Below are 57,671 nucleotides of genomic sequence, written 5' to 3' on the forward strand. Positions count from 1 at the left end.
ATCTGGATTACCGTCACTGTCGCTATCAGTATCGGTAGCATCGTCTGGATCATCAGACAAACTAGTTACCGGATTGTTATTTGGATCTTCGCCAGTTACCGTGGCTCTATTGGTAAAACTTCCTGCATCTATATCTGCTTGCGTAATTGTATAAGTAGCTGTAAAAGCTCCAACATTAGTGGTGCCTGGGGCTAAAATAGCTAATGAACCACTGGTTACTGTTACTAGTGGATCTGTTATTACAATATTGGTCAAAGTTACATTTCCAGAATTTGAAACTCTAAATACATAATTAATGGTATCGCCAACATCTATTCTTCCATCACCTCCATCATTCAAGGTATCTACCTTTGTGATGGTAAGCTCTGGTTGTTGCAGAATAGTTGTTACGGTAGGATCATCTGGATTACCATCACTATCGCTATCAGTATCGGTAGCATCGTCTGGGTCATCAGACAAGCTAGTCAATGGATTACCATTAGGGTCTTCTCCAAATACTGTTGCGCTATTAGTAAAGCTTCCGGCATCAATATCTGCTTGGGTAATGGTGTAAGTAGCTGTGAATGTTGTATTATCACTTGCACCAGCTGCTAAACTTACCAAGGGACCGCCAATTACTGTTACCAAAGGATCTGTTACGGTAATGTTTGTTACTGGCACATTTCCTGTATTAGTTACTGTAAATACATAATTAATGGTATCACCTACATCTACTCTTCCATCACCGCCATCATCAATAGTATCTACCTTTGTAATAACTATATTTGGGCTAATATCTTCTCTCCAGTTTGGTTCTCCGCCAGGAGAATCCGTATCAGGAAATGGATTGCTAGCAGTTTGACCATTATTTGTTGGGTTGGTTACTGCATTAGGCGTTGTATTGTCATAATTATCAAAATTATCATCAAGACCATCTGCATCCGCATCGGTTCCAGCAGGATCTGTATTTGCGGTACCATCATCATCCGTATCATATGCTTCTATGGTATCACTTTCACCATCTCCATCAGAATCGGTATCCAAATAATCTGGTATCGCATCGCTGTTAGCTAATGTTCCATCTGTATTTTCCGGAGTTATTGGATTTGCATCATACGTATCATCTACTCCGTTACCATCAAGATCATCACCAGATGGTGTAAGATAGGCGGCTGTACTTTGTCCTTCAATATTATCTACAATTCCGTCATTATCCGCATCAATATCTAAATAATTAGGATTACTGTCTATATCTGAATTAAGTGGATTAAAACTTACTCCTGCTCCATCAACTCCCCCGTCTTCAGCCGCATCTGGAATTCCGTTTGATCCAACTGCACCATCAACTCTGCCATCATTATCTGCATCGGTAAGACCAGCTCCACTTTCAATAATATCAAGAATACCATCATTATCACTATCAAGATCAAGGTTATTTGCAATACCATCTCCATCTGAATCTATAGATGGACAATCCCAAGTAAAATCCGTAAATAATATAGTTATCTGACTATTATCTGTGTTGAATGTAAGATTGGAATACGTTATTGTTATTGTATCAACTGGATCAAGGAAAGTGAAATTTAAATCCCCGTCATCACTTACAGGTGCTGGTGGATTGGTAGGAATAAAAGATGATCCATCATAAATACCTATACCCGTATTTTGAATAGCTGATCCGTTGTTAAAGTTAAGCGTTACCGGATTTCCATTATTTGTAGCTGTTGCTGTAATTCGTTCTCGATATAATGGATAATCAGCGACATCATCACTTGCATCAATATCAACAATACTAAAATTCAAGTTAGTTACCGGTTGTGAGAATACAAATGTGTATGTTATTTGTTCCCCATTATCCAATTCATTAATTCTACCTATTACCTGTAGACCTGCTTTCCCATTTATGTCTGTAGCATACCTAGAAACAAAATTATTAGTAATTCCAGCTGTAATAGCGCTCGTTGCACTAAAAGTAACTCCGTTAATCGTAGTTGAAGCTGTATTAGGATTGCCAGGCGTTGGGTCTGCTTGAGGATTTCCTGTCCATGTGGCCGTATCCCAATCAAGTATATTTGCTGGAGAACAATTAAGTTCTTGATTATCTGTTATACCATCATTATCATCATCTAAGTCTGCGTTATCTGGCACTCCATCACCATCAGTATCTGGAGCTACTGTAATAAATACGGTAGCAGTTGCACAAACTTGGGGTGCAACAGCCGTATTACATACTTGATAGTTCAATGTAACCGTAGTTCCTTCTTCACCAGCTGCTGGTGTATAGGTAAGCTCGCCTGTAGATGGGTCTAAAATTATAGTACCAGCTGCATTTCCTGTTCCTAAATTCGTTAAGGAAACACTTCCCCCAGGGATAAAATCATCATTAGCTAGAATATTCACCGTTCCTGAAAGACCTATCCCTACCAATAATGCATCATTCTTGGCAGTTGGCGCTAAAGGAAAAGGATCTGTTGCATCTGGGTTTCCATCATTATCATCATCGTCATCACAACTATCTGCATCTCCATCTAAATCAGTATCTGGGTTCACTGTTGTAACATCTGCCGTAGTTCCTGTATATCCATCAGATCCAGAAGTTACTACACCATTATTGTCTACTGCTACGGGAGCACTTCCAAGAAAACCATCATCATCTCCATCTGTAAATCCTGCTTCTACGGTATCAAAACATCCGTCACCATCGGCATCAACTTCAAGAAAGTCTGGAATACCATCTGGGGTATCCTCTGAATCAGCAGTTGTATAGTTTACAATACCACTATTTTCTTGTCCAGCATTCTGCACTGCATCTGGAACACCATCTGTTCCAATAGCACCATCAACTATCCCGTTGGTATGCGCTTGACCATGCCCTGCCTCTACCGCATCATAAATACCATCATTATCACTGTCAAGGTCTAAATGATTAGGGACTCCATCATTATCAGCATCATAAACATCAGGAATACCATCACTATTTGTATCTGTATAATTTGTTGTAGATCCATCGCCTCCGTTTCCATTGTCAACAGAATCTATATAATTAGGCAAACCATCACCATCTTCATCTCCAAAGGGATCATTACCACCAGAAAATTCATCACTATCCAGCACCCCATCATTATCGTCATCAAAATCAACATCGTCTGGCACACCATCTCCATCCGCATCATTAACATCTCTATAGTCCACATCGCCTCCTGCTCCCAGATCACTATCTGTATCTGGTAATGTAGATGGATTAAGACCGTTCTGAGCTGCTCCGGCATCAGTGATTCCATCAGGATTGGTATCAAAAGCATCATCTATACCGTCAAAATCTGTATCCGTATTTGATAATACGGTCCCTCCAAAGGCTTCTTCAATATCCTGAATACCATCATTATCACTATCATTATCTAGATAATCTGGAACTGTATCTGAATTTACAAGTGCTCCATCTGAATTTATTACTTCTGTGTTATCAAAACCATCACCATATGCAGTATCAATACCAGTAGAACCTACTGCACCAGCTCTTGGTATATATCCTGTAGTACTTTGAGCTTCTATGTTATCTGGAATACCATCATTATCTGAATCTAAATCAAATTGATTTGGAATATTGTCACCATCTGTATCAAATTCTGGTTGAACATTACCATCATTGTTTCCGATTCCTGGATCATTATCATTATCATCTAAAATTGCAGGCACCCCATCCCCATCCACATCAGCCTGCGGGTCTAATCCTCCATTTTCAGTAGTATCAAGAATACCATCATTATCATCATCTAAATCTACACTATCCTCTACACCATCTCCATCCCAATCTAATGGATTCGGTTGTATTTCACATCCAAAACCATCATTTTGTCCTGAAGGATCTGCTTCAAAAACTTGGGTGAAGTCAATAGCACCAGATGTGTTTGCTACTGTATTAACAATATCAACTATTCTAAAAATATTACCACTACTGTTACTAAATGCGTAGAAATTCCCATCTCGGTCTTGCCAGGCGGCACCCCAACCACCTCCCGGAGGAGCTGTACTTCCAACAAAGTTTAAATTTCTTGTTTGAGAAGCTCCTGTGTCTGCATTAATAATATAGAGTTGCGAACCGCTAACGCCGTAAATAAAATTACCCACTACTGCATAATCAGCAGGTGACGCCCCAATAGCTGGAACTACATCAATTTCTATAACTGGAAGTGTTGCTGGATAAGAAGCTATTCCCGTCACATCAAATTTCACAATTCTATTATTATTTACAAAACCCACAAATTGCTCTATTGCAAAAGATGTATTATTGAAATTTCTTGTATTACCTGAAAGATTTATTTGTCCGACAAAATTAAAAGAGTTAACAGGGTCATATACTCTAATGGAAGAACCTCCAGTAGAAGAGTACACATAATTAGTTACTGCACTATAGGAAGAATTACTAGCAGAACCATTACTTACACCTTGTAAAGCACCTACCAATATATACTCTGCTATAAAGGGGTTGTATCTAAAAACTTCTGCAAGACCATTGCCTGAATTACCTCTTGTTTGATACAATTGGTTGATAGGACCACATATTAAGCCCGCATTATTAAAATCGTCTCTATAATCAACATCTCCCCCAGAAACCAACACATCTCCATCTAAGTCGGAAAAATTATCTGTCTGGGTATTATCAAAACTACCATTAGGGTCTGAGTAATCATCAGCAGCAGTATCTGTTGCAGCATCAAGACCATTTGCTCCTACATTGCCTGTTAAAACAATACTAGCTTCATCTGTATCTGATGACACATCATTATCACTATTCAAATCCAGAAAATCTGGATTATCAAAACCATCTGTATTAACCGGACTAATACCTTCACCAGCTCCGGGAGCACTTTCATAAGAATCATCCAATCCATTACCATCTCCATCTCCAGAAGGGGCAATATAGCCTGTGGTGGTTTGAGCTTCTATATTATCTGGAATCCCATCATTATCGCTATCCAAGTCTAAATGATTTGGAATACCATCTAAATCTTCATCAAAAGCGTCTGGTACATTGTCACCGTTACTATCTGTATAATTTGTTGAAGAGCCATCACCAGCTCCCCCACCATCTGCAACATCTTCAAAATTGGCTATCCCATCACCATCTTCATCACCAAAAGGATCTAAACCAACATATTCATCGGTATCTAAAATTCCGTCATTATCATCGTCTATATCAGTATCATCTGCAACCGCATCTCCATCTGTATTTGGAATAATTGCTGTAAGCAATCCATCACTAGTAAAAATTGCACCTCCTGGAAGCAAATCAATGCCTCCCGTAGCCGCTGGAGTATTTGTTGGGTTTAATGTGAAATCTGTTGATACCGCATCATCTGGTAAAACAACATATCCATAGAAAGGTTGTCCGGCTGTAATCCCTAAATCTTGAAGAGAAATATAGGTACCTCTAACTTGTTGTGTTCCTCCATTATCTGATGGCCTGAAATTAGCATCCCCATTATCTGGATCTCTTTCAAAAATCACATAATTAACAGGTTTTAAATTCGCTCCAAATTGACTTAAATTTACAGTAACAAGAGAACCAAACGCAGTAGGATTTCCACTTCCATCTATAGCAGTTACTGCAGCTATTTTAAAATTATCGTTACCGTTTCGTTCAAAAACAGCAAACCCCGAATTTGCTGGGTTGGCAGAAGTAAAACCATTGGTGAATATAAAATCTATTCTTTCAATATTACTGTAATGAATGCTTCCAGCATTCGAGTTCACAAAGAATTCATCGGAACCTATATTCAAGGTTAACGAATTAAACGATTGCTCGATACTAGGCAAATATTGTGGTCTAAGCGTCCTATTATTTCCAGCACTGGATTCTAATTCAGCCCAAATTATTTCTTTATCACCTGTCACTAAGGCATTATTAACTCTCCTTACAAAAACCAAATCTGCTTGTGATTCAAAATTAAAAGTTGCCGCGCCTACAGTCATACTGTTTACAGTAGATAAATTATAATCATTATCTGTGGTTGTAGCTGAGGCGAAAAATAAATTAAATGTAGTTCCCGTAGGATAGGTTCCTGTATTACCAGCCCCAGCTATACTGTAATCATTTGAAGCATCGTTGACATCAACATAAGAAGCATTTATAGATGCTACTGGAGTGCCTTGTGAATACATATTTATCCCATAGAAAAACAGGGAAATTGTAAAGAAAACAGCATTAAAATTGCGAAAAGTAGTAATTTTCATAGGCCTGAAGTATTTCTTTTATATACCTTTTACGTAAGATAAATCAGATTAATAATATTGAGGGAATAGAAGAATTTCATTGTGCAAGCATTATTTGCTTCGTCTTAAAAGTCACTAAAATAGTAAGCAAGGTCTCATTATTCAAATGATCTTGTAAACAAAATCTTAATATTTAGACAAAATGAATAAAATCATCGACGAAATACGCTTTACAAGAACGTCTTTAATTAAGAGAAAGATATTAAAGTAAAATAGTATTTTTGCCGCATAATTAGCAAGAATTAATGAGCCTATTAAACGAAATCTCAAAAAGGAGAACATTTGGAATTATATCCCACCCCGATGCTGGTAAAACTACATTAACGGAAAAACTATTATTGTTTGGAGGAGCTATTCAGGAAGCCGGTGCCGTAAAAAGTAATAAAATAAAAAAAGGTGCCACCAGTGATTTCATGGAAATAGAACGTCAAAGAGGAATTTCCGTAGCAACTTCTGTTCTTGCATTTAATTATAGAGAGAAAAAAATAAATATTCTTGACACCCCTGGGCACAAAGACTTTGCAGAAGATACTTTTAGAACACTTACTGCGGTAGATAGCGTGATTGTTGTAATTGATGTTGCCAAAGGTGTTGAAGAACAAACGGAAAAGTTGGTGGAAGTATGTAGGATGCGAAACATCCCAATGATTGTTTTTATCAATAAATTGGATCGTGAAGGAAAAGATGCATTTGATCTCTTAGATGAAGTAGAGAAGAAACTAGGTCTTACCGTGGTTCCCTTAAGCTTCCCCATAGGAATGGGTTATGATTTTAAAGGGATATATAATGTTTGGGAGAAAAATATCAATTTGTTTAGTGGAGATAGTAAAAAGAATATTGAAGAAACCATTGCTTTTGATGATGTAAACGACCCATCACTCAATACTATTATAGGAGAACAACAAGCAGAAAATCTTAGAGAAAATTTAGAATTAGTTTATGAAGTATATCCTTCTTTTGACAGAGATGCATATCTGAATGGAACCCTTCAACCTGTATTTTTTGGTTCTGCACTTAACAACTTTGGGGTACGGGAATTATTGGACTGTTTTGTGGATATTGCTCCCCCGCCCAGACCTAAAATGTCTGAAGAGCGCTTGGTAGAACCCAGTGAAAAAGACTTTAGTGGTTTTGTATTTAAAATCCATGCAAATATGGATCCTAAACATAGAGACCGTCTAGCGTTTATTAAAATAGTATCTGGTACTTTTGAAAGAAACAAACCTTATTTACATGTTCGCAATCAAAAGAAATTAAAATTCTCAAGTCCAAATGCTTTTTTTGCAGAGAAAAAACAAATAGTTGATGTCTCTTATGCTGGTGATATTGTAGGACTTCATGATACTGGTAATTTTAAGATAGGTGACACTTTAACCTCAGGAGAAAATCTAAACTTCAAAGGCGTTCCAAGCTTTTCTCCAGAACACTTTAGATATATCAACAATGCAGACCCTATGAAAGCTAAGCAACTTATGAAGGGTATTGATCAATTAATGGATGAAGGTGTTGCACAACTTTTCACTCTTGATATGAATGGAAGAAAAGTGATAGGCACGGTTGGAGCACTGCAATATGAAGTTATTCAGTATAGACTGGAACATGAATATGGCGCTAAATGCACCTATGAGAATTTCCCTGTTCATAAAGCATGCTGGGTAGACCCGGAAGACCCCAAAAATGAAGAATTCTCTGAATTTAAAAGAGTAAAACAAAAATTTCTAGCCAAAGACAAACAAGAGCAATTAGTTTTTCTGGCCGATTCTCATTTTTCGTTAGAAATGACCAAACAGAAGTATCCTACTATTAAATTCCATTTAACCTCCGAATATAAGTAATGTTATCTTTTATCTTTTGAAGCATCAAAAGTTTTGGTTCCTAATACTATTTCAAAAAAGAGCTTAAAATCAGATAGCAAACTCCACAAAGGATATTTAAAGGTTGCTGGTTTGTTTTTTTCAAAAAAATAATGACCTATCCATGCAAATCCGTAACCAGCTATGGGAACAAGTATCCAAATCCATCCAGCTCCCATAAATATAAAGATAAAAGTAAGGGCAAAAACAAGAAAGGTCCCAATAAAGTGTAGTATACGACTTGTTTTGTTCTTGTGTTCACTTAAATAGAACAAGTAAAATTCATTATAACTTTTTATCCGTTCACCTTTCATAATTTACAATTTATGCTTGGAATACAAAATCTGATTAAAAGATACAAAAAAGCCCGGATGATTTAACATCCGGGCTCTTATTATTAAGCTTCTCCAGTTGGACCAAAATTTAATGGCAACGGAGGCTGTTCATAGTCTTTAATTTCTCCATGAGCGTTTTCAAAGCGTTGTACGTTATCATTTAATGCTTTTAAAAACCTTTTGGCATGTTGAGGAGTTAATATAATTCTACTCTTCACCTTTGCTTTTGGGTTACCAGGCATAACCTTAATAAAGTCTACCACAAATTCTGATACCGAATGGTTGATTATAGCCAGATTAGAATAAATTCCTTCTGCTATTTTCTCATCCAATTCAATATTAATCTGCCCCTCTTGCTTTTCTTGCTCACTCATTATTGATAATTAACTTCTTCCTTGCCAGCCATAATCTCATCATATTCTTCTTTAGAACCTACAATAATATTATCGTATTCTCTCATACCTGTACCAGCAGGGATTTTATGACCCACAATTACATTTTCTTTTAACCCTTCAAGATTATCTACTTTACCACTTACTGCAGCTTCATTAAGCACTTTAGTAGTTTCCTGGAACGAGGCAGCAGAGATAAACGATTTAGTCTGCAACGAAGCTCTTGTAATACCTTGAAGTATTGGGGTTGCTGTGGCAGGAATTGCATCTCTTGAGCTAACAAGATTCTTATCTGCTCTTCTCAAGATAGAATTCTCATCCCGTAACTCTCTTGGCGAAACAATTCTACCAGCCTTAAAGTTCGTAGAATCTCCAGCATCTTCCACTACTTTCATTCCAAAAATCTCATCATTTTCCTGAATAAAGTCGTATTTATGAGCTAATTGTCCTTCAAGGAAGATGGTGTCTCCTGGGTCTTGAATTTGAACCTTACGCATCATTTGTCTAACCACTACCTCAAAGTGTTTATCATTAATTTTCACACCTTGAAGACGATATACTTCTTGAACTTCATTGACCAAATATTGCTGAACTGCAGAAGGTCCTTTGATTTTGAGAATATCATCTGGTGTAATTGATCCATCAGACAATGGCATTCCTGCACGAACATAATCATTTTCTTGAACCAGAATCTGATTTGAAAGTTTTACAAGGTATTTTTTAATCTCACCAAGCTTAGACTCTACAATAATTTCACGGTTACCTCTTTTAATTTTACCAAAAGAAACCACTCCATCAATTTCCGACACCACCGCAGGGTTAGAAGGGTTTCTAGCTTCAAAGAGTTCTGTTACTCTTGGAAGACCTCCAGTAATATCTCCTGTTTTAGCAGACTTACGTGGAATCTTAACTAATACCTTTCCTTCTTTAATCTTCTCACCATCATCCACCATAATATGTGCTCCAACTGGCAGGTTGTATGAGCGTAAAACTTCACCTTTCGCATCTTTGATAAGAAGCGTTGGAATTAATTTTTTATTACGAGACTCAGAAATTACTTTTTCCTGGAATCCAGTTTGCTCATCAATTTCAACCTGATATGTAACACCTTGATCCACGTTTTCATAAGCTATTTTCCCAGAGAATTCCGAGATAATTACGCCATTATAAGGATCCCACTTACAAATCACATCACCTTCTTTAACCGTTTGTCCATTGGTTACAAAGATCTGAGACCCATAAGGTATATTACTTGTACTAAGGGTAATGCCCGTTTTCTCGTCAATAAACTTAACCTCAGAAGTTCTTGAAATTACAATATCAACTTTTTCACCTTCAGCATTCTCTCCTTTAACAATTTTAAGATCTTCTATCTCAAGCTTGCTATTGAATTTTGTTTCAAGTTTATTTTCTTCTGAAATATTTCCTGCAATACCACCCACGTGAAATGTTCTAAGCGTAAGCTGTGTACCTGGTTCTCCAATAGATTGAGCTGCTACTACACCAACGGCCTCACCTTTTTGAACCATCTTACCAGTAGAAAGGTTTCTTCCATAACAATTCGCACAAACACCTCGTTTTGCTTCGCAAGTCAATGGAGATCTTACTTCTACAGATTCAACTGGTGATTCATTCACTTTTTTCAATTCTTTTTCGCTGATTTCCTGACCAGCAAAAATTAGCTGTTCCTCCGTAATCGGATCAAAAACATCATGTAAAGCTACGCGACCAAGAATTCTTTCACCAAGTGATTCTACTATCTCATCATTTTTCTTCAATGCAGAAACCTCTACACCTCTTAAAGTTCCACAATCTTCAATATTGATTATCACATCTTGTGAAACATCTACCAAACGTCTTGTTAAATAACCCGCATCTGCAGTTTTAAGTGCTGTATCTGCAAGTCCTTTACGTGCACCGTGTGTAGAAATAAAATATTCAAGAATAGATAGTCCTTCTTTAAAGTTTGAAAGAATTGGATTCTCAATAATTTCTCCACCCCCAGCAGTTGATTTTTTAGGCTTCGCCATTAAACCACGCATACCGGTAAGTTGCCTAATTTGCTCTTTAGACCCCCTTGCTCCGGAGTCAAGCATCATGTATACAGAATTAAACCCTTGATTATCTTCACGGATTCGTTTCATTGCTAACTCTGTAAGTCCAGCGTTCGTTGAAGTCCATATATCAATAACCTGATTATAACGCTCATTATTAGTAATAAGCCCCATATTATAGTTCATCTTAATACCATCTACCTGAACATTGGCCTCATCAATCATTTTGTGCTTCTCTTGTGGAATAATAATATCCCCCAAACTAAATGAAAGTCCCCCTTGAAATGCAAAACGATATCCCATTTCTTTAATTCGATCCAAAAATTCTGCAGTGGTAGGAACGTTGGTCACTTTAAGAATATTACCAATAATATCTCTTAATGACTTTTTAGTTAATACCTCATTTACATATCCAGCAGCTTCAGGAACCACCTCGTTAAATAATACACGTCCAACGGTAGTCTCAATTATCTGAGGAACTAAATGCCCCGCCTCATTAAAGTCCATTGTACGCACCTTAATCATTGCGTTCAAGTTTACTTTCTTTTCATTGAAAGCAATAGTGACTTCTTCTGGAGAATAAAACGTAAGCCCTTCACCTTTAACTGGCTGCTCTTCAGTAGATCTTCTTCCCTTGGTCATATAATATAAACCAAGTACCATATCCTGAGAAGGTACGGTAATTGGAGAACCATTAGCAGGGTTCAAAATATTATGTGAAGCAAGCATTAAAAGTTGTGATTCTAAAATGGCTTCAGGCCCTAAAGGAAGGTGAACCGCCATTTGGTCACCATCAAAATCTGCATTAAAGGCAGTACATACTAGCGGGTGCAATTGAATTGCCTTACCTTCTATAAGCTTAGGTTGAAATGCTTGTATACCAAGACGGTGAAGTGTTGGAGCTCTATTGAGAAGCACAGGGTGTCCCTTAAGCACATTTTCTAAAATATCCCAAACTACAGGTTCCTTTTTATCAATAATTTTTTTGGCGGACTTTACGGTTTTAACAATTCCACGTTCTATAAGCTTTCTAATTACAAAAGGCTTATAAAGTTCAGCTGCCATATCTTTTGGAAGTCCGCATTCAAACAATTTTAATTCAGGTCCTACAACAATAACAGAACGTGCTGAATAATCTACACGTTTACCTAATAGGTTTTGACGAAAACGCCCTTGTTTTCCTTTAAGCGAATCTGAAAGTGACTTTAATGGTCTATTAGATTCTGTTTTAACTGCAGAAGCTTTTCTAGTATTATCAAACAAAGAATCTACAGATTCTTGAAGCATACGCTTTTCATTTCTTAAGATAACTTCAGGAGCTTTGATCTCCATAAGTCTTTTAAGACGATTGTTACGAATAATAACTCTACGGTATAAATCATTTAGATCTGAAGTAGCAAATCTACCCCCATCTAAAGGCACTAATGGACGTAATTCTGGTGGAATTACCGGAACCACTTTCATGATCATCCACTCTGGATTATTCTCACGGTTTGTTTGTGCTTCCCGAAGTGCTTCTACTACCTGAAGACGTTTTAACGCTTCTGTTTTACGTTGTTTGCTTGTCTCGTGATTTGCTTTATGTCTTAAATCATAAGAAAGTTCATCAAGTTTTATCCTTGAAAGGAGGTCTATAAGACACTCTGCTCCCATTTTGGCAATAAACTTATTAGGATCTGAATCTTCTAAATACTGATTCTCTGGTGGAAGTGTTTCTAAAATATTTAAATACTCCTCCTCAGTAAGAAAATCTAATTTCTTCAATTCTTCACCTTCAGCACTTTTGGCAATACCTGCTTGAATGACTACATATCTTTCATAATAGATAATCATATCAAGTTTCTTAGATGGTAATCCAAGTAAGTAACCAATTTTATTAGGCAATGATCTAAAATACCAAATATGCGCAACTGGTACTACTAAGTTAATATGCCCTACTCGATCTCTACGTACCTTTTTCTCCGTTACCTCTACCCCACATCTATCACATACGATTCCTTTGTAGCGTATTCTTTTGTACTTTCCACAAGCACATTCGTAATCCTTTACAGGACCAAAAATACGCTCACAAAATAAACCATCGCGCTCTGGCTTATGTGTTCTATAGTTAATAGTTTCAGGTTTTAGCACCTCACCTCTCGATTCTGCAAGAATTGATTCCGGAGAAGCTAAACCTATAGAGATTTTATTAAATCTCTGTACTGTATTCTTATCTTTTGCTCTAGCCATAATATAATGGTGATAATGAATTTAAGTGTGTTATTGTTAAAGCTTATACAAGCCTTTATTCTTCTAATCGTATGTCTAATCCAAGCCCTTTTAATTCATGCATTAATACATTGAATGATTCTGGCAAGCCTGGTTCAGGCATTGATTCTCCCTTAACAATAGATTCGTAAGTTTTAGCCCTACCAATCACATCATCAGATTTAACTGTTAAAATCTCTCTAAGCGTACTTGATGCTCCATAAGCTTCTAGCGCCCAAACTTCCATCTCTCCAAAACGCTGACCACCAAATTGGGCTTTACCACCTAATGGTTGCTGCGTAATTAAAGAGTAGGGGCCAATAGAACGTGCATGCATCTTATCATCTACCATGTGACCTAATTTAAGCATATAAATTACACCCACAGTAGCTGCCTGATCAAAACGCTCACCGGTTCCACCATCGTAAAGATACGTATGTCCAAATCTTGGAATACCCGCACTATCCGTAAGCTCATTAATTTGATCTAAAGAAGCTCCATCAAAAATAGGGGTAGCAAACTTTTTAGTAAGCTTTTGACCAGCCCATCCTAAAACAGTTTCATAAATCTGACCTATATTCATACGAGAAGGTACACCTAATGGATTCAACACGATATCTACAGGAGTTCCGTCTTCTAAGAAAGGCATATCTTCATCACGTACAATACGTGCTACAATACCTTTATTACCGTGACGACCTGCCATCTTATCTCCTACCTTAAGTTTACGCTTCTTAGCGATATATACCTTAGCCAATTTCATGATACCAGCTGGAAGCTCATCACCTACAGATATCGTAAATTTATCTCTTCTTAAAGACCCCTGAAGATCGTTTAATTTGATTTTAAAATTATGAAGCAGATCTGCAACTAACGTGTTTGTATTATTATCTGTAGTCCAGCTACCAGAAACAAGGTGTGCAAAATCTTCTACTGCATGAAGCATTTTAAGAGTATACTTTTTACCTTTTGGAAGTACTTCTTCACCTAAGTCGTTCAATACTCCTTGTGAAGTTTTACCATTTACAAGGGCAAAAAGTTTTTCAATAAGTACATCTTTCAATTGCTCAAACTTAGAAGCGTATTCCATTTCAAGTTTTGAAACATCTTCTTTATCTTTTGCTCGTTTGCGCTTATCCTTTATAGCTCTACTAAATAACTTCTTATCTATCACTACTCCCCTTAATGAAGGAGAAGCTTTTAAAGAAGCATCTTTAACATCTCCTGCCTTATCACCAAAGATTGCACGAAGTAATTTTTCTTCCGGTGTTGGATCAGACTCTCCTTTTGGCGTAATCTTTCCAATTAAAATATCACCAGGTTTCACTTCTGCTCCTATACGAATCATACCGTGTTCATCTAGATCCTTAGTGGCCTCTTCAGAAACATTTGGTATATCATTAGTTAATTCTTCTGCTCCAAGTTTTGTATCTCTAACCTCAAGCGAATATTCATCTATATGAATGGAAGTAAAAATATCTTCTCTAACCACTTTCTCAGAAATTACAATCGCATCTTCAAAATTATAACCTTTCCAAGGCATGAAGGCAACTTTTAAATTTCTTCCCAAAGCAAGTTCTCCTTGCTGAGTAGCATAGCCTTCGCAAAGTACCTGTCCTTTAGAAACTCTATCTCCTTTACGAACGATAGGTTTTAAGTTAATAGAAGTTCCCTGATTTGTTTTTCTAAATTTAATGAGGTTGTACGTTTTAGAGTCATCATCAAAACTCACCAAGCGTTCTTCTTCAGTTCGATCATATTTGATAGAAATCTTATTGGCATCTACATATTCTACAGCTCCGTTTCCTTCGGCATTAATTAAAACACGCGAATCTGAAGCCACCTGACGTTCCAATCCTGTTCCAACTATTGGAGATTCTGGACGAAGTAGCGGTACAGCTTGACGCATCATGTTTGATCCCATTAGTGCCCGGTTTGCATCATCGTGCTCTAAAAATGGAATTAGAGATGCAGAAATAGAAGCAATTTGATTTGGCGCTACATCTGTATAATGTACCTGACTAGGGTCTACTACAGGAAAATCTCCTTCTTCCCTAGCAATTACCTTATCCGTATTGATAGTTCCATCTTCCGTTAATGGAATATTTGCCTGTGCTATCAAACGCTCTTCTTCTTCTTCTGCACTCAGATAAATAATTTCACTTAAATCAACTTTTCCTTCTGTAACTTTTCTATAAGGAGTTTCAATGAACCCCATACTATTAATTTTTGCAAATACACTGAGGGAAGAAATTAAACCAATATTGGGTCCTTCAGGTGTTTCAATAGGACAAAGTCTTCCATAGTGAGTGTAGTGAACATCTCGAACCTCAAAACCTGCTCTTTCTCTTGAAAGTCCCCCTGGTCCTAAAGCAGACAACCTTCTTTTATGCGTAATCTCAGCCAATGGATTTGTTTGATCCATAAATTGAGACAACTGATTAGTTCCAAAGAATGAATTAATAACAGAAGAGAGCGTTTTTGCATTAATAAGATCAATAGGAGTAAATACCTCATTATCTCTTACATTCATTCGTTCTCTAATAGTTCTTGCCATTCTTGCAAGACCTACACCAAATTGTGCTGATAGTTGTTCTCCTACTGTTCTTACCCTTCTATTAGAAAGGTGATCAATATCATCAATCTCAGCTTTTGAGTTAATAAGCTCAATAAGATATTTTACGATGGTAATAATATCGTCTTTGGTAAGCACCTGCTTATCCATTTCAATATTTAGTCCCAATTTTTTATTCATCCTATAACGTCCAACATCACCTAAATTGTAACGTTGATCTGAAAAGAACAATTTATCAATAATTCCACGAGCAGTTTCTTCATCTGGTGGTTCTGCGTTACGCAACTGCCTGTATATATGTTCTACTGCCTCTTTTTCTGAGTTGGTAGGATCCTTTTGTAAAGTATTATGAATAATTGCGTAGTCCGCAGATAGATTCTCTTCCTTATGTAATAAAATTGTTTTTACATCTGCTTCCAGAATATCATCTAAATGATCCTTTTCAAGAACCGTATCTCTGTCTAATACAATTTCATTTCGCTCAATAGAAACAACTTCACCAGTATCTTCATCTACGAAATCTTCATGCCATGTATTAAGCACACGAGCAGCTAATTTTCTTCCTAAAACTTTCTTAAGACCACTTTTTGACACTTTTACCTCTTCGGCAAGGTCAAATATCTCAAGAATGTCTTTATCTCTCTCAAATCCTATAGCACGGAAAAGTGTTGTTACGGGTAATTTCTTTTTTCTATCAATATAGGCATACATAACGCTATTGATATCGGTAGCGAATTCAATCCATGAACCTTTGAACGGTATTACTCTGGCAGAATACAACTTAGTCCCATTGGCATGGAAAGATTGACCGAAGAAAACACCTGGTGATCTATGTAATTGAGAAACTACTACTCTTTCTGCTCCGTTTATTACAAATGTACCTGACGGTGTCATATAAGGAATAGTACCCAAATATACATCCTGCACAATGGTCTCGAAATCTTCGTGTTCCGGATCTGTACAGTATAATTTTAAACGCGCTTTTAAAGGAACGCTATAAGTTAGACCTCTTTCAATACACTCCTGTATGGAATATCTAGGAGGATCAACAAAGTAATCTAAAAACTCAAGAACAAATTGGTTTCGAGCATCCGTGATTGGAAAATTTTCCATGAAGGTGTTGTAGAGCCCTTCATCCCCTCTTTCCTCAGGTTTAGTCTCCAGTTGAAAAAAATCCTGGAATGATTTGATCTGAATGTCTAAGAAATCCGGATAATTCGGTGTATTCTTAGCTGAGGCAAAATTTAATCTTTCAGTCTGATTTGTGAACATCAATGGACAAATTTTGATTAAAATAAAAATAATAAATCGTATATAGTGTTTATATACGCAAAAGGGTTTAGGTCTTAAGGAGATTTTTCCTAAGACCTAAACCAAGTTTTTAAAGCTTGGCGAGCTTACTTAAGCTCAACCTCTGCTCCAGCGTCTTCTAAAGACTTCTTAAGACCTTCGGCCTCATCTTTAGAAATACCTTCTTTTACTGCAGTTGGTGCACCATCAACAATATCTTTAGCTTCTTTAAGCCCAAGACCTGTAAGCTCTTTTACCAACTTAACAACTGCTAATTTTGAACCACCTGCTGCTTTAAGGATTACGTCGAATTCTGATTTTTCTTCAGCTGCTTCTCCGCCACCTGCTGCTGCACCACCTGCTACTGCTACTGCAGCTGCTGCAGGCTCAATGCCATATTCTTCTTTAAGTATATCAGCTAACTCATTAACTTCTTTTACAGTTAAGTTAACTAATTGTTCTGCGAATTCTTTTAAATCTGCCATTTTCTACCGTTTTAAAAATTTTAATATAATGATTATAAGTGCGTACTAATTTATTTCTCTGATAAAGTCTTGAGAATTCCTGCCAATTTACCTCCACCTGATTTAAGTGCAGATACAACGTTTTTAGCAGGAGATTGTAATAAGCCAATAATATCGCCAATTACCTCTTCTTTAGATTTAATGTTTACCAGATTATCCAATTGCTCATCCCCTAAATAAATTGCTTCTTCAATAAAAGCACCTTTAAGTAATGGCTTTTCAGATTTTTTACGAAACTCTTTGATAAGCTTTGCAGGCTTATTCCCAGTTGGAGCAAACATTAAAGAGGTATTACCCTTTAATACCGATGGCAATTCACCAAAGTCCTTATCTGAAGCTTCCATTGCTTTTGAAAGCAATGTATTTTTAACTACTGCAAGTTTAATATCTGCCTTGAAACAAGCTCTTCTTAATCTAGAGGTTGTATCGGCATCCAAACCTGATATGTCTGCTAAATAAATGATTGTGTTATCAGCTAACTGCGCAGTTAAATCTTCTATTACCGTTGATTTTTCTTCTCTAGTCATGTTTAAAAATATTAACTACCAATTAAAATGATTTATGATCTAAGGGTATTCCAGGACTCATAGTGCTAGACATACTGATACTCTTTATATAAGTACCTTTAGATGCAGTTGGCTTTAATTTCACAATTGTCTGTATTAATTCGTTTGCATTACCTGCAATTTTATCAGCACTGAAAGAAGCTTTTCCAACAGCAGCGTGAACTATACCAGTCTTATCAACCTTAAAATCAATTTTACCTGCCTTTACCTCGGAAACCGCTTTAGCTACATCCATAGTAACTGTACCAGTTTTTGGATTAGGCATTAAACCTCTAGGACCTAATATTCTACCTAGCGGGCCTAATTTCCCCATAACACTAGGCATTGTAATAATCACGTCAACGTCTGTCCAACCATCCTTAATTTTTTGAAGAAACTCATCAAGTCCTACATAATCAGCACCAGCTTCTTTAGCTTCAGTCTCTTTATCTGGAGTTACCAAAGCAAGTACTTTAACATCTTTACCTGTTCCGTGAGGTAACGTAACCACTCCACGAACCATTTGATTTGCTTTACGAGGATCTACTCCTAAACGTATTGCCAAATCAACAGATGCATCAAACTTTGTATTTGTAATTTCTTTTACTAATGCAGAAGCCTCAGAAACAGAATAAAATTTATTTTTATCTATTTTAGAAAGTGCTTCTTTATGTTTTTTAGTCAATTTTGCCATTTCAAAATGCTTTAAAAATTAAAAAGGTCTGTCACCAGATACCGTTAATCCCATAGACCTTGCAGTTCCTGCTAGCATACTCATTGCTGATTCAATGGTAAATGCATTTAAATCCTGCATTTTATCCTCTGCGATAGTCTTTAATTGATCCCAAGTAACACTACCTACTTTTTTACGGTTAGGCTCACCAGATCCACTTTTAATCTTTGCCGCTTCCAATAACTGAACTGCCGCTGGCGGTGTTTTAACGATAAATTCAAAAGACTTATCCTTATAGACGGTGATAACAACTGGTAAAACCTTTCCAGGCTTATCCTGAGTTCTAGCATTAAATTGCTTACAAAACTCCATGATGTTAACTCCGGCAGCACCTAAAGCGGGTCCAACCGGTGGCGACGGATTCGCAGCACCTCCCCTAACTTGTAGTTTAACTACTTTACTTACTTCTTTTGCCATTGTTTAATTTAATTTATAGAACGCATTCAATTGGAAGCCAAACACATTCTTTTATGTAACAGTTCTAAACTTTTTCTACTTGCATATAGCTTAATTCCAACGGAGTTTTTCTTCCAAATATCTTCACCATCACTTCAAGCTTACGCTTTTCTTCATTAATCTTCTCAACCGTTCCATTAAACCCATTAAAAGGTCCATCAATTACTTTTACCGTCTCTCCGAGTATGTATGGAATCGCTATATTATCAGTTTTCACAGATAATTCATCCACTTTTCCTAACATTCTATTCACTTCAGACTTTCTAAGAGGTACAGGATCTCCACCCTTTACTTCTCCTAAAAAACCAATCACTCCAGTTATTGACTTGATAACATGAACTATTTCCCCACCAAGATTAGCTTTCACCATCACGTATCCAGGAAAATAGACACGCTCTTTATTTATTTTCTTACCATTACGAATCTGGATAACTTTTTCGGTAGGCACCAAGACCTCATCAACATAATCAGTATAACCTAATCTGGCTATTTCATTTTCTATATATGACTTAACCTTATTTTCCTGACCACTTACCGCTCTGACCACATACCAATTTTTCACCAATGCTTCTGCCATTGTTCCCAGACTTAGTAATTATTTATTTAACAAAATCGAAGTAAAGCCGAATTAACTTTACAAACATTGAATCAACCCCCCATATTGCAAGGGAAAAGATAATTGAAAAAACAGCAACTACCACCATCAGGTTTTGACCTTCAGCCCAACTTGGCCAGGTTACATTTGCTTTCAATTCATCAAATGATTCTTTTACATAAGTAATGATTGCCATAATTCATTTTTCTTTGCACGGGAGGAGAGGCTCGAACTCCCGACACCTGGTTTTGGAGACCAGTGCTCTACCAACTGAGCTACACCCGTATTCACTTGAAAAGGTATCCACCATAAAGTGGACACCTTCCAAGTAATCATATAATATTATTTAGTCAAGAATTTCAGTTACCTGACCTGCACCTACAGTTCTTCCACCTTCACGAATCGCGAAGCGAAGACCTAAACTAAGTGCAATAGGCTGAAGAAGCTCAACTATAATGGTAAGGTTATCACCCGGCATTACCATCTCAACACCTTCAGGAAGATTAATAGTTCCTGTCACGTCAGTTGTACGAACGTAGAACTGAGGACGATAGTTGTTATGAAATGGAGTGTGACGCCCACCTTCTTCTTTTTTAAGGATATACACCTCAGCTTTAAACTTAGAGTGAGGAGTTACAGAACCTGGCTTGCAGATTACCATACCTCTTTTGATATCAGTCTTTTCAATACCTCTCAATAAGATACCTACATTATCTCCTGCTTCACCTCTGTCAAGAATTTTTCTAAACATCTCAACACCAGTTACAGTAGAAGTTAATTTCTCAGCACCCATACCAATGATATCCACAGCATCACCTGTATTTGCAACACCAGTCTCAATACGACCAGTAGCAACGGTACCACGACCTGTGATAGTAAATACATCTTCAACAGGCATTAAGAAATCTTTCTCAATATCACGCTTAGGAAGTTCAATCCAATTATCAACAGCTTCCATTAATTCAAGCACTGTATCCACCCATTTCTCTTCACCATTAAGAGCACCAAGAGCAGAACCTTGAACTACAGGTCCATTATCACCGTCATATTCATAGAAACTCAACAACTCTCTAATTTCCATTTCAACAAGTTCAAGTAGCTCTTCATCATCTACCATATCTACCTTGTTCATGAAAACCACGATTCTTGGAACACCAACTTGACGGCCAAGAAGGATGTGCTCACGTGTTTGAGGCATAGGGCCATCTGTAGCAGCAACCACCAAAATAGCTCCGTCCATCTGAGCCGCACCTGTAACCATGTTCTTAACATAATCGGCGTGACCAGGACAATCAACGTGTGCATAGTGACGATTAGCCGTCTGATATTCTACATGAGATGTATTAATTGTAATACCTCTTTCCTTTTCTTCTGGAGCATTATCAATAGAAGCAAAATCTCTAACTGCAGAAAGTCCTTTGTCAGCTAATACTTTTGTAATAGCAGCAGTTAAAGTAGTTTTACCGTGATCTACGTGTCCAATAGTACCAATATTTAAGTGGGGTTTGGAACGATCAAAAGTTTCCTTTGCCATGATTTAATTAATTTTAATCTTAGTTATATATTAGTGTTCAAATTTAAACTTAACATGAGCCAATGACGGGAATTGAACCCGTGACCTCTTCCTTACCAAGGAAACGCTCTACCCCTGAGCTACATCGGCTTTGATTGCTCGAGGAGCATATTCTAGGCACGCCTTATATTTAAGACGTGGGTTTTGGAGCGGGAGACGAGGTTCGAACTCGCGACATTCAGCTTGGAAGGCTGACGCTCTACCAACTGAGCTACTCCCGCATTGTAAACTTTTCAAATATTGTGAATTGACAAGAACAAACTTCAGGCTTTCAATTGAAAACGATCAAAGCTTCTTTTAATACACAAGTTATTTGAGTGCTTAAGTGGGGAGAGCAGGATTCGAACCTGCGAAGGTAAAAACCAACAGATTTACAGTCTGTCCTCGTTGGCCGCTTGAGTATCTCCCCTTAATCATTAATTTAAAGAACTTCACATGAGAAATTAATTCTCATGATTTTTAACTTTTTTTGAGCCGATAGAGGGACTCGAACCCACGACCTGCTGATTACAAATCAGCTGCTCTAGCCAGCTGAGCTACATCGGCTTTTTAGCATAAAAAAGTCCGCTATTTCTAACGGACTGCAAATGTATAGATTTATTTTTTTATTCAAAACATTTTTTAAAATATTTTAATCTAAATATGAGCTCTTAATTTTTCTTTTCTTTTCAAAAGTACTCTTCCTAAAGAATCAGTAGCCATATCAATACCCTCTTCAAAAGACTTACATTGCTTTTTTACGATGAACTCATCTCCTGGAACATGTACTTTAACCTCTACAATTTTATTCTCTTTAGTGCTGGTTTTCTGCACTTTCAGGTAAACATCTGAAGAAATCACTCTGTCATAATAAACCTCAAGTTTATCCATTCTCTTCTGAATAAAGTTCATCAGTTTTTGATCTGCATTGAAATTTACGGATTGGGTGTTTACTTTCATGTTGGTTGATTTTAGGTTAAACTTTTTTTAATCGTCAAGATTTTTTCGGTTTCGGGGGTGAGTCTTGGCATAAACCTTTTTAAGTTCAGTAATACTATTATGCGTATATACTTGTGTTGATGCAAGACTTGAATGTCCTAGTAATTCCTTGACGGAATTTAAATCAGCACCTTGAGAAAGCATGTGAGTTGCAAAAGTATGTCTTAAAATATGAGGACTCGTTTTAGCTTTAGCAGATGCTTTACTAAAATAATTATTTATTATTCTATACACAAGCGTTTCATACAATTTGTTTCCATTCTTCCTTAAAAAGAAAAAATCATCAGAAGTTTCATTACTTACAGTTTTTCTTAAAACTAAATAATTTTTTATATCATCTGTCAATGCATTCAATAAAGGTATGATTCTTTCTTTATTTCGCTTCCCCAAAACCTTTATTATTCTTTCGGATTTATTTACATCTCCACATTTGAGATTTATTAATTCACTTCTTCTGATACCAGTAGTGTAAAAAAGTTCCACTATTAAACAGTCTCTTACACTTTCAAAATCCTGTTTACCCTTTAAATGTGCCAATACTTTTTCCATTTCGGACAATGAAAAAGGAATCTCTACTTTTTTTTGTGTTTTTAATGCCTTATGTTTTAGTAGCGGGTTTGCGCTGATAACATTACATTTAAGGAGGAATTTATAGTAAGCCTTTAGCGCAGCAATTTTACGATTAATAGATCTATTAGACACCTTGTTATCTACTAAAGAGACAATCCAATGTCTAATATGTCCATAATTTACAATATCAATATTTTTGATGTCCATTTCATCTTTACAAAATGCCTGAAAAACCTGAATATCTCTTTGGTAAGCGATAATGGTATTATCTGAGTATTTTTTTTCAAGCGAAAGATAATCCAGAAATTGTTGTATTGACATAAAAAAAACCGTTAGAAGCAAAGTTAAAAAACTTTACACACTAACGGTTCATGCAATGTTATTTAGGTTTAGACTAAACTTGTTCGTTATCTCTTAAACCTTGAATATATTGAGCTTTCTGAACTTGAGTTCTTTTCTCGATAGATGGTTTTGTAAAATGTTGACGACTTCTTAGTTGTTTCATCGTTTTGGTTCTATCAAACTTCCTTTTATAGCGCTTCAATGCTCTATCAATATTCTCTCCTTCTTTAATAGGAACTATTAACATATCATATCACCTCCTTTCGTTTAGAATGCAAAATTAATTAATTTTTATAAATTAAAAACCCTATTTTCTATTTAGGAGACCAAACACTATAACTATTAGGAGGAACTTGAATTTTAACCCAACCATTACCTTGGGTTATTGGCTCCCAACCAGAGTGACCTGTGAAATCTTTAATACGTATATTATTCCAGTTAGTTGGTATCCAACGTTCTTTCCATGAATTGCTGTTATTTATATAAACTACTAGACCAGGACTACCATTTCTTCTTGCAACATATTCATCTATATCTGTATACAAAACAGAGGTATTACCATTTGCTTTATTATTATGTATCCATATTAGATTATTCAATTTATTTTTATCTAGCGATTGCTCGTAATCATTATAAAAGATAGTGGGATAACCTTCATGTGTAAGTATAAAAGCATATGCTAGTAGTTTTCCATTAAAAATCTCGTCTGTATCATGGTTAGTTACAAAAGTAACAGCCTTCATAGGGTTTCTTTTAAGCAACATATCATCATTTAAACGATTTAAATTATTTCCTACAAAAGCATCTCTCATTCTGTAATAACAAGCAAAATCAAAAGCAGACGCCTGAGCTTGATCAGACCACCAATCCAGCGTGGCTGCATTTCCATCCCAATACTCACCCACTGTAAACCCTCCAATAGCATTTTTCCATTCTTTCACTACCCAAGGTTCAAATCCTTTTACGTAATCAAACCGCCACCCATCAAAGCCCATGGTGTTTTTATAGTACTTTCCAACAGAGTTAGAACGCTTCCAAAGCCAATCCTGAACATACGCTTTATGATGACATATGTCTGCAAAACCACCAAATATTCCAGTATCGTTGGTATGATAATCATTCGGATGAAAATCGTATTGAGATCTATCAAAAAGACCAGAAGCAGGATTGTAATCTGTATAAGTATTTGCGTTTGTAAAAATATTATACTCTGAATCTCCACCACTATTATGATTAACGACTATATCTGCTATTACACTAATATTGTTGTTATGGGCTGTATTAATGAGGGAAATTAACTCTGATTTAGATCCAAACCTTGTTTCTATTGAACCTTTTTGATTAAAATTACCAAAATCATAATAATCAAATGGATCATATCCCATAGAATTTGGACCATCTAAAGCTTTGCTAACAGGCGGGAGCCAAATAGCATCTATCCCTGCATTTTTCCAGGAAGGAATCTTTCCCTTTACAGTGTTCCACCAAGTTCCACCCAAAGGCACATTCCAATAAAAAGCCTGCATCATAACTTTAGACCCAATAGATCTAGATGCGTATCCATTTTTTTTATTAGTTTCAGATTGGTCATTTAAAATTACAGCTTCATTAAGCTGTTCAATCTCTAAGATCTCTCCTTTTTCACAACTAAAGAGCAATAGGCATGAAAAAAAGAAAAAGTACATATAACTAAATTTTCTCATAATAAATTGGTTTAAATTAGTTTAAATTTCTTTCAATCTATATAAAAAAAATCGGTAAATAAAATTACTTTAACGTTTGAGCTAACGAAAACGTTTGATTGTTAAAAATTTGACTATAGTTTAATATTAAATTAAAAAAATTATTAATTTCATAATTTTAGAAGCTTCATAATAATGATTTGTTAATTAATCTTTTTTTAAGTATCTGTTTTTACGAAATGTTTGAACAAAAAAATCGCCTCATAAAGGCGATTTTAGATACGTATATTTTAAACTTCTTTATTTAAGAATATTTCTGGCTATCACTAACTTTTGAATTTCTGTGGTACCTTCTCCAATAGTGCATAATTTAGCATCTCTGTAAAACTTTTCAACTGGAAAATCTTTGGTATAACCATAACCTCCATGAATCTGAACAGCCTCATTGGCTACCTTGACGCAAACTTCTGATGCATACATTTTACTCATAGCACTTATTTTGGTCATTTTTCTACCTGCATTTTTTTCAAAAGCTGCTTTATGTAATAAGAGTTCAGAAGCTTCAATTTCTGTTGCCATATCTGCCAACTTAAATGAAATACCTTGAAAATGACTTATTGGCTTTCCAAATTGCACCCTTTCTTTAGAATATTTTAAAGATGCTTCATAGGCACCCTTAGCTATTCCTAATGAAAGCGCACCTATAGAAATTCTGCCTCCATCTAATATTTTCATGGATTGTATAAACCCTTCCCCTATTTCGCCAAGTCTGTTAGCATCGGAAACTCTACAATTATCAAAAACTAATTCTGCCGTTTCACTAGCACGCATGCCTAATTTATTTTCCTTTTTTCCACTACTAAAACCAGGAGTTCCTTTCTCAACTACAAAGGCAGTCATTCCATGAGAATCACCTTTCTCTCCTGTTCTTACGATCACAACCGCTACATCTCCACTTTTTCCGTGAGTAATAAAATTTTTAGCTCCATTAATAATCCAATCGTCACCCTTCTTTACTGCCGTTGTATTCATACCTCCAGCATCAGAACCTGTATTGTGCTCAGTTAAGCCCCAGGCACCAATCCATTCACCTGTTGCCAACTTTGGAAGCCATTTACTTTTTTGTTCTTCATTACCGAATGAAAGTATGTGATTTGTACATAATGAATTATGCGCGGCAACAGAAAGTCCTATAGACGGATCTACCTTGGAAATTTCTTCAATTATTGCAATATATTCGTGATATCCCAAACCCGAACCTCCATAGGACTCAGGAACCAATATACCAAGAAAGCCCATTTCACCGGCTTTTTTCATTGTATCAATTGGAAATTCCTGAGATTCATCCCATTCCATGACGTAAGGTCGAATATGTGTTTCAGCAAATTCTTTTGCTGAATTCGCGATCATTTGCTGTGTTTCAGAATAGTCAAAATTCATCTGATGAGCTATATCTATTTCCATTAAAAGCAATTTTATTTTATTGTCAAATATACTTTAATTATGTTTATTTTTTCAGATGGAAAATCCTGTATTTTTGTTAATTCGTTCATTTCGTCGATACTTCCCACTTTAGATCGGTAGATAATAATCTTCCTAGCCACATCAGAAGAGATATATGGAATCTTTGTCAATTCTTTTAAAGCTATGGAATTAATATCTCTTTGAACTATGTTTGGAGTTGATTGCACCGTAAACCTTTCTAAAACATTTTCTATTATTTCAGGTTTTAAACCATAGACTTCTTTAAGCTGCTCATCTTCATTAAACCCACCTAAAAAACTCCTGTATTTTACAATGCGACCTGCCAAAACAGGGCCTATACCATATACCTTAGTGAAAGCCACAGAATCTGCTTTGTTTAAGTCGTGCTTAACATCCATTTTAGCAGACTCAAATTTAGACAACAAGTTTCTGCTCTTATTCTTTTGATATTTTGGAAAGCTAAATCTAGGAGCTATTAATTCTAAAAGGGAGTCTGAAATCCCTGTAATTTCTTGAAAATGTTTAACCGATTTAATATATTTCTTTTTCTTTCTAAAAGCATGCAATGCATCTATTTCAATAGTCTGCATTCCTAACGAATATCCAAAATAATCACTTATATAGTTGGGATTAAATTTCCATTTAGACTTGTTTTGTTTTCCTTTTTGTTTATTTTCTGCTTTGTCTAAGAAAAGTGAAACATCATGATAATTATAAGCTGGCTTGGAGTTTAAATACTGCCGTTGAAGAAAAACAAGCATAAAAATAAAACACAATAGAATTAAAAGGTAAAAAATCCCGTTACGTTCTTTACGAAGAAAAACGAAACGAGATTTTTTATTCATAGTGCTTTGATTTAGTATTTATTTCACCTTTACCGGTTTTTGTTTTTTGAATAATTCGTTATTTTTAAGCTTCTTCCAATAATCATTCAATTCTTTCTTCACCTCACCAGACATTAGATAGAGACCTATAATATTGGGAAACGACATCGCTAAAATCATCATATCAGAAAAATCAAGAACTGCTCCGAGACTTACGGAAGCCCCAATAATAACAAACAATAAGAATATAAACTTATAAACTAATTCTGTTCTTCTGCTCTTCCCAAAAATAAATGTCCAAGCACGCATTCCATAGTATGACCAAGAAATCATAGTAGAAAAAGCAAAAAGGAATACTGCTCCAGCTAAAATATATGGAAACCAAGATATAACACTGCCAAAAGCATCTGATGTAAGTTTAGCTCCACTTAAACCTTCAACATGATGAAAACCTGTGAAAATTAATACTAAAGCAGTAAGTGTACAAACAACAACAGTATCAATAAATGGTTCTAACAAGGCAACAAAGCCTTCTGATACAGGATGTTTAGTTTTAGCAGCAGAATGGGCAATTGCAGCAGAACCAACACCTGCTTCATTAGAAAAAGCAGCACGTTGAAACCCAACAATTAAAACACCAATAATTCCTCCTTTAAGCGCTCCCGGATCAAATGCTCCAGAGATAATTTCTCCAAAGGCAGCTCCAACATTCTCAATATGCATAAACACTATAATAAGTGCAGAAACCACATAAATAGATGCCATTAAAGGGACTATTTTTCCAGTTACGTTCGCTATACTTTTGATACCTCCTATAATAACAGCTCCAACAAGAATAGCAGTTACCACTCCAAACCAAAATCCATTACCCGATAAAAATGCAAACTGGCCTTCTAATTGTTCAAACGCTTGATTCGCCTGAAACATATTTCCACCTCCAAAAGAAGCTCCTATGCACAACACTGCAAACATATAGGCAAGCACTTTACCTAATTTGCCTTTACCTTGAGCATCGAGTCCTTTCACCAAATAGTTCATTGGGCCTCCAAATACTCTTCCATCAGGCAGAATATCTCTATACTTAACTCCTAACGTACATTCTACAAATTTAGATGACATCCCTATAAATCCCGCAAATATCATCCAAAAAGTAGCTCCGGCACCACCAAGGGAAACAGCTACTGCCACTCCGGCTATATTTCCTAGCCCTACAGTACCTGAAACTGCGGTAGCCAATGCTTGAAAATGAGTCACCTGTCCAGGTGCATCACCTTCATCATAATGACCTCTGGCTAATTGTATTGCGTGTTTAAATCCTTTAATATTTATGAAGCCCATTCTAAGGGTAAAGAATAAAGCTCCCACTACCAACCAGATTACAATAAATGGAACAGGTCTTGTGCGTTCATCTCCATTAGGATGCAACATGGATTCACCGGAATCATTTCTTATTACTGGATCATAAATACCAATTGCCGCAAAGGGATCCCAAAAAAGGACACTCCCAATAGCGTCCACAATGGGTTTCATAGTACCATTGAACACTTCAGTAATGGCTTCAGCAGGTACTATATATGATTTTTCTATTGTAGATCCGGTAGCATCTGTAATACTTACGGTATATTCAAGCCCTTCTACAAGTCCTATTGCTTGGTTTGAAGTGAGTGCCGTAGACTGATTACTCCATTTGTAAACATACGGTTCTGTGCCTCCTTCTACTTGTAATGTAATTACACCATCGTTAATTTCATTTGAGGGATTGCTGATTGTCTCCTTGACAGTTAATTCTTGAGCGTAAATACCAGATAGAAAAAATACAGCAAGAAGAGAGAAAAATGTTTTTCTCATAAAGTAAATATTAGGATTAGTTAAAATAAATTTTTAAACAAACAGGGGTCAATATCCTAAAAAAATGAACGTAAATCAAATTTTACTTGTTAAATATAACTTTCTGAGATGTTGAACATCTGATTTAATTTTTTGATTTGCTCAGGTCTTCCAAGTACCACAATTTTAGAATTGGGAATCAATTTTGTTTCAGCACCTGGATTAATTAAGTAGGTGCCTTCAGGATTTCTATACCCAATTACAGTGCATCCTGTTTTCTTTCTAAGATCAAGATCACTGAGAGAGCGGTACTTATAGTCTTCTGGGAGCGATTCTATAGCTACTTCTTCTAAGTTAATAGTATTTTCACCTTCTATAGATAGTTGATCCATAAATTCTATAAGATCTGGCATCACTACTAAGGATGCCATATGATCTCCTCCAATTTTGTCGGGCATAATGGTTTTATTGGCCCCTGCTAATTTTAATTTTCTTTGTGAAGTTTCTTGTGAAGCTCTGCTTATAATCACTAAATCTTTATTTAATTGACGTGATGACAAAACAACAAAAAGATTATCAGCATCTTTTGGAAGTGTAGTTATAAGGCAGCTCGCATGCTCAATTCCAGCTTTCATAAGCACCTCATCTTCGTTCGCATTTCCTTCAACGAACAGAACTTCTTCTATATGCTTCTCAATTATTTTTCTATCATTTTCTATAACAAGGAAAGGGCGTCTATATGCTTTTAGCTTTACAGCAGCTTGCTTACCGTTTCTACCATATCCACAAATAATAATGTGATTTTTAAGCTTATCAATCTTTTTCTTCATTCTTCGAGTCTTAAAGTTATGCAATGAACTTTTGATCAATATATATTCGGTAATTACCGATATTGCATATGCAAATATAAATACACTGAATACGATTAGAAATATGGTAAATAATTTGGTATTATCGTCTGCTGGTTGGACCTCTCTAAAACCTACGGTTGTGACGGTAATTATGGTCATATAGGCTGCGTCAATCCATGAGTAATCAGCAAAGAAACGATACCCAAATAATCCGGTTAGAAACACCAGAAATAGAAGCGCAAGGGCTGTGTAGAATTTAGAACGAAACAATTTAAACATAGCTACAAATCAAATACAGAAGTCCTCTTAGTGTATACTAAATCTTTTAATTTAAGCCAAAAAGCTATTGTTAAATACACGGCAAACCAAGCACCAAAAGTGGCAAAAGACACATAAATAAAAAAAAGCCTCACATTTTTAGCTTTCATACCTAGTCTTTCTGCCAATCTAGAGGATACCGCAAAACCGTGCCTTTCAAAAAAATACCTAATGTTATACAACATCCTCATGGTACAAAAATGATAATTTTATACCAATAAAAAAAGTCAATTGATGCATCATAATATACATCAATTGACTTTTTGATTCTGACCTTACGATTTTAGTACAGGGTACTTAAAGCTGTCTGGTCTCCAGAAGTAAAAGGTCTGTCTGTCCCATTGCTACAAGCAAGCATCCACGAACCATTTTCAGGACCTGCTGGAGTACCTGGGATGTAAACAGCTCCAATACTTCCACTACCTTCATCTCCCCCCTGTCCACAACTAAAGCTTCTGTCAAAATAGTCTGTATGTCTAAAACCAATTGCATGACCAATTTCATGCGCAATTACCGTAACGATATCTGCAGGAGGATTATCTTTTCTTGGATTATATACTGCTGAATTCAGAATTACAGGAGTAGCAGGATCTCCGTTAGCATCGGGAAAACCAGCACTTTGTCCCAAAATTACTCCACCGCCAGGAACACGCCCCAGTCGTTCTGCCAAAACATCTATGTCTGCTCCGGAAGTATTAGATCTCACAAAGGTAAGATCAAGACCTAGTGAATTATATCGTGCCAATGCTTCATCAAAAGCGGCTTGCGCTGGTGCCCGAAATTCAGCATCCATATAAATGCTTAAAGTACGAGGAGAACTAACTACATTATTGGTTCGATAATGCTCTGTGTCTATGGTGTTTGCATTATTTACACTCATTCTTGGGGATAACGCTGCAATTTGTTGGCGGGTTAAAAAAATATCCCCTTCAACAACAAAACCATCTTTACCATTCAGAGTGCTTGCAAACAAATTTTCCGTATTAAAACCTAAAGCTTGAAGTTGGGAAGAAACTTGTGATAATTCTTCCGTATTATTGCCGATTTCCGAAGTTTCATTCTCACAGGAAGCCAATACTAATATTGCTAATGCTGCCGAACTTACTAAGTTTAAAATTCTGTTTTTCTTGTTCATAATAATTTAAATTTGGGAGTTAAATACTTAATTTTGTTAAAAACTGTCCTAAAATATTGAAATTAAATCGTATAACTTCACCAGAAAATCTTTTTTCGATAAATTGCAATACAGAATTTTAGCCTACAAGTGTCTTATGAAAAAACTTATACTTTTATTTTTTGTCATATGTCTTTGTAAGGAGGCGGTTGCACAAGAAATAATTCCTGCTGAGTTAGCAGATAATGCAAAAAAATACACCAAGGAAAAACTTTCAGAAGGTTTTTTTCTAACGAGCGCTGAGAATCTTAAAAATTTTGATAGAAAATCAGATTTATCCATCGTGAGAAGAGTAGCAAATAATTATTGTATACTCTATATTTCGGGAGAAGCGCAAATACAAAACACCAAACAAACTTCTATTTTCAAACTTCAAGGGGATTGGATGTTTTCTTCTGCTTTAAAAGACATTATTAGAAAAAATCGTTCTTCACAAAAAAAAACAACTGTTTCTGTTTATTCTTTAAATCCTTCAACCTTTGAGAATCAATTCGGATTAATGTTCCCAGACGCAAAAATCCTACATAATTATAAAAATAATTTTGTTGTTGAATTAACTTTTAATGATCTTCTAAAACTGAGTTCAAAAATTCAAATTTCATATGTAGATCTTTATCATACTCCAAAGACAGAAACTCCGGTAAATGAAAACGACACAAGCGTAAACAGAATAAATACAGTTCAATATAATTTTCCTACTATCAATGGCACTGGGATGGCGGTTTCGGTTAAGGAACTTTTATTTGACTCTACGGATATTGATTTTAAAAACCGTATATTTTTTACGGGACTTCAAGCAACAGAGCTAGACCAACATGCCGCAGCAATGGGCACTGTAATAGCGGGTGGAGGAAATTCTTCCAGCAAAGGTATAGGTGTTGCTACTGCCGCTCAACTCACTTCTTCAAGCTTTCTCAGATTATTTCCCGATGGTGATACTTCTTTTCTGGAAAATAATATTACGGTTCAAAATCATTCTTATGGTACGCTAATTGAAAATGGATATGGGAATGAAGCAGCGGCGTATGATTTACAACTCAATACAATACCTACGCTTCTCCATATTTTTTCATCTGGTAACAGCGGAACTTCTACACCTGAAAATGGACTGTACACAGGGATTGAAGGCTATGCAAATCAAACAGGAAATTTTAAAACAGCAAAAAACGTCCTTACGGTTGGAGCCATTAATCGCAATGGAGCAATTGACACAAGAAGTTCTAAAGGGCCTGCTTATGATGGACGAGTTAAACCAGAATTGGTAAGTTATGCTCCTGGAGGTACCTCTGATGCATCTGCGTTGGTTTCCGGCACCGCAATTCTTTTACAGCAGTACTATAAAGATCAAAATGGACAATTGCCTAATTCATCTCTTATAAGAGCAGTATTTATTGCAGGCGCAGAGGACACAGGCCCACCTGCTATAGACTATCAATCTGGATATGGAAGTATAAATGCTTTACAAAGCATGAGAATTCTAGAGCAAAACAATTATAGAGAAGGAACTATTTCTCAAGACCAAACTGCTACCTACCCAATTAATATACCTGAAAACACCGATCAAATCAGGATTGCTATTTCTTGGAATGATGTGGCGGCAAATCCAGGAGATGCGAATGCATTGGTGAATGATATTGATATGTCCCTAACAGATACAGATAATACCATGACTCTACCTTGGGTACTAAATTCATTTCCTCATATTGATTCTATCACTAAAATTGCTGTACGAGGAGAAGACCACTTAAACAACAACGAATTAATTTCAATTAAAAACCCTACTGCTGGAACCTATATCTTAAATATTGTCGGTTCCAATATAAGCGCATCTGCCCAGAGCTTTTCTATTGCCTATTTTATTGAAGAAAAAGATAGATTTGAATGGACCTACCCAACTGCTAATGATGGGGTTGAAAACGAGGCAATCAATTCCGTAAGGTGGAATAATTCATTTACGAACACCATTGGTCAACTAGAAATAAACAGCAATGATAATGGCTGGGAAATTTTGGACGATCAAATAAATCTTAGCGGAGAATCAACCGAAATAGACTTTACAAATATGCAAGGAACCGTTCAACTTAGAATGCGTATTGGTTCTGAGATTTTTACTTCTGATGTATTTGGAGTCTCTCCGGAAATTTTGCCACTAGTTCTTTATAACTGTGAAGATGAAATTGCTTTTGGTTGGAATAAAATCCCAAATGCTGTTGCATATCAAGTAAATAACTTAGGAGAACGCTACATGGACGTAGTTGAAATTGTACAAGACACCACTGTCATCTTGTCTAAAAGCACCTTTAACAATCCTTATTTTAGCATTACTCCTCTTTTTGAAAACGGAAAAGGAATTCAAGGAAGAACCTTAAACTATGAATTACAAGGAGTTAATTGTTATTTCGTAAACTTTTTTGCTTTTCTAGCAGAAGAAAACATTGTTAATGCCACTTTAAATCTAAGTACAATAATCAATGTTTCAAATGTTGTTTTTACAAAATCAATTAATGGAATAACAGAAACAATCAGTTCTGTAGAAGCCCCTTTTAACAACTTAAATCTTAGCATAGAAGATCCAGAACCTGATGCTGGTATCAATTCGTATAATGCAATTATCACACTTCAAGATGGAACCCAAATTAAAACCGATTCAGTAGATATATTTATTCCAACCAATGAAACACTTATCGTATATCCTAACCCTTATACAAACGAAGGCCGGTTATCAATAATCACTGGAGGTTCAGGGCGGGATTTGGAAATTATAGATTTATGTGGAAGGGTTCTCTACAAGCAAACAATTGACTTTATAGATGAAAGAATTAGTCCTAATTTACTTCCTGGAATTTACATCATAAGACTTATTCAGGATAAAAAGACGCTTTCCGCTAAAAAAATAATTGTGCGTTAATGGGTTAGTAGTTGATTTCCAATAGCACATTCAAGACATTTTTTATGCTGGCAATAGCCATTGTAAAGCTGTAATATCGCCTGACTTTCCAAAGCAGATTTGCTTGAAACACCTAACTTTCTAAATTTTTCTACAATACTATTTTTTTCAGGTGTCAAAGAAGAAATAAGGTTCAATATATCTGAATATTCCTCAAATCCCATTGCTTTGCGATAACAAAATTTCAATGGAATAATGGTATTAATAATAAGCAGATCTATAAAACCTCTTGTAAGTCTTTTTTGATGAAAAGCAGATTTTTTATTCCATGTATAATGATATTTCCAATAATCAGCTACTCCAACATCAAAAATTTTGTAAAACTCATCTACAGATCTAGCTTCCATAAGAGTGGCAAATAAAGATGCATGCTTATGGTATAATTGAGCAATTTGAGACAATCTAATGGTTGGGAAATTTGCTGGGCGCAATCTAAAAAATAAAGGTTTTACAGGAGTTATCTTTAGATGGATATATTTTTTTTGTAAATAGTCAAAATGATGTTTTAATACTTCATGATATCCATCTTGCACCTCAGTTTCTTCTAGAAGACCTGCACAACCAAAAAACAAACTTTCAAGAACTTCTGATTCTTCTCTTACCTTTCTTATGATTTTGAAATCGAGAACTTGTGAAATTTCATAAAAGCTCTGCCCATTCACTTTAAGTCCAAAGTTCTTCAACAAAATTTTGAACAAAACAGTTTCCCAGTCATTATTAGAATTCTTAAGTTCTTCTAATAACAAAACCGTTTTATGCTCCAAACGCTTTACAAATAATTGATCTTTCCAATGGGTAATAAGAAACTCATCTATAGTTTCTATAGCGTTCTCACATAAAACAAAAGAACGTTTCTTTTCAATAAAATTAGTATACGTATCTAAAAAAGAAACGTCTGTAAAGTGTTGTAATTCTAAGGTTGGAATAACGGTTTCATCACTTCTAAAAACCTCAATATCATGCTCCCAAACAACATGTAAGATTACATTATTATAACGAGAATCTTTTTCATGATTATGCAAGTACCAATCTGAAGATTTTAAATGAATCTCTACATTGCCCGCCCATAACTGATCTCCTATTAACAATTTTGAATTGAAAAAATCAGGCCCTGAATTATCATTGTGCTCTCCTACAGCATAGATAATAACATCTTCCCCGGAGGCAGTACAAAGGTTGGTCTTTTGAAATTTTCCAAACTTCCATAGATAATGTAAAAAATCTTCCTTCACCCATTTTACAACTTCGATTTTAAAGCCATATATGGCAGTTTACTTTTTTGAATTGGTCGAAGCATCCTTGTAAAAGTAAAAAAATCTCTCGTATTGAGAGATTTTTCTTATGATTAATTTTAGTTTTAGTCTTGAACATCACCTTCCCATTCCATAAATCCTCCGGAAAGATTGAAAGTATTTTCAAATCCCAACTGATTCATTATAGAACAAGCCTGTCCACTACGTTTTCCAGACCTACAATACACATAGTAATTTTTATCCTTATCCAGTTTTTCTACTTGCTCTACAAATTCTTGCCCCAAGTAAATATCTATATTTTTTGCCCCTGGTATATAACCGTCTTCAAATTCTTCTGGAGTTCTTACGTCTAACAAATAAGGATTTGTGTCTTCTTTAAATTGAGATGCCCATTCTTCTTGAGATAAATCAGCCATAAATATGAATTCTAAAATTTATAATAAAATCTACTTACAAAATTAAACTTTTATGGAACATCCTATAGCTTTTGTGGTAGTAATATCTATTTTCTTCCCACTCAACATAGCATCTACCGCATCTTCTACGTATTTTACTTCTACGCTAGATGCATCTTGATAATTGTCATCTATAGCTCCAATATATTTCACTAAATATCCTTTAGCTGTATTTTCTAATAAGTAAACATGTGGAGTTCGTGTTGCTCCATACTTTGGAAAAACTTTTTGTCCTTCATCAAAAAGGTAAGGAAACGTAAATTCTTTATCAGCTGCACGTTTTTTCATTAAAGTATAACTGTCTTTAGGTTGTTTAGAAGGATTATTAGGGTTGATTGCGATGACAGGAACACCTGCTTTTTTATACTTTTTATCTAATGCAATAATCCTATCTTCATAAGCAACTGCATATGGACAGCTATTACAAGTAAAAATCACCAAAAATCCTTTTGCATCCTTATAATCTTTTAATGAAACTTTGTTACCGTCAATATTCATTAAAGTAAAATCTTGAGCGTAATCACCAATATCATATCCATTATCTAAAATGGGGGTATTAAAACCAGAGATGGTAAAAACGGTAATCAACAGTATCAATCTAAAGGGAAATTTCATTGCTTTTTGTTTTTAATGTTTAACGTTAGCTGCTCCAATTCATCAAATTCTAAGGAAGACTCTATAAACTGATGTGCTTTTCCTCTATAAATATAAGTAGCAGGAATAGCCCCAGACCAATTTTTATCAACTTTTGGAATCCAAGAGTTCTGCTTTGGATCATCCAAAGCTATAATTTTTAATTCTAAATTCTTCTTTTTTACAAAAGGAATTAGATGTGTTTCATACATTTTTGGCATATCCAAACTAACTAGTATTACTTCAACATCTTTGTCTGCATATTTTTCTTGTAACTGCTCAAAATAAGGCAATTCTTTAACACAGGGTGCACACCATGTAGCCCAGAAGTTAATCACATAGGTAGTTCCATCATCTTTTTGCAAAAACTTCTCAAAGGCTTTAAAATCGTATACTTCTATTTTTATAGAATCTTTTATTAGAACAGCCTTTGGCATTTCTGTTTCTATGGCAAGCTTTGCTAAGGTTTCATTATTTTCTTTCCTTTCCAATTTACAAGATAAGAAACATGCAAAAACACTAAATAAAATTATCCCTCTAATAATCATATATATAAAGGATAAAATTAGAGATTAAGATTAGAGTCCTTTTGCTTTTTAACAAAAAATTATTATTCGTCCTTATTAATTATCATGACAAATAACATACATTTGTATATACAATTATTGTATCAACATGAATATAGAAGCTATTTTAAAAACCAAGAATGTATTGCCTGTTCACAGCAGAACTATTATTCATTTGATGTTAGTAAATAATATGCTTACTGAAAAAATAGCTGAAACCTTAAAGCCTTTTGACATGTCACTGCAACAATTTAACGTTTTAAGAATTTTAAGAGGTCAGCAAGGGAAACCTGCCAACCTATTTACCATTCAAGAACGTATGATTAGTAAAATGAGTAATACTACAAGATTAGTAGATAAGTTACTAAAAAAAGGGTATGTGCAACGGTCTATTTGCGAAACAAACAGGAGAAAAGTAGAGATATTTATTACCAAATTGGGAATGGAATCTTTAAAAAAAATGGATTCTATAGTTGCAGCTGCTGAAAAAGAGCTTTTAAAAAATTTTGACGACCAAAAACTACAAGAACTAGATCATTTATTAAATTTATTTGAATATCACAATCATGAGTAATTACATTAAATCTTTAGAATGGCGTTATGCAACCAAGAAATTTGACCCCAGTAAGAAAGTTAGTTCAGAGTATTTGGAAACACTTAAAAATGCAATTCAACTAACTGCATCTTCTTATGGATTGCAACCCTATGAGGTCCTAATTATTGATACTCCAGAAATCAGAGAAAAGCTACAAGCCGCTTCTTGGGGTCAGTCTCAGGTAGTAGACGCCTCACATCTTTTTATATTTTGTAACAAAATTACCGTTCAAGAAAGTTTTATTGATGATTATTTAAATCTGGTGAGCTCAGAACGTGATATTTCAATAGAAAGTCTGAAGGAATACGGGGATTTTATGAAGTCAAAAATTACTTCACTTTCATCTAACCAACAACAAATATGGACAGCAAAACAAGTTTACATTGCCTTAGGTAATTTGTTATCTGCTGCTGCCGAACTTAAAATTGACGCTTGTCCTATGGAAGGTTTTGAAGCTGAAAAGTTTGATGAAATTTTGGGCCTTAAAGAAAAAGGACTCAATGCTGCAGTGATGGCAACTATTGGATACAGATCTGACGAAGATGCTACGCAACATTACAAAAAAGTGCGTCGCTCACAAAATGAATTATTTACTACACTATAAACAATTAATTAATAAAATTTAAAAACAATGAAACGTACAATTTTAAACCTATCGTTAATTTTGACCGTAATCCTAAGTTCGGTTGCATTTACCAATATTGCAGATAAAAAAGAAGTGAAAACAACAGAAAGTACTGTGACTTGGAAAGGATATAAGGTTACAGGTTCTCATGAAGGAACGGTAAACCTTAAAAGTGGGTTTTTGACTTTTGAAGCTGATAAGCTTGTAGGAGGAGAATTTGTTGTAGATATGACCAGCCTTAGTAGTACCGATTTGGAAGGAGAATATAAGGGTAAATTAGATGGTCATTTAAAATCTGATGACTTCTTCGGAGTTAAAAATCACCCTACTGCCAAATTAGTGATTACAGAGACAAAAGCAACTGGGAAAAACAAATATGAAGTAACCGGAGACCTTACTATTAAGAATAAAACTAATCCTATAACATTTGATCTTTCTGTTTATGGAAGCAAAGCTACAGGTGCTTTAAAAATAGATAGAAGTAAATATGATGTTCGTTATGGTTCTGGAAGCTTTTTTGATAATTTAGGTGACAAAACTATTTATGATGAGTTTGATCTGGTAGTAGATTTACAAATGTAAATTAATCCCTTTAATTGATTAATAGCAACCTGTCGTTTAACAGCGACAGGTTTTTTTGTGTTTTATGAAAGTTTTATTTGATTTAATAATTTTCATTTCTATATTTGACCCAATGAAAAAAAGAAATTTAAACAATTGGTGGTGGAACTTACGAAACGTCAATCTCGTGAGCTAACATCTCTTTGTATATCATATAAAAGGCTTGTCAATCACGACAAGCCTTTTTTAATTAAAAATTTTAAGAACATACGCACTACATGAACGCTTCATTTAGAATTAATACTCATTTTAAAAAAATTTTAGCAGATACCATTACTCCCGTAAGTGTATATTTAAAAATAAGAGATAGGTTCCCTAATTCTTTACTATTAGAAAGTAGTGACTATCATGCTAATGATAATAGTTTCTCATACATATGTTGTAATCCCATAGCCAGTATTAAAATAGAGAATGAAAAAATTATTAAGTTATTACCCAATGGTAGTAAAGAAGTCTCTCCCATAACAAAAAGTACCAATATCACAGAAGAAATTACATCTTTTGGTAACTTATTTAAGACAGACATTAATGATTTTAAGTTTATTAATAATGGACTTTTTGGTTATATAAGTTATGATGCCGTTAGATATTTTGAACAGGTAAATATAGAAAAAAGACAGGGTGCATTAGATATACCGGATATTTATTATGCAGTTTATCAAAATATAATTGCTATTAATCATTTCAAGAATGAAGCCTATATTTTTGCTCATTGTTTTGAGCAGGAAGAAAATATAGCAGAAATAGAACAACTTCTTAAAGTTAAGAATTTTGCTTCCTATAATTTTACAAGAGATGGAAGGCCTAGTTCCAATTTAGAGGATAAAGAATATATTGAACATGTTAATTTGGCTAAAAAACACTGTAAAAGAGGAGATGTCTTTCAACTAGTGCTTTCCAGACGTTTTAGCCAACAGTTTAAAGGGGATGAGTTTAACGTTTATCGGGCGCTAAGGTCGGTAAATCCATCACCCTACCTTTTCTATTTTGATTATGGTGATTTCAAAATTTTTGGAAGTTCCCCTGAAGCACAACTCATAGTAAAAGATGGTCAAGCAGAAATTCATCCAATTGCGGGTACTTTTAAGCGAACGGGTAATGATTTACAGGATGCCGAACTTGCTAAAAAATTAGCAGTAGATAAAAAAGAAAATGCAGAACATGTAATGTTAGTAGATCTGGCAAGAAATGATCTTAGCCGTCATGGTAATTTTGTTAAAGTAGAGACCTACAGAGAAGTTCAATTCTTTTCTCATGTGATACATCTGGTTTCTAAAGTTACTGGTAAAATGCGCAAAAACACTAATACGATGCAAGTGGTAGCAGATACTTTTCCGGCAGGTACGTTAAGCGGTGCTCCAAAACACAGGGCCATGCAACTTATTGAACAATACGAAAAATGCAATCGGGATTTTTATGGAGGTGCCATAGGTTTTATGGATTTTAATGGGGATTTTAATCATGCTATTATGATTAGAACTTTCTTGAGTAAAAACCATGTGCTTCATTTTCAAGCAGGTGCTGGATTGGTATCAGAATCTAATCCGGAAAATGAACTACAGGAAGTATATAACAAGCTGGGGGCTCTCAATAATGCCCTAGAAATTGCTGAAAATATCTAATTATGAAAAAAATACTTGTTATAGATAATTATGACAGTTTTACATACAATCTAGTTCATTATTTGGAAGAATTAAATTGTGAGGTAACTGTAAAAAGAAATGATCAGCTCAGCTTAGATGAAGTGAATGCATTTGATAAAATAGTACTCTCTCCTGGACCTGGTATCCCGGATGAAGCCGGACTTTTAAAACCAATTATTGCTACATATGCAGCTCGTAAAAGTATCTTAGGCGTTTGTTTAGGGCAGCAAGCTATTGGAGAAGTATTTGGTGCCAAACTTATCAATCTTGACAAAGTTTATCACGGGGTGGCTACCAAAGTAACTATTACCGTAGACGATGAATCACTATTTGAAGGTTTACCTAAAGAAATAGAAGTAGGTAGATACCATTCTTGGGTGGTAGATACCAATTTGCCAGATGTTCTAGAAGCTACCTCTTTTGATGAAAACGGACAGGTAATGTCTTTAAGACATAAAATATTTGATGTAAAAGCGGTACAGTATCATCCTGAATCTGTGCTAACTCCAAACGGAAAACAAATGCTTAAAAACTGGATTAACTTCTAACTTTGTCATGAAAGAAATACTCAATAGACTCATTAATCACGAAACTATTTCTAAAGAAGAAGCAAAGAATGTATTGGTTAATATTTCCAAAGGGGAGTATAATACCAGCCAAATTGCTTCCTTTTTAACCGTATATATGATGCGGAGTATTACCATAGAAGAGCTTGAAGGTTTTAGAAATGCGCTCTTAGAACTCTGCATTCCAGTAAACCTAAATGGCTATAATACCATAGACCTTTGCGGTACTGGAGGAGATGGAAAAGATACTTTTAACATATCAACACTCTCCTCGTTTGTCACTGCTGCCTCAGATGTTCTTGTAACAAAACACGGTAATTATGGCGTATCATCTACCTGTGGATCCAGTAACGTAATGGAGTATTTAGGAATTAAATTTTCAAATAATGTTGATTTTCTAAAGAAATGTTTAGAAGAAACAGGTATATGCATTCTCCATGCTCCCCTATTTCATCCGGCAATGAAAAATGTTGCCCCAATAAGAAAAGAGCTCGCTGTGAAAACATTCTTTAATATGTTAGGCCCCATGGTAAACCCTGCTTTTCCAGATAATCAAATGGTAGGGGTATTTAATCTAGAACTCGCCAGAATGTACGGCTATCTTTATCAAAAAACTACTAAAAACTTTACCGTACTTCATGCACTTGATGGGTATGATGAAATATCACTTACTGGAAACACAAAAACTATTTCTAACCATGCGGAAGCCTTACTTAAACCAGAAGATTTTGGTGTGAAAGCTGTTGCAGCAAGTGAAATTACAGGAGGAACCTCTATAGAAAGCGCTGCGGCTATATTTATGAAAGTAATAAGCGGTAAAGGTAACGAGGCACAAAACAATGTGGTGAGTGCAAATGCGGGTATGGCCATTGCCACTATTAAAAATCTGTCTCCTAAGGAAGGGTTTGAAATAGCTAAAGCCTCTTTACTGGAAGGAAAAGCACTTGAAGTGCTTAAAAAACTGCAAAACCTAAGTGCCTAAATTCAATTATTGATGAATATACTTGATAAAATCATAGCAGATAAAAGAAAAGAAGTTTTACTAAAAAAACAGTTGATTCCAATTTCTCAACTGGAGAGTTCTGTACTTTTTGGCAAGGCTACGGTTTGTTTATCAAAACGTTTAATGAGCTCTAAAACCGGAATTATTGCAGAACATAAAAGAAGATCTCCATCTAAGGCGGTAATCAATCAGAACTTAAATGTCAGTGAAGTAGCTTCCGGCTATGAGAAGGCAGGTGTTTCTGGAATGTCTGTTTTGACAGATGGCAAATATTTTGGAGGATCTTTAGATGATTTATTATTAGCTCGCGCTTCTTCTGGCTTGCCACTTCTACGAAAAGAATTCATCATTGATGAATATCAGATTTTAGAAGCAAAAGCCTATGGTGCAGATCTCATACTATTAATAGCTGCCGTTTTATCAGAAAAGGAAATAAAAGAATTGTCGTCGTTTGCACAACGTATAGGTTTAGAAGTCTTATTAGAAGTTCATGATAAAAGTGAACTTAGTAAATCTTTAGTACCCACTGTCAATATGTTAGGCGTGAACAATCGTAATTTAAAAACATTTGAGGTAAGTCTTGAAACCAGTATGGGATTAGCGCAATTTATACCGGAAGACTTTGTAAAGGTGTCTGAAAGTGGTATTAGCTCAGTGAATGCCATTAAAGAATTGAAAAAATATGGATTCAAAGGGTTTTTAATTGGAGAAAACTTTATGAAAACTAACCACCCTGGTGAAGAAGCAACAAAATTTATAAAAGAGCTAAACCAATAGGATATGAAAATTAAGGTTTGTGGTATGAAATTTAAAGATAATATAAAGGAAGTAGCTAGTTTACAGCCTGATTATCTTGGTTTTATATTCTGGGAACCCTCTTCTCGTTTCTTTAATGGCGATATTCCTAAAACTATTAAAGACACTATTAAAAAAACGGGAGTTTTTGTTGATGAAAAAGTATCTGTTATTGTAAAGCTCATAAAAAAACATGACTTAAAAGCAATTCAATTGCATGGTACCGAAAGTGCCGCCTTTTGTGCAAGTCTTAAAAGCCAACTAACAAAAGAAGTGATCTTTCCCATAGAAATTATTAAAGTATTTTCTATAAAAGATAATTTTGATTTCACTTTGCTAAAAGCTTACGAACTTGTTTGTGATTTTTTCCTTTTTGATACGAAAGGAAAACTTCCTGGAGGAAATGGATATACATTTGACTGGAGTGTTTTAAAAGGATATCCATCTCAAAAACCGTATTTCTTAAGCGGTGGAATTGGTATAACAGAAATTGATAAAATACAACAGTTTTTAAAAGAACCTATGGCCAAATATTGTTATGCAATAGATGTAAATAGCAAATTTGAATTGGAACCCGGACTCAAAAATGCTAAATTATTGATTGACTTTGTAAGTTCTATCAAACAGTTATAAAATTAAAAAATTGATTTATGAAAACATATCATGTAAATGAAAAAGGATATTATGGCGAGTTTGGAGGCGCTTATATTCCAGAAATGCTTTATCCAAATGTTGAAGAACTAAGAGAGAAATATTTAAAAATAACCGCAGAACCTTCTTTTAAAGAAGAATTTGATTCGCTTTTAAAAGATTATGTAGGGCGTCCTACTCCTTTATATTTTGCGAATCGACTTTCCAAAAAGTACGGTACTAAAATATACTTAAAACGCGAAGATCTTTGCCACACAGGTGCACATAAAGTAAACAATACTATTGGCCAGATATTATTAGCAAAGAAATTAGGTAAAAACCGAATTATAGCGGAAACTGGGGCGGGACAACACGGAGTAGCCACTGCAACTGTATGTGCATTAATGGGCATAAAGTGTATAGTCTATATGGGCGCTGTAGATATTAAAAGACAAGCACCCAACGTAGCCCGAATGAAGATGCTTGGCGCAGAAGTGCGTTCGGCAGAATCTGGAAGTAAAACCCTTAAAGATGCTACCAATGAAGCCATTAGAGATTGGATTAATAATCCTGTAGACACCCATTATATTATTGGATCTGTTGTAGGCCCTCATCCATATCCGGATATGGTGGCTCGTTTTCAATCTATTATCTCTGAAGAAATCAAATGGCAATTAAAGGAAAAAGAAGGGCGTGAATTACCGCATCATGTTATTGCCTGTGTAGGCGGAGGCAGTAATGCGGCTGGCACTTATTATCATTTTTTAGATATTCCAGAGGTTAATATTATTGCAGTTGAAGCCGCAGGAAAAGGTATTTATACTGGTGAGAGTGCTGCAACTTCGGCATTGGGTAAAGACGGGATTATTCATGGGAGCCGCACATTACTTATGCAAACGCAAGATGGTCAAATCACCGAACCTTATTCTATTTCTGCAGGACTCGATTATCCAGGAGTGGGCCCTATGCATGCACATCTATTTAGATCAGGCAGAGCAGAATTTATATCTGTTACAGATGATGAAGCTATGACAGCAGGATTAGAACTTTCTCAACTAGAAGGTATTATTCCAGCAATAGAAACCTCACATGCTTTTGCCATATTTGAACAACGCAAATTTAAGGCAGATGAAATTGTAGTGATCAACCTCTCTGGTAGAGGTGACAAAGACCTGAATACTTATATTGACTATTTTAAATTATAGCTGAATGAATAGAATACAGCAGAAATTACAAGAAAATAAAAAGTTATTATCTATTTATTTTACCGCAGGATTCCCTGCCTTAGAAGATACAGTATCAATAATCAAAGAGTTACAGAATAGTGGTGTAGACATGATTGAAATTGGACTTCCTTTTAGTGATCCTTTAGCAGATGGGCCCACCATTCAAGCAAGCTCTACCCAGGCTTTAAAAAATGGAATGACCACAGAAAATTTATTTCAACAACTAAAAGATATTCGTAAAGACGTGCATATTCCACTTGTATTAATGGGTTATTTCAACCCTATGATGCAATATGGTGTAGAACAATTTTGTAAAGCATGTCAAAAAATTGGAATTGATGGACTTATCATACCAGATTTGCCCGTTGATGTTTACCATGAGCAATACAAAGAAATTTTTGACCACTATGGTTTACTTAATATGTTTCTTATTACGCCTCAAACCCCTGAAAAACGTATTAGATACATAGACGATGTATCTGGTGGATTTATTTATATGGTAAGTAGTGCTAGTGTAACGGGTGCAAAAAATACTTTTGGCCAACAGCAAGAAAACTATTTTAAACGAATTGAAGCACTTAACTTGAAAGCATCACGCATCGTAGGCTTTGGAATAAGTAATAGGGAAACATTTCAGCAAGCCACCAGCCATGCTAAAGGCGCTATAATTGGTTCGGCCTTTATCAAAATGCTTTCTAGAGATGGAATTGAAGGAATTAAACCCTTTATAAACTCCATTCGATAAAGTAAGTATTCTATTGCATTTTTGTGATTTACACTAAATGAATTGTTATTTTAGTACTCCTAAAAAAGTATACTAATACATAATTCTATTCAACCAATGAAAAGATTTTGTTTGTTTTTTATGATTCTTGGAAGCCTTTCAGGAATAGCTCAGGATTTTGATGAAAAAATCAAAATGGAAGTTCGCAAGGCTGCAGAGAATATCAAAGAATTTGTAGCAATTCCTAATGATGCCAAAGACCATAGCAGCGTGATGCGAAACATCAGCTGGTTAACCAAACAATTTACTTCTCGCGGTTTTAATACAGCAGTTATACCCACAGAGGGGGAACCTCTTTTCTTTGCAGTTCGCCCTATGGTTGAAGAACTTCCAACCATTTTATTTTATATGCATTTTGATGGTCAACCAGTTGATCCTACTCAGTGGAATCAGAAAAACCCTTATGAGGTAGTACTCAAAAAAGAAGAGAATGGTAAATGGATTGAAGAAGACTGGTCAAAGCTCAATGAAAATATTGATTTTGAGACCCGCCTTTTTGGACGATCTGTCTCTGATGATAAAGGGCCAATAGTGATGCTATTAAGTGCACTTGACCTTCTAAAACAAGAAAAGAAAAAAATTCCATTTAATATAAAAGTTATTCTTGATGGTGAAGAAGAAAAAGGAAGCAAACCGCTACCTGATGCAGTTAAAAAAAATAGGGAACTTTTAGCAGCAGATTTTATAATTATTAATGATGGTCCCGTACACGCATCTGAAAAAGCAACATTAGTTTATGGTTGCAGAGGTATTACTACCATAGATATTACAACTTTTGGCCCTGCTAAACCTCAACATAGTGGCCATTTTGGAAATTATGCTCCTAATCCAGGGTTTCAGATGGCTCAGTTGTTAGCATCCATGAAAGACTCAGATGGTAGAGTAATTATTGAAGGCTATTATGATGGTATTACGCTGGATGCTCAAACAAAAGAAGTGTTGAATAGTGTACCAGATGATGAGTTAGCAATTCAAAAGCGATTGTCTTTTAAGACCCCGGAAAAGGTAGGTGCTAATTATCAGGAATCACTACAATATCCTTCTTTAAATATAAGAGGATTGTCTTCCGGATGGATTGGCGAGCAGGCAAGAACCATTGTTCCAGATAAAGCCACCGCTGCAATTGACATAAGGTTAGTACCAGAAAGTGACGGTGAAAGACTCAAAGGCTTGCTTAAAAAGCATATTGAAAAGCAAGGCTACTATATTACCTCTAGTGAGCCTTCTAATGAACAGCGGCAAAAATATGATAGAATAGCATACATTAAAGAAAGTCCTGTCACCCCGCCTTTTAGAACTGCTATGAATAACAAATATGCCGTTTGGGCAGAAAATGTGCTTACAGAACTACATGGAGTATCACCAGTCAAAATAAGAATTATGGGGGGCACAGTACCCACCGCAGCTTTTATTAATACCCTTAATATTCCTGCGGTAATTATTCCCATGGTAAACCCTGACAATAATCAACATAGCCCGAATGAAAATCTCAAAGTAAAACAAATTGCGTATGGGATACGTACCTTTTATTCTTTATTAAGCACACAACCGCCTAAATTTTAGGAAACCCTTAATAGAGTTTAAATCTTTTTTTTCTTATCTTCTATAAGAATCAAAAAAAATAAAATAGGAAATATTTAAGATAAAAGAAAATTCAAGCCAACAAAAGAACAAACAAATCCTACTAATCCAACAAGCAATATAAATCAAAAAACCAATACTTTTGATACTGACAGGGATACTATAAAAAAGCAACAAAATAAAAGTTAATTTTACTAAACTAAATTAGAATTTATAATGGGAAAAGGAGACAAAAAATCCCGACGCGGTAAAATCCAAATGGGAAGTTTTGGGAAGTTACGTCCAAGAAGGAAGAAATTTCGCATTAAAAGAAAACACGTAAAAGGTTCTTCTATTAATGCCAATGGTTAAATACTAAAAAAATCCTGAATGCGATAAATTGCATTTAGGATTTTAAATTTGAATAAAAAACTCTTGTTACTCAAAGCGATCTGGATCGTCGGTATCCGTAGTACAATCTCCAAAACCGCAACAAATAGGACCGTATGTGCATCTGCTAATAGAAGTCGTCCAAGCGCCTCCTTTTAATTTAGAAGCCACTTCATCTAGATTTGAAATTACCTTTTTGTTGAGATTTAAACCTTTTTTAGAATTTGACTTTTTCATAATACTATAGTTTAAGATTAGTGATTAATTTTAAAGTATTGCTATAAGAATTTTATCTTCCAAAATTTAGAGTTCTTCTATACTTGAAGTTCAATATCTTCGGATTGCGTAATAAACTGACTGGATTACAGTACCAAAAACCAGTTACGAATTATATGAAGTTGTATAGACAACTCCTTTGATTTCAAAAACTACTTCATCAAAATAAGAAACTATATTTTGTTAAGAATTAGACTACTCTTTAAGCTTGATTTTTTTAATTATCCTTAATTTTAATTACCAATTAAAATTCTAAAAAATTAGAGAGGTATTTATACTTGAGAAACTCCTGTTACGACTATTCGTAACGATCAGGATCTTCAGATTGAGTAGTGCAATCTCCCGGACCACAACACCAGTTACCAGTGCATCTACTTACCGAAGTTGTCCAACCTCCTTTAATCTTGTGAACTACATCATCAAGGCTAGATACCACCTTTTTGTTGAGATTAAGTCCCTTTCGTTCATTTAAATTCTTCATAGCAAACTAATTATTTATTGGTGTTAAATTAATTTTTTTCTTACTATTAACCAAGAAAAAAAAGCTCTTTAACTAATTTTTCTTCGTTATTGATAAAACTTTCAAGCACTAAATAAACTCCTAAAAATCCTTCAAGAAGGCCCGGGAAATCATTTTGATATGGGTCTTCATCTCTGGTTCCTACTAAGAAATTGTATCCGCTTCCTGTTTTAGAATCATCTGCCATTTTCAGTGTATTACTAATCCAATATAAAGCCTCATCTTTAAAGTTACTGTTACCTGTTATCGTATAAGCGTGCTTATAAAGAAAAGCGTTTCCGGCACTTCCATGACAAAAACAGGCGTCTACAACCTTTACATCTTTTTGATCTCTTCTACCTAGCGTTCTTTCCAGTAGTTGTTCATAATGTTTTGCTTTCTCAAGATCATCCAGCCATAGTGCGACCCGAATAAGCGTCACTAATGTTCCCAGATCGCCATAGCACCAGGCCAATCGGGAATGTTGTTTACCTTTCTTTTTTGATTCATAGCTCTCGGCATCATAGGAATACGCAAAAAAGCTTCCGGTCTCTTCCAAATTCTGAATATTGTTATCATAAAAAGAAAACAGCCCAGTTATTAATTCTTTACAAAGTTCCTTCTGAAGATCATGTCTATAGGCAAAACCCAAAAAGAACAGTATGCCCGCATTGCCATGTGCAAATCCCAAATCATAAATATTTTTTTGTGTATGAAGTTTATCAAAACGTTTCCATTTTATTTCCTTCTTTGTACGAATTGCTTCGGCACTCAACCCAGCAATAATTTTTATGGCTTCTTCGAATTTCTGTTTTCTAATGAGACAAACACCCAATCCAACTACTCCATGCAACAGATCATAATTAGATTTTGAAATTAAATTTTCAACGTCTGATGCGACTGTATCATCTATCTCATCTATTATTGGCAATAAATCTTCATTAAGAATCTCATATTCTTGAATCTGTTCCATTGCAAAACCAATACCCGCTATTCCGGAAGCGAACGGTGTTATAACAAATGATGCTTCTTGTAATTCCTGTATGATAAAGTCTAAATCAGCCTGTACTTTTAATTTTTGAATTTCAGAGTTGTTTTTTCGTGCAATTATAGCTCTTGCTATGAGCATCCCTGGCCTTCCACTATACAGCGATAATTTTTCGTGATGAAGTAGATCTTTAGTAGGACCTTCAAGAAAATCTTCAATGATGGAAATTCGCGCTACAATTTTTTCTTTAAGGGAATCGGGTAGTATCAATTGGAAATAATTTTAAGAAAAAAGATAGAACAAGATACTACTTTTCAATCAACCTATTAAACAAAAAATTATGAAATATTCTTTGCCAACCATTTCATCCTCTAAAGAATGGCTCGTATTGCATGATTCGAAAATCAATTGTATTAAAATCTGCATTTTCAGACTTTAGTTTTTTATAAAGTGGCATACTCCCTACCGCCCTGTTTGCAGCACCAGAAGGTGCCGTCAATGAAATGGTTTTGATAGTTCTGGAACCCATTTTGAATTGATGAATCCTAGGAACTTCATTAGAAACGATTTCTAATACCACACCGTGCTTTTTTAAATATTTTCTAAAGAAATATTCAGGTCCATTTTTACTATTCCCACCTGTAAATAATAATGTGTGAATAGATGGGTATTCTTTAAGGTATTTTAATAGATTTCTATATTTGGGTGTAAGCATTCCTAAATCTGAGGCATCAACTTTTTCACGATAACAGCTTTCTACAATATCGCAAATGCCTATTTTTTGATTTTCTAAGAATTCCTTTCGCTGAAGAATAGCAGCTTGTGTATTTTCAAACTTCAAATTCAAATCAAATATTTTGTTTAAAATAGGCCAAAGCTGTCCGTCTTTGCTGCCATAGCAGAAGTTCACATCACCCTCAAGTAATTTTCCAGTGGTGAATCTTGGAGGTGGTAAAGTACCCACAACAAGCTTTGTAGCTGTATCAGGAATAAAAGGAGGATATGGGTGAGAATGGAAAAACAAAATACTCGTCTACAAAGCTTGTTTTTAGATGTTTATGTAATTTCTTTTGAGGTGTTTATCTTACCTTATAAAAACCAGTTCTCCTTTTTTTACTGAATGCTCTTCACTAAACTTATACCCTTCGTAATCAAAACCTTTAATATCGTCTATGGTATTGGCTTCTTTATCCAAAATATAACGTACCATTAATCCACGTGCTTTTTTAGCATAAAAACTGATGATCTTAAGCTTCCCGTTTTTAAAATCCTTAAAAACCGGAGTTATAACGGGCACTTTCAATTTTTGTTCCGCAATCACTCCATAATATTCATTACTTGCAAGATTTACAAACAATTCATCATCGGTCATTTCATCATTTAAAGCCTTAGTGATTTTATTTCCCCAAAATTCATAAAGATTTGAATGTTTATCAATTTTCATTTTTGTACCCATTTCCAATCGGTATGGTTGAATTAAGTCAAGTGGTTTTAAAACACCATAGAGACCACTTAAAATTCGTAAAGTTGATTGAAGGGTGTCTAGTTTTGACTCAGGAATCGTATATGCATCCAAACCTGCATAAACATCGCCATTGAAAGCATATATTGCTGGCCTGGCATTATCAGGAGTGAATGGCAAAGAAAACTGCTGATTTCTTTCCCAATTTAACTGAGACAGTTTATCTGAAATACTCATTAATTCTCCTAGCTCTGCCGGCGATTTTTTCTTCAAGACCTGATGGAGTCTTTTAGTTTCTTTGACAAAAGTGGGATTAGAAAAACTTTTGGTTGGAAGTTTGCTTTTATAATCAAGAGATTTAGCTGGAGATATAACAATTTTCATTTTCCTTTTTTAATTTATAGCTATAAAATTAAGCATCTCATTTTATACCAACGCATCTACTAATTAAATCTTATTGATACTCATATTGAGTTTATCAATAGTATCATTTTATTCTCTGGAATGCTTGGCGTAGTCTCGCCACTTGGCAATGCATTGTGTCATATCTGCTGGTAAATCTGAATTAAATCGCATAAATTCACCCGAAACGGGATGCTCAAAACCTAAGGTTTTTGCATGTAAAGCCTGTCTTGGCAAGATTTTAAAACAATTATCAACAAATTGTTTATACCTCGTAAAAGAAGTTCCTTTTAAAATTTTATCACCTCCATAGCGTTCATCATTGAAAAGTGTATGCCCAATAGATTTCATATGTACCCTAATTTGATGGGTTCTACCCGTTTCCAAAGAACAAGAAACCAGCGTAGTATATCCAAGTCTCTCTATTACTTTGTAATGAGTAACCGCCTCTTTACCTTGGCTTTCATCTTCAAAAACAGTCATTTGCAACCTATTTTTTGGATGCCTACCAACGTGCCCTGTAATGGTACCTTGGTCTTCTATAAGATTTCCCCAAACCAAAGCTATATATTCCCGTTCACTGGTCTTGTTGAAAAATTGCCGAGCCAGATGTGTCATAGCCTCTTCAGTTTTAGCTATTACCAGTAGGCCACTTGTATCTTTATCTATTCGATGTACAAGACCTGGACGCTCATTACTATTTTTAGGAAGATTGTCAAAATGATAAATTAATGCGTTGATAAGTGTTCCAGAATAATTACCATGACCAGGATGCACAACCATGCCTGCAGGTTTATTAACTACCAACAACACGTCATCTTCATAGACAATATCAAGGGGAATATTTTCAGGAGTTAAAAGATATTCATGCGGTGGATGTGAAAATAATACCTTCACCTCATCGTTAGGCTTTACCCGATAATTTGATTTAACCGAATTATTATTTACAAAAATGTTTCCATTCTTAGCTGCCTGTTGAATTTTATTTCGTGTAGCATTTTCAATAAAATTCATCAAAAACTTATCTACTCGCAGTGGTTCTTGACCTTCACCTGCTTTAAAATTATAATGTTCATAAAGATCTTCATTCTGATTTTCTAATTCATTATGCTCAATCATTTGTGCTCCCTCCTTCATTCTCACCACCATTCTGGCGATATGTTTCCTTATTTCCGTTTCCGCATACCAGTTCAACCTTAGAAGTTTTCTTTAATTGTTTGCCTGGCGCAATGGTCTGCCCTTTATGTTTAATGTAATATACCATATCTTTCCCTAACTCATCAATATATGTCACTTTTTCTACCTCTAGCCCTACGGCCTTTAACATAGACTCAGCATTTCTTCGAGTAACTTGAATTACCTGTGGAACAGTTACAGAGCGAAATCCGGAGGGATTCATCGTCAAATAAATTTTCCGATTTTCCTTTACCTTGGTGCCCGCTATAGGATTTTGTTGAATTACCGAAAATCTTGGGTATTTAGGATTAAAATTAGTAGAATCAGATACTTCAAAACGCAGTTTGTAATCTTTTAATGTTTGGTTTACCTCAGAAGCTGTCTTCTTAGATAAATCTGGTACAATGATAAAATCACCGTGATTTGTACTTGACTTCAACCATTGTAAAGTAACAAACACTAAGACAATTACTGCCAGTAAGCCTAAACCCAATTGTTTCAAAAAAACTTTGCTTACAAGAAATTTAATCAAACTCATATAGTAGAATTAAGGCGCAAAGATATAAAAACCCAATACTTTTTACTTTGCATTAAATAAATGATATTTTTGTTTAACGGTTATTTTACCTTTTAAATATATGAAAAAGCAAATTGCTATTATTATGGGTGGGTATTCTAGTGAATATCTCATTTCCATTAGAAGTGGTGAAACAGTCTATAAGCATCTCAATCGGAGCCATTTTGATGCATATCGTATTCAGATTTTAAAAAATAAATGGGTTTATATTGATAATGAAGATAAAGAATACCCCGTAAATCGCTCAGACTTTTCCATTCATGTAGATGGTCATAAGATTACCTTTGATTGCGTTTTCAATGCTATTCATGGAACCCCTGGAGAAGATGGTCAAATTCAAGCCTATCTTTCTTTATTAGGAATTCCCCAAACAAGTAATGACTTTTACCAATCTGCACTTACCTTTAATAAAAGAGATACCCTAGCAGTACTTAAGCCTTATGGAATTAAATGTGCTACTTCTTATTATGTAGATAAAGGAGATGCAATAGATACGAAAGCGATTGTTAACAAAGTTGGACTCCCTTGTTTTGTGAAAGCAAACAGATCAGGCAGTAGTTTTGGAGTAACTAAGGTATACAAAGAAATACAATTAGAGGATGCCATTGAAAAAGCATTTAAAGAAGGTGATGAAATAATTATAGAGGCTTTTCTTGACGGCAGAGAAGTTTCTGTTGGTGTTATTCGCTATCAGGGTAAAGTTAAAGTACTTCCTGTTACTGAGATTACAACCACTAATGATTTCTTTGATTATCAAGCTAAGTACGAGGGAAAATCAGAAGAGATCACCCCCGCAGTATTGCCGAAAGGATGGACCGAAAAGGTCTCTTTTCAAGCGAAAAAAGTATATGAAGTACTTCACTTAAAAGGTTTTAGTAGAAGTGAATATATTTTTGTTAATGAAGAACCTTACCTTTTAGAAGTCAATACGATACCAGGTCTCACAGACGCAAGTCTACTACCTGAGCAAGCCTCCGCAGCTGGAATAAGCCTTTCTGAATTATTTGGAAGTGCTATTAACGAGGCAATAAATGATGCTTCGAAAAAATTAGATTAGTTAAATATAATGATATGAGAAGAGCGCTTTTTCCTGGATCTTTTGATCCTTTTACCTTAGGACACTATGATATTATTAAACGAGGTGTTCATTTGTTTGATGAAATCGTAGTAGCCATAGGAGTCAATGCCTCTAAAAAATACATGTTCAGTCTTGAAGACAGGCAACAGTTTATTACAAAATCATTTGAAGATCAGTCTAAGGTGAAAGTTGTTACCTATAAAGGACTTACTGTTGATTTTTGCAAAAAAATCAATGCGCAGTTCATCCTCAGAGGGTTAAGAAATCCTGCCGATTTTGAGTTTGAAAAGGCAATTGCGCATACCAATAGAACTTTGTCTCAAATAGAAACTGTCTTTTTACTCACTGCTGCCGAAACTTCCTTTATTAGCTCTTCTATAGTTAGAGATGTGATTAGAAATAATGGAGATTATACCAAACTAGTGCCACCAAGTGTTCGTATTAAAGAATAGTACTCCTATTTTAAAACGCACATCTTTAGAGCTCAAAAGCATTTAACAGTCTCATTGTGAAATTTAAAAAAAGTGATCTTCAATAAAAATGAGTCGATATTAAAATAATAACGATTATCACCTTGTAAACTATACACATCAAACCACTATTTTGCAAAAGAGGATTACTCGATTTAAATAACAGCTTGATGCTTCAATTATAACCCTGAAGGCTTCCTTTTTGATTTGTTTGCCTTCTTCTTTGTATCTTTTTTTGTTGTTTTATTACTAGCAGCTGTTGAGCCAGATACTCTATTTCCAGAACTACGATCCTGATTTGGAAGGGTTGCTAAACTTTGTAAGCCAGCAACACCCGTTGTAGTTGTGGCAGCAACTGGTACAGTTATGGTAGCAGCATTATAAGAAGATTTTCTCTCTGGCGCTTTAGGTCTTGTATTAGCCGCTTGATTAACCGTTTCTTTAAAAGCTGGTTTAGAATTAAGACGAATACCTCTAGTTGCCTTTACCATCTTTGACAAATCAGAATCACTTCCTGAGCCCGAAGACCATCTTCCTAATCCTCCACTTGGCTCAGACTGTACAGCTCTAGCAATACTTTCCTCTCTACCATCTATTCTACTGGTTAAATTACCACCTCTTATAGTGGTGTCTAACTCACTAACATTGTCAGAAGACTTTGATCTTGACACATTACTAGTTCTAACTGTTTCGTCTAACTCGTTTTTCCTAGAAACTTTCGGATCTGATTTAGACGCTCCAGGAGCTGCAGGCCTTCTTCCCCCTCGTCTGGTTTTTGACTTTGGATATGTTTTCTTAGAACTAGGCTTCTTGTCTTGCTGGTTGTTATTGTCTTGATCATTCATAATACTAAATATTTAAAAATTCTTAGATTTATATCTATATCAGTAACACTTTAAACTTCTATAAATAATTAACTTCTCAATACTAAGTATTCCTGATTACGGTTTTCCCCTAATTATAAACAACATTTAATCTAATTTATAATTTGATAACACTAATTATTCTAATGATTGTTGAAGCTTAAAAAGAGTAAACAATGATTATGAAACACAATGGAATATCATAGAAAAGTAATAGAAGCCTCATATAGTAGGTTTAACATAGACTATTATGAAAGATTAATGTGCCGTTGATGCTCAGCGGTTTAAGAAGTCTTGTAGGTTTTGAATTTGAAACAGCGATTATACATACCTATATCCAACACTATTTTTAAAATAAACAGTTGCAATTGCCATCAGGTTTTTAGATGTATCCAATGCTATTTTTTATAAATGCTACATTGATATGGTTTTTAAGACCCTTACATACCATGACTATGGAACACTAAATAGAATCAGGCAAAATAAAATGTCTGTCTTTGTGATCCATTGTAAATTATACAAACTACTGGAAGTTTTTAGGCTATCAAAACTTCCCACTTAATAAAACAACCATCTACAAACTATATTGATTAAAGTGTTGTTTATCAAATTTGCTTGCTAAATTTCAGTAAACAATTTTACATTGTTGGTCTTCTGTCACTTTTATTCTTAGCCTTGGTTCCTTTTTTCTTTACGGTTGCTTTTTTGCTAGCAGCTCTTTCACCTGCAACCCCATGAGCACTTCCACCACTTAGGGACTGACTTTGATTCATCGCTGTCGTAAAATTTTCATAAATAGTACCACCTGGCGCACTCATGTCTGGCATGCTTGCAGCAGCGGGTGAAGGGTCAGCAGCATTTGCCGAGGCTCTTCTCGCTCTTGGGGTTGGTATCACATCTCTTTGCTGACTTGCCGTAGTTGTATCCACCTCCATAGGTGTTGAGGCACTTGCTACAGCAGCATTTCCCGAACTTCTTCTTACAGGTCTTGATGGGGCCGCCGTTTCTGTTCGTGCCGTTCCTGTGCTCATAGCAGCATCCAGATTACTAGGAGGTTCCTTCACTGGTGCAGCACTTGCAACAGCAGCATTACCTGAACCTCTTCTTACTGGTCTTGATGGAGCCGCCGTTTCTGTACGTGCCGTTCCTGCGCTCATAGCGGCATTCAGATTGCTAGGAGGTTCATTCATCACTGGTTGGGCACTTGCTACGGCTGCATTACCTGAACCTCTTCTTACCGGTCTTGGTGCATTTTGTGCGGCATTATCCGCAGCAGCAGTGTTACTAGAAGCTCTTGCTACATTCTGCTCAGCTCTAGCATTAACCACGGTAGGATTCCACCTTTCTTTAGGGGCTTCCTTCTTTTTTCTTTTACTCCTTTTTAAATTCTTTTTTCCTCCTTCATTGTCCTCTACACTTGTGTTAAAAGTCACCTTTTTTTTAGGCTGTCCTTTTTTTTTCTTATCATCCGCTGGCGGTTTTTTTTCATCATCCATAATACTATGATTTAAAGTTTTTATTTAGTTGTTCAATTATTTATCGAATGAGTTATCCAAAAAAAATCTTATCCAATGTTTCTAAAAACATATTCCGTTAATTTTTAAATATTTATGAACTGATTAAGTGGTCATATAACTTGTAAACTTTCTGAAATCTCGCTTATAAAATAAAACTTATAAATCAATTCAAACAAAAAGATGTAATAGTTATAGCTAACAAAGTAATAATTGGTATGAATTAAAACCGAGTTTTTATTCCCATTCTCTACCAACCAAAATTTCTAAAGATTCTTAAATCATTCTATTCTCACTACTACGTACATTTCAAAGCAGTTAACCCCCAATTTGAAAATGATATTTAGTACATTTACAGGCTATATATAAATTGTTTTTTATTTTTTATACTTCTTAAAGATCAAAGAATCTTGACACTCTTAGACCATAAAATGATGTTTGCGCCTAAAAAAATATACCTTATTTCAATTCTTATGCTCTTGCTATTACTAGTATCCTGTAAAAATCAGGAGTTAACGCAGGAAGAAAGTTTTGTTACCATTTTTGAAACCAGTAATGGAAAACAGACTCCCACCTATCAAGAAGTAATTGATTATTAC

The 57,671-nt window shown here is 35.2% G+C and carries 52 protein-coding genes and 5 tRNA genes (1 of these 57 running past the window's edge); 17 read left to right on the forward strand and 40 right to left on the reverse strand.

Features of this window, described 5'->3' with window-relative positions:
* On the reverse strand, positions 1-6,213 hold a 6,213-nt coding region (locus tag WBG07_RS16335), incomplete at its 3' end, for a beta strand repeat-containing protein (protein ID WP_340202795.1).
* Positions 6,214-6,497: 284 nt separating this feature from the next.
* On the opposite strand from WBG07_RS16335, the gene WBG07_RS16340 reads away from it, so the two are divergent.
* Positions 6,498-8,087, forward strand: coding sequence for a peptide chain release factor 3 (locus WBG07_RS16340; protein WP_340202796.1), 1,590 nt, complete (start codon positions 6,498-6,500; stop codon positions 8,085-8,087).
* Positions 8,088-8,089: 2 nt separating this feature from the next.
* Here WBG07_RS16340 and WBG07_RS16345 read toward each other — a convergent pair whose 3' ends face one another.
* The 26 genes from WBG07_RS16345 to WBG07_RS16470 form a co-directional block, all read right to left on the reverse strand.
* On the reverse strand, positions 8,090-8,419 hold the full coding sequence (locus tag WBG07_RS16345; RefSeq protein ID WP_340202797.1) for an Mpo1-like protein: 330 nt from the start codon (positions 8,417-8,419) through the stop codon (positions 8,090-8,092).
* 83 nt (positions 8,420-8,502) lie between these two features.
* On the reverse strand, positions 8,503-8,814 hold the full coding sequence (locus tag WBG07_RS16350) for a DUF3467 domain-containing protein (protein ID WP_340202798.1): 312 nt from the start codon (positions 8,812-8,814) through the stop codon (positions 8,503-8,505).
* Positions 8,814-13,115 carry a DNA-directed RNA polymerase subunit beta' gene (gene rpoC, locus WBG07_RS16355; protein ID WP_340202800.1) on the reverse strand — a complete coding sequence of 1,434 codons (4,302 nt, stop codon included), beginning with the start codon at positions 13,113-13,115 and terminating at the stop codon, positions 8,814-8,816. The genes WBG07_RS16350 and rpoC overlap by 1 nt, the downstream gene beginning before the upstream one ends.
* A gap of 55 nt (positions 13,116-13,170) precedes the next feature.
* Complete coding sequence (gene rpoB / locus WBG07_RS16360; RefSeq protein WP_340202802.1) at positions 13,171-16,980, reverse strand: DNA-directed RNA polymerase subunit beta; 3,810 nt, start codon at positions 16,978-16,980, stop codon at positions 13,171-13,173.
* 125 nt (positions 16,981-17,105) lie between these two features.
* On the reverse strand, positions 17,106-17,483 hold the full coding sequence (gene rplL / locus WBG07_RS16365; RefSeq protein WP_340202804.1) for a 50S ribosomal protein L7/L12: 378 nt from the start codon (positions 17,481-17,483) through the stop codon (positions 17,106-17,108).
* Between the two features lie 50 nt (positions 17,484-17,533).
* Entirely contained in the window at positions 17,534-18,049 is a 516-nt protein-coding gene (gene rplJ / locus WBG07_RS16370; RefSeq protein ID WP_340202806.1) for a 50S ribosomal protein L10, read from the reverse strand.
* A gap of 22 nt (positions 18,050-18,071) precedes the next feature.
* A complete protein-coding gene (gene rplA, locus WBG07_RS16375) occupies positions 18,072-18,761 on the reverse strand; it encodes a 50S ribosomal protein L1 (RefSeq protein WP_340202808.1) in 690 nt (229 codons plus the stop codon).
* An 18-nt stretch (positions 18,762-18,779) separates the two neighbouring features.
* Positions 18,780-19,217 carry a 50S ribosomal protein L11 gene (gene rplK / locus WBG07_RS16380; protein ID WP_340202810.1) on the reverse strand — a complete coding sequence of 146 codons (438 nt, stop codon included), beginning with the start codon at positions 19,215-19,217 and terminating at the stop codon, positions 18,780-18,782.
* 64 nt (positions 19,218-19,281) lie between these two features.
* Positions 19,282-19,833: a transcription termination/antitermination protein NusG gene (nusG, locus tag WBG07_RS16385; protein ID WP_340202811.1), complete on the reverse strand. Its 552-nt coding sequence runs from the start codon at positions 19,831-19,833 to the stop codon at positions 19,282-19,284.
* 22 nt (positions 19,834-19,855) lie between these two features.
* Positions 19,856-20,047, reverse strand: coding sequence for a preprotein translocase subunit SecE (gene secE / locus WBG07_RS16390; protein ID WP_340202813.1), 192 nt, complete (start codon positions 20,045-20,047; stop codon positions 19,856-19,858).
* Positions 20,048-20,063: 16 nt separating this feature from the next.
* Positions 20,064-20,136 (reverse strand) — tRNA-Trp (locus tag WBG07_RS16395).
* Positions 20,137-20,197: 61 nt separating this feature from the next.
* Positions 20,198-21,385: an elongation factor Tu gene (gene tuf, locus WBG07_RS16400; protein ID WP_340202815.1), complete on the reverse strand. Its 1,188-nt coding sequence runs from the start codon at positions 21,383-21,385 to the stop codon at positions 20,198-20,200.
* A gap of 57 nt (positions 21,386-21,442) precedes the next feature.
* Positions 21,443-21,514: transfer RNA gene (locus WBG07_RS16405), tRNA-Thr, on the reverse strand.
* A 55-nt stretch (positions 21,515-21,569) separates the two neighbouring features.
* Positions 21,570-21,645: transfer RNA gene (locus WBG07_RS16410), tRNA-Gly, on the reverse strand.
* Positions 21,646-21,750: 105 nt separating this feature from the next.
* Positions 21,751-21,833, reverse strand: a tRNA-Tyr gene (locus WBG07_RS16415).
* Positions 21,834-21,896: 63 nt separating this feature from the next.
* Positions 21,897-21,970, reverse strand: a tRNA-Thr gene (locus tag WBG07_RS16420).
* Between the two features lie 90 nt (positions 21,971-22,060).
* On the reverse strand, positions 22,061-22,363 hold the full coding sequence (gene hpf, locus WBG07_RS16425) for a ribosome hibernation-promoting factor, HPF/YfiA family (RefSeq protein ID WP_340202816.1): 303 nt from the start codon (positions 22,361-22,363) through the stop codon (positions 22,061-22,063).
* Between the two features lie 27 nt (positions 22,364-22,390).
* The gene (locus tag WBG07_RS16430; RefSeq protein WP_340202817.1) at positions 22,391-23,293 is read right to left on the reverse strand and encodes a tyrosine-type recombinase/integrase; all 903 of its coding nucleotides are present in this window, start codon (positions 23,291-23,293) and stop codon (positions 22,391-22,393) included.
* A 73-nt stretch (positions 23,294-23,366) separates the two neighbouring features.
* Positions 23,367-23,561 (reverse strand): 30S ribosomal protein S21, encoded by a 195-nt coding sequence (gene rpsU, locus WBG07_RS16435; RefSeq protein ID WP_340202818.1) that lies wholly within the window; start codon positions 23,559-23,561, stop codon positions 23,367-23,369.
* Between the two features lie 67 nt (positions 23,562-23,628).
* Positions 23,629-25,017: an alpha-amylase gene (locus WBG07_RS16440; protein ID WP_340202819.1), complete on the reverse strand. Its 1,389-nt coding sequence runs from the start codon at positions 25,015-25,017 to the stop codon at positions 23,629-23,631.
* Positions 25,018-25,296: 279 nt separating this feature from the next.
* Positions 25,297-26,436 carry an acyl-CoA dehydrogenase family protein gene (locus WBG07_RS16445; protein ID WP_340203030.1) on the reverse strand — a complete coding sequence of 380 codons (1,140 nt, stop codon included), beginning with the start codon at positions 26,434-26,436 and terminating at the stop codon, positions 25,297-25,299.
* Positions 26,437-26,471: 35 nt separating this feature from the next.
* Positions 26,472-27,326: a ComEA family DNA-binding protein gene (locus WBG07_RS16450; RefSeq protein WP_340202821.1), complete on the reverse strand. Its 855-nt coding sequence runs from the start codon at positions 27,324-27,326 to the stop codon at positions 26,472-26,474.
* Between the two features lie 18 nt (positions 27,327-27,344).
* Positions 27,345-29,153, reverse strand: a complete 1,809-nt coding sequence (locus tag WBG07_RS16455; protein ID WP_340202823.1) for an amino acid carrier protein — start codon at positions 29,151-29,153, stop codon at positions 27,345-27,347.
* Positions 29,154-29,242: 89 nt separating this feature from the next.
* Entirely contained in the window at positions 29,243-30,262 is a 1,020-nt protein-coding gene (locus tag WBG07_RS16460) for a potassium channel family protein (protein WP_340202825.1), read from the reverse strand.
* A gap of 2 nt (positions 30,263-30,264) precedes the next feature.
* The gene (locus WBG07_RS16465; RefSeq protein WP_340202827.1) at positions 30,265-30,492 is read right to left on the reverse strand and encodes a PspC domain-containing protein; all 228 of its coding nucleotides are present in this window, start codon (positions 30,490-30,492) and stop codon (positions 30,265-30,267) included.
* A 92-nt stretch (positions 30,493-30,584) separates the two neighbouring features.
* Positions 30,585-31,436, reverse strand: coding sequence for a M57 family metalloprotease (locus tag WBG07_RS16470; RefSeq protein WP_340202829.1), 852 nt, complete (start codon positions 31,434-31,436; stop codon positions 30,585-30,587).
* Between the two features lie 136 nt (positions 31,437-31,572).
* Between WBG07_RS16470 and WBG07_RS16475 the strand changes: the two genes are divergently transcribed.
* Positions 31,573-34,383 carry a S8 family peptidase gene (locus tag WBG07_RS16475; protein WP_340202831.1) on the forward strand — a complete coding sequence of 937 codons (2,811 nt, stop codon included), beginning with the start codon at positions 31,573-31,575 and terminating at the stop codon, positions 34,381-34,383.
* Here WBG07_RS16475 and WBG07_RS16480 read toward each other — a convergent pair.
* The 4 genes from WBG07_RS16480 to WBG07_RS16495 form a co-directional block, all read right to left on the reverse strand.
* Entirely contained in the window at positions 34,380-35,654 is a 1,275-nt protein-coding gene (locus tag WBG07_RS16480; protein WP_340202833.1) for a DUF2851 family protein, read from the reverse strand. The genes WBG07_RS16475 and WBG07_RS16480 overlap by 4 nt on opposite strands.
* A gap of 125 nt (positions 35,655-35,779) precedes the next feature.
* The gene (locus WBG07_RS16485) at positions 35,780-36,091 is read right to left on the reverse strand and encodes a rhodanese-like domain-containing protein (protein ID WP_340202835.1); all 312 of its coding nucleotides are present in this window, start codon (positions 36,089-36,091) and stop codon (positions 35,780-35,782) included.
* A gap of 42 nt (positions 36,092-36,133) precedes the next feature.
* The gene (locus tag WBG07_RS16490; RefSeq protein ID WP_340202837.1) at positions 36,134-36,745 is read right to left on the reverse strand and encodes a thioredoxin family protein; all 612 of its coding nucleotides are present in this window, start codon (positions 36,743-36,745) and stop codon (positions 36,134-36,136) included.
* Positions 36,742-37,254, reverse strand: a complete 513-nt coding sequence (locus tag WBG07_RS16495; protein ID WP_340202839.1) for a TlpA disulfide reductase family protein — start codon at positions 37,252-37,254, stop codon at positions 36,742-36,744. Before WBG07_RS16495 ends, WBG07_RS16490 begins: the two co-directional genes overlap by 4 nt.
* A gap of 184 nt (positions 37,255-37,438) precedes the next feature.
* Here WBG07_RS16495 and WBG07_RS16500 point away from each other — a divergent pair, with 184 nt between their 5' ends.
* From WBG07_RS16500 to WBG07_RS16555, 12 genes are all read left to right on the forward strand, one after another.
* Complete coding sequence (locus tag WBG07_RS16500) at positions 37,439-37,903, forward strand: MarR family winged helix-turn-helix transcriptional regulator (RefSeq protein ID WP_340202841.1); 465 nt, start codon at positions 37,439-37,441, stop codon at positions 37,901-37,903.
* A complete protein-coding gene (locus WBG07_RS16505; RefSeq protein ID WP_340202842.1) occupies positions 37,896-38,528 on the forward strand; it encodes an NAD(P)H-dependent oxidoreductase in 633 nt (210 codons plus the stop codon). The genes WBG07_RS16500 and WBG07_RS16505 overlap by 8 nt, the downstream gene beginning before the upstream one ends.
* 27 nt (positions 38,529-38,555) lie before the next feature.
* Complete coding sequence (locus WBG07_RS16510; RefSeq protein WP_340202844.1) at positions 38,556-39,131, forward strand: YceI family protein; 576 nt, start codon at positions 38,556-38,558, stop codon at positions 39,129-39,131.
* Between the two features lie 257 nt (positions 39,132-39,388).
* A complete protein-coding gene (locus tag WBG07_RS16515; protein ID WP_340202845.1) occupies positions 39,389-40,792 on the forward strand; it encodes an anthranilate synthase component I family protein in 1,404 nt (467 codons plus the stop codon).
* 2 nt (positions 40,793-40,794) lie between these two features.
* Positions 40,795-41,361 carry an anthranilate synthase component II gene (locus WBG07_RS16520; RefSeq protein WP_340202846.1) on the forward strand — a complete coding sequence of 189 codons (567 nt, stop codon included), beginning with the start codon at positions 40,795-40,797 and terminating at the stop codon, positions 41,359-41,361.
* A 7-nt stretch (positions 41,362-41,368) separates the two neighbouring features.
* Positions 41,369-42,361 (forward strand): anthranilate phosphoribosyltransferase, encoded by a 993-nt coding sequence (gene trpD / locus WBG07_RS16525; protein ID WP_340202848.1) that lies wholly within the window; start codon positions 41,369-41,371, stop codon positions 42,359-42,361.
* A gap of 12 nt (positions 42,362-42,373) precedes the next feature.
* Positions 42,374-43,159, forward strand: a complete 786-nt coding sequence (gene trpC, locus WBG07_RS16530) for an indole-3-glycerol phosphate synthase TrpC (protein ID WP_340202850.1) — start codon at positions 42,374-42,376, stop codon at positions 43,157-43,159.
* 3 nt (positions 43,160-43,162) lie between these two features.
* The gene (locus WBG07_RS16535; RefSeq protein WP_340202852.1) at positions 43,163-43,810 is read left to right on the forward strand and encodes a phosphoribosylanthranilate isomerase; all 648 of its coding nucleotides are present in this window, start codon (positions 43,163-43,165) and stop codon (positions 43,808-43,810) included.
* A 17-nt stretch (positions 43,811-43,827) separates the two neighbouring features.
* Positions 43,828-45,012 (forward strand): tryptophan synthase subunit beta, encoded by a 1,185-nt coding sequence (gene trpB, locus WBG07_RS16540; RefSeq protein WP_340202854.1) that lies wholly within the window; start codon positions 43,828-43,830, stop codon positions 45,010-45,012.
* 4 nt (positions 45,013-45,016) lie between these two features.
* Positions 45,017-45,778 (forward strand): tryptophan synthase subunit alpha, encoded by a 762-nt coding sequence (trpA, locus tag WBG07_RS16545; protein ID WP_340202855.1) that lies wholly within the window; start codon positions 45,017-45,019, stop codon positions 45,776-45,778.
* A gap of 96 nt (positions 45,779-45,874) precedes the next feature.
* Positions 45,875-47,380: a M20/M25/M40 family metallo-hydrolase gene (locus tag WBG07_RS16550; RefSeq protein WP_340202856.1), complete on the forward strand. Its 1,506-nt coding sequence runs from the start codon at positions 45,875-45,877 to the stop codon at positions 47,378-47,380.
* A gap of 234 nt (positions 47,381-47,614) precedes the next feature.
* Positions 47,615-47,749 (forward strand): 30S ribosomal protein THX, encoded by a 135-nt coding sequence (locus WBG07_RS16555; protein WP_340202858.1) that lies wholly within the window; start codon positions 47,615-47,617, stop codon positions 47,747-47,749.
* 66 nt (positions 47,750-47,815) lie between these two features.
* Here the strand turns inward: WBG07_RS16555 and WBG07_RS16560 are convergent, their stop codons facing one another.
* The 7 genes from WBG07_RS16560 to WBG07_RS16590 form a co-directional block, all read right to left on the reverse strand.
* Positions 47,816-48,004 (reverse strand): hypothetical protein, encoded by a 189-nt coding sequence (locus WBG07_RS16560; RefSeq protein WP_340202860.1) that lies wholly within the window; start codon positions 48,002-48,004, stop codon positions 47,816-47,818.
* A 337-nt stretch (positions 48,005-48,341) separates the two neighbouring features.
* The gene (locus WBG07_RS16565; RefSeq protein WP_340202862.1) at positions 48,342-48,524 is read right to left on the reverse strand and encodes a hypothetical protein; all 183 of its coding nucleotides are present in this window, start codon (positions 48,522-48,524) and stop codon (positions 48,342-48,344) included.
* A 46-nt stretch (positions 48,525-48,570) separates the two neighbouring features.
* Positions 48,571-49,800, reverse strand: coding sequence for a lanthionine synthetase C family protein (locus WBG07_RS16570; RefSeq protein ID WP_340202863.1), 1,230 nt, complete (start codon positions 49,798-49,800; stop codon positions 48,571-48,573).
* 94 nt (positions 49,801-49,894) lie between these two features.
* Positions 49,895-50,554 (reverse strand): uracil-DNA glycosylase family protein, encoded by a 660-nt coding sequence (locus WBG07_RS16575; protein WP_340202864.1) that lies wholly within the window; start codon positions 50,552-50,554, stop codon positions 49,895-49,897.
* Between the two features lie 60 nt (positions 50,555-50,614).
* Positions 50,615-51,376, reverse strand: a complete 762-nt coding sequence (gene yaaA, locus WBG07_RS16580; protein WP_340202865.1) for a peroxide stress protein YaaA — start codon at positions 51,374-51,376, stop codon at positions 50,615-50,617.
* A gap of 108 nt (positions 51,377-51,484) precedes the next feature.
* A complete protein-coding gene (locus tag WBG07_RS16585; RefSeq protein ID WP_413788832.1) occupies positions 51,485-52,531 on the reverse strand; it encodes an RluA family pseudouridine synthase in 1,047 nt (348 codons plus the stop codon).
* Positions 52,506-53,108 (reverse strand): PASTA domain-containing protein, encoded by a 603-nt coding sequence (locus tag WBG07_RS16590; RefSeq protein WP_340202866.1) that lies wholly within the window; start codon positions 53,106-53,108, stop codon positions 52,506-52,508. Before WBG07_RS16590 ends, WBG07_RS16585 begins: the two co-directional genes overlap by 26 nt.
* A gap of 100 nt (positions 53,109-53,208) precedes the next feature.
* Between WBG07_RS16590 and WBG07_RS16595 the strand changes: the two genes are divergently transcribed.
* Complete coding sequence (locus tag WBG07_RS16595; protein ID WP_340202868.1) at positions 53,209-54,204, forward strand: D-alanine--D-alanine ligase; 996 nt, start codon at positions 53,209-53,211, stop codon at positions 54,202-54,204.
* Between the two features lie 14 nt (positions 54,205-54,218).
* Positions 54,219-54,677, forward strand: a complete 459-nt coding sequence (gene coaD / locus WBG07_RS16600) for a pantetheine-phosphate adenylyltransferase (protein ID WP_340202870.1) — start codon at positions 54,219-54,221, stop codon at positions 54,675-54,677.
* 197 nt (positions 54,678-54,874) lie between these two features.
* Here the strand turns inward: coaD and WBG07_RS16605 are convergent, their stop codons facing one another.
* Both WBG07_RS16605 and WBG07_RS16610 read right to left on the reverse strand, forming a co-directional pair.
* Positions 54,875-55,540 carry a hypothetical protein gene (locus tag WBG07_RS16605; RefSeq protein WP_340202872.1) on the reverse strand — a complete coding sequence of 222 codons (666 nt, stop codon included), beginning with the start codon at positions 55,538-55,540 and terminating at the stop codon, positions 54,875-54,877.
* Positions 55,541-56,196: 656 nt separating this feature from the next.
* Positions 56,197-57,054, reverse strand: coding sequence for a hypothetical protein (locus WBG07_RS16610; protein ID WP_340202873.1), 858 nt, complete (start codon positions 57,052-57,054; stop codon positions 56,197-56,199).
* A 491-nt stretch (positions 57,055-57,545) separates the two neighbouring features.
* Here WBG07_RS16610 and WBG07_RS16615 point away from each other — a divergent pair, with 491 nt between their 5' ends.
* On the forward strand, positions 57,546-57,671 hold the 5' portion of the coding sequence (locus tag WBG07_RS16615) for a M14 family metallopeptidase (RefSeq protein WP_340203033.1). 1,605 nt of this gene lie beyond the right edge of the window; the window shows 126 of its 1,731 coding nt (coding positions 1-126); it begins with the start codon at positions 57,546-57,548; its stop codon lies off the right edge, out of view.

This window comes from Ascidiimonas meishanensis (genome assembly GCF_037782385.1).
Lineage (GTDB): Bacteria > Bacteroidota > Bacteroidia > Flavobacteriales > Flavobacteriaceae > Ascidiimonas > Ascidiimonas meishanensis.

Excerpts from the sequence above, each read along its gene's own strand:
- WBG07_RS16340 (WP_340202796.1), top strand. The coding sequence starts at position 6,498 with ATGAGCCTATTAAACGAAATCTCAAAAAGGAGAACATTTGGAATTATA.
- WBG07_RS16345 (WP_340202797.1), bottom strand. The coding sequence starts at position 8,419 with ATGAAAGGTGAACGGATAAAAAGTTATAATGAATTTTACTTGTTCTAT.
- WBG07_RS16350 (WP_340202798.1), bottom strand. The coding sequence starts at position 8,814 with ATGAGTGAGCAAGAAAAGCAAGAGGGGCAGATTAATATTGAATTGGAT.
- rpoC (WP_340202800.1), bottom strand. The coding sequence starts at position 13,115 with ATGGCTAGAGCAAAAGATAAGAATACAGTACAGAGATTTAATAAAATC.
- rpoB (WP_340202802.1), bottom strand. The coding sequence starts at position 16,980 with ATGTTCACAAATCAGACTGAAAGATTAAATTTTGCCTCAGCTAAGAAT.
- rplL (WP_340202804.1), bottom strand. The coding sequence starts at position 17,483 with ATGGCAGATTTAAAAGAATTCGCAGAACAATTAGTTAACTTAACTGTA.
- rplJ (WP_340202806.1), bottom strand. The coding sequence starts at position 18,049 with ATGACTAGAGAAGAAAAATCAACGGTAATAGAAGATTTAACTGCGCAG.
- rplA (WP_340202808.1), bottom strand. The coding sequence starts at position 18,761 with ATGGCAAAATTGACTAAAAAACATAAAGAAGCACTTTCTAAAATAGAT.
- rplK (WP_340202810.1), bottom strand. The coding sequence starts at position 19,217 with ATGGCAAAAGAAGTAAGTAAAGTAGTTAAACTACAAGTTAGGGGAGGT.
- nusG (WP_340202811.1), bottom strand. The coding sequence starts at position 19,833 with ATGGCAGAAGCATTGGTGAAAAATTGGTATGTGGTCAGAGCGGTAAGT.
- secE (WP_340202813.1), bottom strand. The coding sequence starts at position 20,047 with ATGGCAATCATTACTTATGTAAAAGAATCATTTGATGAATTGAAAGCA.
- tuf (WP_340202815.1), bottom strand. The coding sequence starts at position 21,385 with ATGGCAAAGGAAACTTTTGATCGTTCCAAACCCCACTTAAATATTGGT.
- hpf (WP_340202816.1), bottom strand. The coding sequence starts at position 22,363 with ATGAAAGTAAACACCCAATCCGTAAATTTCAATGCAGATCAAAAACTG.
- WBG07_RS16430 (WP_340202817.1), bottom strand. The coding sequence starts at position 23,293 with ATGTCAATACAACAATTTCTGGATTATCTTTCGCTTGAAAAAAAATAC.
- rpsU (WP_340202818.1), bottom strand. The coding sequence starts at position 23,561 with ATGTTAATAGTTCCTATTAAAGAAGGAGAGAATATTGATAGAGCATTG.
- WBG07_RS16440 (WP_340202819.1), bottom strand. The coding sequence starts at position 25,017 with ATGAGAAAATTTAGTTATATGTACTTTTTCTTTTTTTCATGCCTATTG.
- WBG07_RS16445 (WP_340203030.1), bottom strand. The coding sequence starts at position 26,436 with ATGAATTTTGACTATTCTGAAACACAGCAAATGATCGCGAATTCAGCA.
- WBG07_RS16450 (WP_340202821.1), bottom strand. The coding sequence starts at position 27,326 with ATGAATAAAAAATCTCGTTTCGTTTTTCTTCGTAAAGAACGTAACGGG.
- WBG07_RS16455 (WP_340202823.1), bottom strand. The coding sequence starts at position 29,153 with ATGAGAAAAACATTTTTCTCTCTTCTTGCTGTATTTTTTCTATCTGGT.
- WBG07_RS16460 (WP_340202825.1), bottom strand. The coding sequence starts at position 30,262 with ATGTTTAAATTGTTTCGTTCTAAATTCTACACAGCCCTTGCGCTTCTA.
- WBG07_RS16465 (WP_340202827.1), bottom strand. The coding sequence starts at position 30,492 with ATGAGGATGTTGTATAACATTAGGTATTTTTTTGAAAGGCACGGTTTT.
- WBG07_RS16470 (WP_340202829.1), bottom strand. The coding sequence starts at position 31,436 with ATGAACAAGAAAAACAGAATTTTAAACTTAGTAAGTTCGGCAGCATTA.
- WBG07_RS16475 (WP_340202831.1), top strand. The coding sequence starts at position 31,573 with ATGAAAAAACTTATACTTTTATTTTTTGTCATATGTCTTTGTAAGGAG.
- WBG07_RS16485 (WP_340202835.1), bottom strand. The coding sequence starts at position 36,091 with ATGGCTGATTTATCTCAAGAAGAATGGGCATCTCAATTTAAAGAAGAC.
- WBG07_RS16490 (WP_340202837.1), bottom strand. The coding sequence starts at position 36,745 with ATGAAATTTCCCTTTAGATTGATACTGTTGATTACCGTTTTTACCATC.
- WBG07_RS16500 (WP_340202841.1), top strand. The coding sequence starts at position 37,439 with ATGAATATAGAAGCTATTTTAAAAACCAAGAATGTATTGCCTGTTCAC.
- WBG07_RS16505 (WP_340202842.1), top strand. The coding sequence starts at position 37,896 with ATGAGTAATTACATTAAATCTTTAGAATGGCGTTATGCAACCAAGAAA.
- WBG07_RS16510 (WP_340202844.1), top strand. The coding sequence starts at position 38,556 with ATGAAACGTACAATTTTAAACCTATCGTTAATTTTGACCGTAATCCTA.
- WBG07_RS16515 (WP_340202845.1), top strand. The coding sequence starts at position 39,389 with ATGAACGCTTCATTTAGAATTAATACTCATTTTAAAAAAATTTTAGCA.
- WBG07_RS16520 (WP_340202846.1), top strand. The coding sequence starts at position 40,795 with ATGAAAAAAATACTTGTTATAGATAATTATGACAGTTTTACATACAAT.
- trpD (WP_340202848.1), top strand. The coding sequence starts at position 41,369 with ATGAAAGAAATACTCAATAGACTCATTAATCACGAAACTATTTCTAAA.
- trpC (WP_340202850.1), top strand. The coding sequence starts at position 42,374 with ATGAATATACTTGATAAAATCATAGCAGATAAAAGAAAAGAAGTTTTA.
- WBG07_RS16535 (WP_340202852.1), top strand. The coding sequence starts at position 43,163 with ATGAAAATTAAGGTTTGTGGTATGAAATTTAAAGATAATATAAAGGAA.
- trpB (WP_340202854.1), top strand. The coding sequence starts at position 43,828 with ATGAAAACATATCATGTAAATGAAAAAGGATATTATGGCGAGTTTGGA.
- trpA (WP_340202855.1), top strand. The coding sequence starts at position 45,017 with ATGAATAGAATACAGCAGAAATTACAAGAAAATAAAAAGTTATTATCT.
- WBG07_RS16550 (WP_340202856.1), top strand. The coding sequence starts at position 45,875 with ATGAAAAGATTTTGTTTGTTTTTTATGATTCTTGGAAGCCTTTCAGGA.
- WBG07_RS16555 (WP_340202858.1), top strand. The coding sequence starts at position 47,615 with ATGGGAAAAGGAGACAAAAAATCCCGACGCGGTAAAATCCAAATGGGA.
- WBG07_RS16560 (WP_340202860.1), bottom strand. The coding sequence starts at position 48,004 with ATGAAAAAGTCAAATTCTAAAAAAGGTTTAAATCTCAACAAAAAGGTA.
- WBG07_RS16565 (WP_340202862.1), bottom strand. The coding sequence starts at position 48,524 with ATGAAGAATTTAAATGAACGAAAGGGACTTAATCTCAACAAAAAGGTG.
- yaaA (WP_340202865.1), bottom strand. The coding sequence starts at position 51,376 with ATGAAAATTGTTATATCTCCAGCTAAATCTCTTGATTATAAAAGCAAA.
- WBG07_RS16585 (WP_413788832.1), bottom strand. The coding sequence starts at position 52,531 with ATGAAGGAGGGAGCACAAATGATTGAGCATAATGAATTAGAAAATCAG.
- WBG07_RS16590 (WP_340202866.1), bottom strand. The coding sequence starts at position 53,108 with ATGAGTTTGATTAAATTTCTTGTAAGCAAAGTTTTTTTGAAACAATTG.
- WBG07_RS16595 (WP_340202868.1), top strand. The coding sequence starts at position 53,209 with ATGAAAAAGCAAATTGCTATTATTATGGGTGGGTATTCTAGTGAATAT.
- coaD (WP_340202870.1), top strand. The coding sequence starts at position 54,219 with ATGAGAAGAGCGCTTTTTCCTGGATCTTTTGATCCTTTTACCTTAGGA.
- WBG07_RS16605 (WP_340202872.1), bottom strand. The coding sequence starts at position 55,540 with ATGAATGATCAAGACAATAACAACCAGCAAGACAAGAAGCCTAGTTCT.
- WBG07_RS16610 (WP_340202873.1), bottom strand. The coding sequence starts at position 57,054 with ATGGATGATGAAAAAAAACCGCCAGCGGATGATAAGAAAAAAAAAGGA.